Raw genomic sequence first — 55668 nt, forward strand, 5'->3', positions numbered from 1 at the left:
TGCTGATCGCTCACATCGGAGGCATTGACTGCTGCGCGCGTGGCCTGAAGGCCGCAGCGCGCATGATCGAGGACAAGGCGTTGTCCGATCCGCTCGAACAGCGTTACGCCGGCTGGGCAAGCGCCGATGCAAAAAAGGTGCTCTCCGGCGGAACAACGCTCGAGGATCTCGCTGCCAGGGTCGTCGCCGACGGCATCGAACCGGAGCCGCGCTCGGGGCGGCAGGAATATCTGGAAAATATCGTCAACCGCTATGTGTAAGTGCAGCCCACACGCGGTTGCCTGAATTGGAGGAGATCGATGAAGACCATCAAGGGACCGGCCATTTTCCTGGCGCAGTTCGCCGGGGATGCCGCGCCGTTCAATTCGTTCGACGCCATCTGCAAATGGGCGGCTTCCCTCGGATACAAGGGGGTACAGATCCCGACCTGGGATGCGCGCCTGTTCGACCTGAAGAAAGCGTCGGATTCAAGGGGATATGCCGATGAAGTGAAGGGCGTGGCTGCCAGCCATGGGCTGGAGATCACGGAACTCTCCACGCATCTGCAGGGCCAGCTCGTGGCCGTCCATCCGGCCTACGATGCTGCCTTCGACGGTTTCGCCGCGCCGGAAGTCCGCGGCAATCCTGGTGCGCGAACGGAATGGGCAGTCGATCAGGTCAAGCGGGCGATCCGGGCTTCGAAACATCTTGGCCTGAAAGCACACGCAACATTCTCGGGCGCGCTTGCCTGGCCCTATGTCTATCCATGGCCGCAGCGTCCAGCCGGCCTGGTCGAAGCTGCCTTCGATGAGCTGGCGAAGCGCTGGAGACCGCTGCTCGACTATGCTGACGAGCATGGCGTCGACCTCTGTTACGAGATCCATCCGGGCGAAGACCTGCATGATGGCGTCAGCTACGAGATGTTCCTCGAGCGGGTGAACAACCATGCCCGCGCCAACCTGCTCTACGATCCGTCGCATTTCGTGCTGCAGCAGCTCGACTATCTCGACTACATCGACCTCTATCACGAGCGCATCAAGGCCTTCCATGTGAAGGATGCCGAGTTCAACCCAACCGGTCGCCAAGGCGTCTATGGCGGCTTCCAGAGCTGGGTCGACCGGGCCGGGCGCTTCCGCTCGCTGGGTGACGGCCAGGTCGATTTCGGCGGCATCTTCTCCAAGCTTACCGCCTATGATTTTGATTCCTGGGCGGTGCTGGAATGGGAATGCGCGCTGAAGCACCCCGAAGATGGTGCGCGCGAAGGCGCTGAATTCATCAAGCATCACATCATCCGCGTCACCGAGCATGCGTTCGACGACTTTGCCGGGGCCGGCACTGACGATGCCGCTAACCGCAAGATGCTCGGACTGGACAGGAGCTGATCATGGCAATCGAAGGCAGCAAACAGGAGACGCAGAGCGGTCGCATCCGGCTCGGCATGGTCGGTGGTGGGCAGGGCGCTTTCATCGGCGCTGTCCATCGCATCGCCGCCCGCATCGATGATCAGTTCGATCTCGTCGCCGGCGCGCTCTCTTCTGATCCGGCACGCGCGAAGGCCTCGGCGCTCGATCTGGGCATCGCGGCGGACCGTGCCTACGGTTCATTCGCGGAGATGGCCAAGGCGGAAGCTGCCCGGCCGGACGGCATCGAAGCAGTCTCGATCGTTACGCCGAACCATATGCATGCACCGGCCGCGAAAGCGTTCCTGGAGGCGGGCATCCACGTGATCTGCGACAAGCCGATCACCACCACCGTCGCCGAGGCGCAGGGACTGGTCGATCTGGTCAATAAGACCGGCAAGGTCTTCGTGCTGACCCACAATTACACCGGCTATCCGATGATCAGGCAGGCGCGTGCCATGGTCGCCGCCGGCGAACTGGGTGACATCCGGCTGGTGCAGGTGGAATACCCGCAGGACTGGCTGACCGAGCGTGCGGAACTCGCAGGTTCCAAGCAGGCGGAGTGGCGCACCGATCCCAAACGCTCCGGTGCCGGCGGCGCGATCGGCGACATCGGCACCCATGCCTATAATCTCGCTGCCTTCGTCACCGGCCTGGAGACGGAAGAGCTGCTGGCGCAGCTGACGGCTTTCGTGCCTGGCCGGCTGCTCGACGACGATGTCCAGATCCTGCTCCGCTACAAGGGCGGCGCGCGTGGCATGCTCTGGGCAAGCCAGGTCGCCGTCGGCCACGAGAACGGGCTGAAACTGCGCGTCTACGGCACCAAGGGCGGCTTCGAATGGGTTCAGGCCGATCCGAACTATCTCTGGTTCACCCGGTTCGGCCAGCCAAAACAGCTTTTCACCCGTGGCGGCAATGGCGCATGGGCAGAGGCGGTGCGGGTGACGCGCGTTCCGGGCGGGCATCCCGAAGGCTATCTTGAGGGCTTCGCAACGATCTATGCCGAAGCTGCACACGCCATCCGCGCGGCTCGCGCAGGCGGCAAACCAGACGCCGATGTGATCTATCCGACCGTCGAGGATGGCCTGAAAGGCATGCAGTTCATCGAGGCTGCCGTCGCTTCGTCGAAAGGCGGCAATGTGTGGACGAAGGTGGGATGAGCCCGGCATCTTCACTGGCACCAGCCGATGGCACAGCTCCGCTGCTCACCGTTGCAGGACTCTCGAAGTCTTTTGGTCCGGTGCAGGTGCTGAAGGGAATCGATCTCACCGTCGAGGTCGGTCAGGTGCATGCGATTATCGGCGAGAACGGTGCCGGCAAATCGACCTTGATGAAGATCCTGTCCGGCCATCTGCAACCAACGGAAGGCGAGATCAGGATCGACGGTCAGCCGGTGGTGTTCTCCGGGCCGGTCGATGCCGAGCACCGCGGCATCGTTCTCGTCCACCAGGAAATCCTGCTGGCGCCAGACCTGACTGTCGCTCAGAACGTTTATCTCGGACGTGAGATCGCCAAAGGCCTCGTGCTCGACGACAAGGCCATGAACGACGGCGCGCGAAAAGCAATCCGCGAACTCGGTGGCGATATCGACCCGACCATGACGGTGGGGCGCCTGTCGATTGCACAGCGTCAACTGGTGCAGATCGCACGCTCGCTGCTGGTGCCGCACCGTCTCGTCATCTTCGACGAGCCGACTGCGTCTCTGACACCGGTGGAGACGGAGGCGCTGCTCAAGGTCATTGCCGATATCCGCGCCAAGGGCACGGCCGTCCTCTACATCTCGCACCGTCTGCCGGAGGTGAAGCAAATCGCCAACAAGGTGACCGTGCTGCGCGATGGTCGGCTGGTCACGACGCGCGATGCGGCTGAAGTCGAACCCGTCGACATGGCCAGGCTGATGGTCGGGCGCGACGTGGCCAAGCTTTATCCGGATCGGGCGACCGTGGCGGCGCGTGAGGTCGTACTCGAGGTCGAGGATATGTCCGTGCCGGGCTATGCCGGGCACGCTTCCTTCCAATTGCGTAAAGGCGAGATATTGGGATTTGCCGGTCTCGTCGGTGCCGGGCGCACGGAGCTGATGGAGGGTATGGTTGGCTTGCGGCCGGCGCACGGAATGGTTCGCCTTGCCGGAAGGCCGGTCAGTTTTGCCAATGTGCATGACAGCCTGAAGGCCGGCATTGCCTACCTTTCCGAAGACCGCAAGGGCAAGGGCCTGTTGCTCGCCAAGGATCTCAGGGTCAATCTCACTCTGGCTTCACTCGGGCGTTTCGTGCGTTGGGGGCAGGTGGACCGTGCATGGGAGCGTGAGGCGCTCGACAAGGCAATTTCCGAATTCGACATCCGGACCGGCAGCAAGGATCTGCTCGCCGGGCAACTGTCCGGCGGCAACCAGCAGAAGCTGCTGCTTGCCAAGATGATGCTGCTGGACCCGTCAATCGTCATCATCGACGAGCCGACGCGCGGCATCGACATCGGCACCAAGCAGCAGATCTACAAATTCATTGCCGGGCTGGCGGCGGAAGGCCGGTCCATCATCGTGGTTTCATCCGAGATGCCGGAGCTGATCGGCCTGTGCGACCGCATTCTGGTGATGCGGACCGGCCATATCGTCGGCGAGGTGGCCGGCGATCACATGAACGAAAACGAGATCGTCGTGCTGGCAACCGGCGTGCAAACGGGAGAGGCCGCCTGATGCGCGGCATGCTTTGGGCGGGAGAAGAATGACCGAAACGGCAGCAGCAACGGCAAAAGCGAAACGGTCCTGAAGGACGTGGACCTGCGGGCAGTGGCACCCTTCGTGGCATTGGCACTTCTGCTCGTGCTTGGCGCCTTCGCCAATCCGAATTTCATCAGCGTCGACAATCTGCTCAATGTGCTGACACGCAGCGCCTTCATCGCGATCATCGCAGTGGGAGCGACCTTCGTCATCTCGGCGGGCGGGCTGGACCTGTCGGTCGGTTCGATGGTGGCCTTCGTGGCGAGCCTTACCATCCTGTTCATGAACAGTGGTGCGGTCAGCGATCCGATGATGACGATCGTGGCAGCGGCGTTGCTTGCGCTTGCGATTGGCGCGGCCTGCGGACTGGCCAATGGCCTGATCACCACGGTCGGGCGAATCGAGCCGTTCATCGCAACGCTGGGCACGATGGGCATTTATCGCGGGCTGACCACATGGCTGTCGCAAGGCGGGGCCATCACGCTCCGCAATCCTGAAGTGCAGTCGCTTTATCGGCCGGTCTATTTCGGCGAGATTTTCGGCGTGCCGTTCCCGATCTATGTGATCGTCATCACCGCAGCCGTCGGCGCTTTCGTACTCTATCGCACGCGTTATGGTCGCCATGTTGTCGCGGTCGGCTCCAACGAGGACGTGGCGCATTACTCCGGCATCCCGGTGAGCCGCGTGCGCACGCTCACCTATGTGATCCAGGGGCTGTGCGTGGCTGTGGCCTGCCTGATCTACATTCCCCGCCTTGGTTCTACGTCCGCGACCACCGGCCTGATGTGGGAACTGCAGGCGATCACCGCGGTGGTGGTTGGCGGCACGGCGTTGCGCGGCGGGGTAGGGCGCATCTGGGGCACGATCTGCGGCGCCTTCATCCTGGAGATCGTCGGCAACATCATGCTGCTTTCGAACTTTGTCAGCGAATACCTGCTCGGGGCCATCCAGGGCGCGATTATCATCATCGCCATGCTCGTCCAACGCTCACTGGTGAGGAAAACCTGAAACGGGGCCGGGTCCTCGGGTCGCCCGGCCACTGACCGACCAGACCTGCAAGCATAGGGAGGAAACAATGCAAAAACGACTAATCGGAGTGGCAGCGGTCGCCATGGTGGCGCTGATGAGCGTTGCCCAGGCGCAGGACAAGAAGACGATCGGCGTCTCGATCCCGGCGGCCGACCATGGCTGGACTGCCGGCGTGGTGTTTCATGCCGAACGTGTCGCCAAGAAGCTGATGGAAGAGCATCCGGGGCTGAACGTCATCGTCAAGACTTCGCCAGACGCCGCCAGCCAGGCGAACGCCGTGCAGGATCTGGAGACACAGGGCATCGATGCGCTGGTGATCCTGCCGTCCGACCCGGATCCGCTGGTCAACGCCATCAAGGAAGTGAAAGACAAGGGCAAGTTCGTGGCGCTTGTCGACCGCGCTCCATCGAGCAACGACAACTCCGTACGCGACCTCTATGTCGCCGGCAACAATCCGGCACTTGGTGAAGTGGCCGGCAAATACATTGCCGAAAAGACGCCGGAGGCAGAAGTCGTCATCATCCGCGGCCTGCCGATCCCGATCGACCAGCAGCGCCAGGACGGTTTCGACAAGGGTATCGCCGGCTCGAAGGTCAAGGTTCTGGACCGCCAGTTCGGCAACTGGAACCGCGACGACGCCTTCAAGGTCATGCAGGACTACCTGACCAAATATCCGAAGATCGATGTGGTCTGGTGCCAGGACGACGACATGGCGGTCGGCGTGCTGCAGGCCATCGAGCAGGCAAAGCGCACCGATATCCAGTACGTCGTTGCCGGCGCCGGCTCGAAGGACATGATCAAGAAAGTCATGGATGGCGACAAGATGATCCCGGTCGATGTGCTCTATCCGCCGGCCATGGTCGGCACCGCGATGGAACTGACCGCGGCAGCGTTGATCGATCAGGTGCCGGTCAGCGGCAACTACATCCTCGATGCGACGCTGATCACCCCGGAGAATGCCAAGAACTTCTATTTCCCGGATTCGCCATTTTGAGCGAAAGCAGTCGCTCATAGCGAGGCGGGGGCAGGAGGCGGTCCAGCTAATTTAGCTGGGCCGTCTTTGTGTCCTTAAATCAGCTTTCGTAACGTAAAAAGGCAAGCATTCCAGCGTGATGCTATGTCAAACCCTGTCTGCAAGGCTTGACTTGCGACAAACTGCAACCGAAGGTTTGCCCCGGTGTGGAGAATCCGGTTTTGGCCGGTCGTTGTCTCACCGGACAGACGTGGCTCCGATGAGGGGAATTCCTGATGAGCGATTATCTTGCAGACGTGAAGAAGTATGACGCCGGTGCCAGTGCCGATGTCGTCGACAAGATCGTGAAGCACCTGGGCATCGCGCTCAGGAACCGCGACTCCTCGCTGGTGTCCTGCACCGATCCGGAAGAATTGAAGCGCGTGCGTGACAGCTGGGTCGGCAAGAAGCTCGGCATTGCCGATGCCGCCAAGGCTGACGCTGCGATCGAGAAGACCTGCAAGGCGATGAGCGCGGACAACACCAAGAACCGGGTGACCTTCTACTATCTGGTCGCCAAGGACCTCGGCAAGCTCGGCTCGCTCTGAGCTTTACAGCTTCCTCATTGTTTGACGATACCTCCGGCGCGCTCCCGCGCCGGAATGCTGTGGTTTGGTCTGCCTGGGCAATAGCCTGGCAAGCATTGGCCGGGTATGATCGCGGCCAACGCCAAAACAGCGAATCAGGGCGATAGCGATGCGCCAATATCTCGACCTGCTCAACCATGTCCTGGAGAACGGCACCGACCGGGGTGACCGCACGGGTACGGGAACACGCTCGGTGTTCGGCTACCAGATGCGCTACGATCTGGGGCAGGGCTTCCCGGTGCTGACCACCAAGAAGCTGCACCTCAAGTCGATCATCCACGAGTTGCTGTGGTTCCTGGCCGGCGACACCAACATCAAATATCTCAATGACAATGGCGTCTCCATCTGGGACGAATGGGCCGACGCCAACGGCGATCTCGGTCCGGTTTATGGAAAGCAGTGGCGTTCCTGGCCCGATGCACAAGGCGGTACGATCGACCAGATCGAGAACCTGCTACGCGAAATCCGCTGCAATCCCTATTCGCGTCGGCTCATCGTTTCGGCATGGAACCCCGCTGAAGTGGAACAGATGGCGCTGCCACCCTGCCATTGCCTGTTCCAGTTCTATGTTTCTGACGGGCGACTGTCCTGCCAGCTCTACCAGCGCTCGGCCGACATCTTCCTCGGTGTGCCGTTCAACATCGCTTCCTATGCGTTGCTGACCATGATGGTGGCCCAGGTGACAGGGCTGAAGCCCGGTGACTTCGTGCATACGCTTGGCGATGCGCACATCTATTCGAACCATTTCGAGCAGGCGCGCGAACAGCTTCGCCGCCAGCCGAAGGCGTTGCCGACGATGTGGATCAATCCGGAGGTGAGGGACCTCTTCGCCTTCCGCTTCGAGGATTTCCGTCTGGAAAACTACGTCGCCGATGCGACGATCAAGGCACCGATCGCCGTGTGATGCCGGTGGACTGAGCGCAGCTTTCCGCCGCAGCTTGTGAGCTGGGTTGCGGGCAGGCAAGGCACCGCAGCGCCAAACAGGCCAAGGCCGTTTCAACGGATGTTCCGTCGGGTGCATGTCGGAGCCAGACGATGTTGGCGCCACCACTCCGATTGACGAAATGAAGGTCACGCCCTCCGACGTCGTAGCACCGTCCGCCATCCGTCCCGCATCCGCTATTTGAAGCTGGCGATGGGGAGAAACTTCACGGATGAACCGGTAAAACGGCGATGGTCGGACGGCTCCCTGTCGGGACGAAAACCGTCGATATAGACCTGCACCGCCGCTGTGCGGATGAACGCGGCGGCCGCACGAGGCGGCGCGGCTGAACCAATTGCGCCGGTGATCGTGAGGTCATTCTCAGTGGGCTTGTAGCTCGCCTGCATGGCGACCGCCGGAGGCTCGGACCGCAAACGGTCGGCTTTTTGACTGGTCTTGATACGGTCCTTCATCTCGGTCGGAGGGATCGCGTCGACTTTGCTCGCTGGAAGGGCAGGGCCTTCGTCGGGATGCCTGACGGTCAGCAAGGCAGCAATGGCGTCTTCAGATCTGACCGTGTCCGGCCGTGCTGCTGCACTCTGCAAGTTCTCCGGTCGCCAACTGGGCACGGGAATGTTCAGGGCGACCCTCTCAGCTGTTAAGCTCCCGGCGGAGGGTAACGCGGTCCGGGCTGCGGCCGCGTCAGAGATTGCGAAGGGTATGGTTTCGGGGCGCGGGCTGTTCAGCGTCGGATCGCGACGCTCGGCAAATACCGGCAACGGCACAGATTGCAACGCCAGCGCCGCGACGGTGGTTTCAGGCGTTTCCGGCTTTCGTTCAGCCGGTGCTTCCTCGACCGGAACAGCCGGTACGGTCTGGATATTCGCACGCTGAGCGTCCTTGGCGGCCACAATGGCGATACTCTGCCGGACTTGTGTTGCGTCAGCGGGTCTGGCGGGATTACGCGGCGTCGGCACGGCGCTGGCAACAGTCTCGGCCTCGCTTTGGCCGCGTCCACCCAGCAGCGACGCCAGCAGGCCACGCGGCTTGCGTTGACTGTCGCCGACGCTGGCCAACTCCACCTTCGGTGCGCCGGCTTCACGACGGGATTTATGGGCGACAAGCGCCTGGTCATAGCCGGGTAGCGGCTTGCCGTCTCTCGGCAGATGCAGCGTCTTGCCGTCGGGGAATATCCTGGCGAGTTCCTGGCGGCTGATGCCTGGCCAGTGACGGATATTGCCGACATCTATGTGAAGGAAAGGCGAGCCGGAGGTTGGATAGAAACCGACCCCGCCGCCCTGCATCCTGAGGCTTATGTCACGCAATTTCTTCAGCGGCACGTCTGGGAGGAAGAAGTCCATTGCCCGGCCAACCATGTGCTGGCTTTCACGGGCGACGCCCTTCGAACGACTGCGTAGCATCGCGTTCGTCGCGGGCGAGCGGTAGCCGCTGACGACATTGATATAGGCTGTCGAGCCGCTGGTGCGATAGACCTGCCAGACAAGGTCGAGCAGGCGCGGATCCATCCTCGTCGGCTCGTTGCGGCGCCAGTCGCGCAGCATGATGTTGATTTTCTTCAACCCCGCCTGGTCGTAACGCCCGTTACGCTTGTAGACGATCTCTGCCGTCTCACCGGTATGCAGGTGGCGGAGTTTCAGGCTGCGTGTTTCCGCCAACGCGCTGGCGGCGCTTATGCACAGCAATGCCGCCACCAGGGACGACAACCCTATCCAGGCAAGGAAGGAACACCGGACGTTTTTCTGGAAATCGATCACATTCATGCCTTGCACTTGCTGTCCGTTTCGGGCGGCCGGCGGCTTCTTCAGGATTTGCCGTCAATGGTCCGGTATCGTGGCAAAGCACGACATTTCTTTCGGGACAGACGGCGGGTCGTTTGGCTCAGTCGTTACCGAGATGTGTATCATCTTGGTTAAGAAATCCTGATCAGGCCGTGCACGAATCCTGCTTTTGCCACCGGCTCTTTATTGCCTCGGAGGCGTTTCACCGGTCCCAGGGAAAGGCTGTCGGCGTTCTGGTTAAAACCCAACCGGGCTATCCGGGCAGGCGTGGAACCGCCGAGGCGACAGTGTTCGTGCTCCTGATGGTATCATGTATCTATCGAAGCAAAAGATGCGTCCCTGGGAGGCAGCGCCATTCATGAGTACAACTCAACGATCACTGTTCCTGCTGGTAGCGGGAGCCTTCGCGGTCGGCGGCCTGTTGGCCTGGTGGATCAACTGGAAACTTGCCGTCATCGTCGCTGCCAATTGTTTCTTTGCTGTCTACCTGATCCAGGCTCTGAGAAATCTGGATCGGCTGAGCGGAGACCATCTGAAGAAGGTTGTCGCACGCAGCGAGGCTCCCGAGTGGGTGCTGTTTCTCATAACGATGGGGATCGTCGCCACGTCGCTCGTTTCGCTTTTCATGATCATCAATGCCGAGATCAGGCCGTCATCCCCCTGGTTGATATTGGCGCTGCTTTCCGTACCGCTGGGTTGGGCGACGACGCACGCGATGGCAGCGTCTCGCTACGCGCATCTCTACTGGCGCCGCGACAGTGACGGCAGATCCGGTCAAGGGCTCGAATTCGCCGGCGAAACAAACCCAGATGCTCTGGATTTTGCCTACTTTGCTTTTGTTATCGGCATGGCTGCACAGACATCCGACGTTACCATTTCCAGTCGACCCATCCGGCGATTTGCCCTGGTGCACTCGATTTTCGCGTATTTCTTCAATGCTGTCCTGGTCGCGGCGGCGGTCAATGTCGTGGTTTCGGCAAATTAGGAGGAGGATGCCGGGCCTCTTCGCTGCTGACGGCCTAGTGCCACTTCAACCCACTTCGAAATCGCCCGGCTGCGGCGGAGCGATCGGGCTGAACAGTGCGCGGTCCGGCTTGAGGTCGAGCAGGGGGGTTCCATCGAGGCAATCCAAACCCCGTACCAGGACGGTCGAAGCTTCGACGCTGATCAATGTGACGATCGAGGTGCCAATCGGGTTCGGCCTGACCGGCGAGCGCAGGGCAAACGTGTCGCGCGCGGAACCATCATTGGCCGGGCTTTGACGGACCAGATCGCGCCGCGACAGATGCAGCCAGTAGAGCACTTCGAGGCGTTCGAACTGTTCAATGCCGGCTAGCGCCTCCCGCCACAGCGGAAAAATCTCGATGCGGCAGATCGGGCCGTCGGCACGACCCTGGCGCGGCGCCATCAGCCGCGAGGCCCATGGTGTGCGGATCGTGCCAATGAAGACAAGGCCGGCGTCCGTCGGCGCGGGGGCGTCGACGGCGATCTCGCCTTGGCGGATTTCGTTCTCGCGCACCAAGTCAGTCGATGCCGACCATGACGTCGGATGCCTTGATGACGGCATAGGCATCCTTGCCGACGGCAAGCCCGAGGTCGGCTACGGCTTCGTTGGTGATGGACGAGGTGACCACTGCGCCGCCGATGTCGATGCGCACATGCGAGGTGGTCGCGCCCTTGGTGATCTCGACGATCTTGCCCTTCAACGTGTTTCGCGCACTGATTTTCATGGGAGACTCCTGTTGATTTTCGTCCGATGCGCGTCGTTGCGCGGACGGTCACCGTAGCCCGCCATGGTCGGCCGTTACAACGTGTTTTCAGTGAAACTCTTTTCCTGAAAAATACGCAGAAGCCTTCCCTTTGTTATGTTCATATGGATATATCGACCCAAGCCATTGGCTGGACGGGTTTGCAAAATCAGGGAGAGCTTCGATGACGAAACATAATGGTTTGGTGCTGATGGCGCTGGCTGCCGGGGCGATGACGCTGGCAGCGCCCGCTGCGCGCGCGGACGAGCAAGTTGTCGTGTTTGCTGCCGCCAGCCTCAAGAATGCGCTCGATGAGGTCAACAAGGCCTGCGAAAAGGATGTCGGCGAGACTGCCAAGATTTCCTACGCCGCAAGCTCCGCGCTGGCCAAGCAGATCGAGGAAGGAGCGCCGGCGGATGTGTTCATCTCGGCCGACCTCGACTGGATGAAATATCTCTCCGACAAGAAGCTGACCAAGTCCGACACCGAGGTGAAGCTGCTCGGCAACCAGATCGTGCTGGTGGCGCCCAAGGACTCCAAAGCCGAGGTCAAGATCGAGAAAGGGTTTGACCTCGCCAAGGTGATTGGCGACGGCAAGCTTGCCATGGGCGACTTCAAGGCGGTGCCGGCCGGCAAGTACGGCAAGGCGGCACTGGAATCGCTCGGCGCGTGGTCTTCGGTCGAAGGCAAGGTGGCGCAGGCGGAGAATGTCCGCGCCGCGCTCAAGCTGGTGGCCACCGGCGAAGCGGCCGCCGGTATCGTCTATCAGACCGACGCCAATGCCGAAAAGGGCGTCAAGGTCATCGGTGTTTTCCCGGAAGAGACGCATCCTCCCATCGTCTATCCGGTCGCCCAGACGGCGGAATCCAAGGACAAGGATGCGCCGGCATTCCTCAAGTGCCTGCGGTCTGCTAAGGCAGGCGAGCTTTTCAAGGCGCAGGGTTTCACGCTGCTCGCGCCCACCCAGTAAGGTACTGTAAGAGCGCATGAACTGGCTGCTGGACCTCAGCCCTGACGAATGGAATGCGGTCCGGCTGTCCATCAAGGTTGCCACGGTTGCGATGCTGGTCAGTCTGCCGCTCGGCATCGCCGTGGCGCTGCTTCTGGCGCGAGGCAGGTTCTGGGGCAAGACGCTGCTCAACGGCGTCGTGCACCTGCCGCTGATCCTGCCGCCGGTTGTTACCGGCTATCTGTTGCTGCTCGCCTTCGGTCGGCGTGGACCCGCCGGAGTCTTTTTTGCCGACTATTTCGGTCTCGTCTTTTCGTTCCGCTGGACCGGTGCGGCCCTGGCGTGCGGTGTGATGGGGTTTCCACTGATGGTGAGAGCGATCCGCCTTTCCATCGAGGCCGTGGATCGCAAGCTGGAGGCTGCTGCCGGAACGCTGGGTGCCAGTCCGCTCTGGGTGTTCGCCACCATCACGCTTCCACTGATCCTGCCCGGCATGATCGCCGGCGCCATCCTCTCCTTCGCCAAGGCGATGGGTGAATTCGGCGCGACCATCACCTTTGTTTCCAATATTCCCAACGAGACGCAGACGCTGCCTTCGGCGATCTACACCTTCACGCAGGTGCCCGGTGGCGATGAAGGGGCGTTGAGGCTGACACTCATCAGCATCGTCATCTCGATGGCTGCCCTGATCGCCTCCGAAGTTCTGGCGCGCCGCGTCGGTCGGCGGATGGACATCGAATGAGCGTCGCGGTCGATATTGGCCACCGACAAGGCGGCTTTTCGCTCGAGGCGGCCTTTGAAAGTTCGGGTCGCCTGACAGCGTTGTTTGGGCCTTCCGGTTCCGGCAAGACCTCGTTGATCAACGCCATCGCCGGATTGATCCGGCCCGAGCGCGGTCGAATCGCCATCGATGGGCAGGTGTTGGTCGACACCAGCAAAGGCGTTTTCATTCCGAGGCACAAGCGACGCATCGGAATGGTGTTCCAGGACGCGCGCCTGTTCCCACACATGAGCGTGGCCACCAATCTGGGCTACGGCCGTTGGTTCACGCCGGCGGGGGAGCGCTACGGCGATCTGGGTGCCGTTGTCGAGTTGCTTGGGATCGGCCATCTGCTCGACCGTCGGCCGGGCAAACTCTCTGGCGGCGAAAAGCAGCGCGTTGCGATCGGCCGCGCACTGTTGGCCAGCCCGAAACTGCTTCTGATGGACGAGCCGCTCGCCTCGCTGGATGAAGCCCGCAAGGCTGAAATCCTGCCCTACATCGAGAGGCTGCGCGACGAGACGAAAATCCCGATCGTCTATGTCAGTCATTCGATTGCTGAAGTGGCGCGGCTTGCAAGCGATGTCGTGGTGATGGCGCAAGGCAAGGTCGCTGCCGCGGGTCCGACCACCGAGATCATGCAGCGGCTCGACCTGCTTTCCCATGACGAGCGGGTGGAGGGTGGTGCTGTGCTGGACACACGCGTGCTGCATCATGACGAGCGTTTCGGCATGACAGTACTCGGCTCACCCGCGGGCGAAATCCGTGTTCCCTATGTGCAGGCCGTTGTCGGCCAGCCGATGCGGATTCGCGTTCGTGCGCGCGACGTCATGATAGCGACCGAGCAGCCGCATGGTCTGAGTGCACTCAATGTGCTGGCCGGTCGCATCGCCGCGATCGAGCCAGGCGAGGGGGCCGCGGTGGAGGTCAGGATCGATTGCAACGGGGTGGCTGTGATGGCGCGCATCACGCGGCAGTCGCAGCAAACGCTCTCGCTCGCTCCCGGTCGCGATGTCTTCGCGGTCATCAAGACCGTGAGTTTCGATCAGGCCAATACGGCGACGGCTCCGAAGGGGCAATTCGACGCCTGAAATCTCAGCCTCTTGTCATGCGCTATTCTGTCGTGGAATAACGATGGCAACAACAAGCAGCACATAACGCGGGAGGAAAACGTGCCTTCTCTCAGCCTGCGGATCAATCTCGACCCGGATGGCCGCATCGGCCCCGGCAAAATAGAATTGCTGGAACAGATCGCTGCATTCGGCTCGATCTCAGCGGCCGCGCGGGGCATGGAGATGTCCTACAAGCATGCGTGGGATCTGGTCGAAGACATGAACCGCGTCTTCGGCAAGCCACTGGTGGCGGCACAGACCGGGGGGCGCAAGGGTGGCGGCGCTCAACTGACGGCGGTGGGACTTGCAGTGGTCAGCCGCTACCGGGCCATCGAACGGGCTGCCACCGCGGCGGCGCAGGCGCACATGGAAGCCCTTCAGGCTGAAATCGACGCGGCATGACTGCCTGCGCAGCTTAGTCCGGTTTGCGCAGCAGGTAGGTCTCCATGATCCAGCCCTTGCGAAGCCGGGCCGCCTCACGGGTCCTGACGATCTCGTCTTCGACGTCGCCCAGGCGGCCATGGATCAGGATTTCGTCGGCCGTACCGAGATAGGCGCCCCAGTGGATGATGGCGTCCTTGTCGGCGACCGACTGGAACGAACACTTGCCATCGAGCATCACCACTGTGGTGCCGGCGTCGTCGGGCAAGCCCTGTTCCGTCAGCCGACGTCCCGTGGTGACCAGGAATGGATCGCCAATGCGGTTCAAGGCCATCTTGTGGCCAGCAGCCAAAGCCTGAATGGCGGTGATGCCGGGGATGACTTCCAGTTCGAAGCTGACATTGTCCCGCCGGCTGACGCGATCCAGGATGCGGAGCGCGGAATCATAGAGCGACGGATCACCCCAGATCAGGAAGGCGCCACAGCCATCCTCGGCGATTTCTTCGAGCAGCAGGCGCTCGTAGATGCCGGCAATCTCCTCATGCCAGTCGTCAACGGTCACGTGATAGGACGGCGCCGGCTCGGCCCGCACAGGCACGTCGAACTCGACGCGGCGCGATGCGGGATTGGTGACGAAACGATCGCAGATGTCGCGGCGCAGTTCTGCAAGTTCGCTCTTCCTTGCACCCTTGTCGGGAATGAACAGCACGTCGGCGCGGTTCAGGCCGTTGATGGCTTGCACCGTCACATGTTCGGGGTTGCCGGCGCCGATGCCGATCACGAGAACCTTGCGCATGGCGCTGTCCTGCCTGATCCCCGCCGGCCTGTCCAGAGCGGCAATGGCGATGATTGAAAGGCTTTGATGCGGCGTTCGAAGCAAGTAGGCTCTGAGTGCTTCTTCAGAGGGGAATCGCTTCGATGGTCCGCATCGCGCTGACGCTCAGCATGGCGCTTGTCGCAGCTCCGGCCCTTGCCAATGATTCCACAGCGGAACTTGGTGCTGGTGGGCTCATCCTGTCGCGCAACGACGTCGTCTCGATGGACAGCGAGGATCTTTTCATCTCGCCCGACAGGGTCACGGTCGACTACGTCTTCCGCAACACGTCCGACACGGACGTGAGCACCATTGTCGCGTTCCCGCTGCCGGAAATCGAAGCCAATCCCTATGAGATGCCCTCCATACCGGAAGAGAACAGCGACAACTTTCTCGGTTTCGAAGTGACGGTGGATGGCACTGCCGTCAAACCTGAGCTGGAGCAGAAGGCGTTTGCGGTCGGCGTTGATGTCAGCGCTGAACTGAAAGCGCAGAACGTGCCGCTGTATCCCTATGACAAGGCGGCTCTGACGGCGCTCGCAAAGCTGCCGCAACCGGTGGCGGATGACTGGCTGTCGCGCGGCGTCATCGTCATGGATCAATATGATGACGGCACGGGCTGGAAAAGCGTGCGCTCACCCTATTGGCAGTCGCGCTCGACTTTCTGGTGGCGCGCAGCCTTTCCAGCAGGCAAACCCGTGCATGTCTCTCATCGTTACAAGCCGAGTGTCGGCGCGACTGCGGGCCTGTCCTTCTTCAATGATGGCAAGTTCGAAGGAGAGTATGACAATTACAAACGCCGCTACTGCATGGATGACGCCTTCGAGGCGGCCGTGCGCAAGGCGCAGAAGGACAATACCGACAGCAGTCCGCAGCTTTATGAGAGCCGAATCGCCTATATCCTGACCACCGGCGGCAACTGGGCAACCGGCAGCATCGGCAAGTTCAAGCTCACGGTCGACAAGATCGATGCGCGGTCTCTTGTTTCCTTCTGCGGAACCGGTGTGAAGAAGACCGGGCCAACGACCTTCGAGATGACGGCTGAGGATTTCGTGCCGGAGCGCGATATCGACATCCTGCTGCTCGACAGACCCGAAAATGAAAGCGGCAAGTGATGCTGGTATCAATCCATGTCGCGATCGCCGAAAACGGGATCATCGGTCGCGAGGGTGGCCTGCCATGGCGGCTGTCCACCGATCTCAAGCGCTTCAAGGCTGATACGCTGGGCAAACCGGTCGTCATGGGCCGCAAGACCTGGGAGAGTTTCCCCAAGCGTCCGCTACCGGAGCGACTGAACATAGTCGTCACCCGTGATCCTTCCTACAAGGCAGAGGGGGCTGAAGTCGTGGCCTCCCTTGAGGATGGTCTGGCGCTTGCCCGCCTTCGCGGCCGTTGCATGGCTGCCGCTGACGAAATCTGCGTTATTGGCGGTGGTCAGATCTATGCCCAGGCGCTGCCTTTGGCAGATCGGCTGCATGTCACGCATGTGCTGGCTTCGATCGATGGCGATACATCCTTCCCACCAATCGATCCCGAAACGTGGCGTGTCATCAGTTCCGAAGACATTCCTGCCGGCGAGAAAGACAGCCATGCCACGCGTCATGTTGTCTATGAAAGGTCGGTTCGGGGTTAACCAAGACAAAGCGTCGCGGCAAAACTGCTGCTAAGAACAGCGCATTGAAAGGCGGACGCGTTGAAAGCGCGCTGAGGCATCCCTATAGAAGGACGACAAGGATTTTGCGCCGGCTCCCGGCGTGTGAGGGAATCCCAGCGAAAGGACATTCATGCCCTGGAACGACAAAAGTGGCGGAGGAGGCGGCCCCTGGGGAGGCGGCGGTAATAACCAAGGCCCATGGGGGCAAGGTCCGCGCGGACCAAGCGGCCCTCAGGGTACTCCCCCCGATCTCGAAGACATTATCCGCCGCGGCCAGGACCGGTTGCGCAACGCGCTTCCTGGCGGAGGCGGCAGCCCGGCTGTCTATCTTCTGATCGCACTCGTGCTGATCGCCGGCTGGCTGTTCAAGGCCGTCTACACGGTTCAGCCGGACGAGGTGGCAGTGGAACTGCGCTTCGGCAAGCCGAAGGAACAGCTTTCCGAGCCCGGCCTGCATTTCCACTGGTGGCCGATCGAAACGGTCGAGACCGCCAAGATTTCCGAGCAACTGGTCAATATCGGCGGTGGTGCCCGCAGCGGCAACACGTCCGGGCTGATGCTGTCGGGCGACCAGAACATCGTCAATGTGCAGTTCTCGGTGGCCTATCAGGTAGCTGACCCGCGTGCCTTCCTGTTCGACGTCGCCGATCCGGACGAAATGTTGCGGCAGGTTGCAGAAAGTGCGATGCGCGAGGCCGTTGGCCGGCGTCCGGCGCAGGATATCTTCCGCGACGACCGTCAAGGCATCGCTACCGCGGTGCGTGAGAACATCCAGGCGACGCTCGACAGCTACAAGGCCGGCCTGAACGTCAATGCGGTGTCGATCGAAGATGCTGCCCCGCCACGCGAAGTGGCCGACGCGTTCGACGAAGTGCAGCGCGCGGAGCAGGATGAGGACCGTTTCGTTGAAGAGGCGAACCAGTACTCCAACCAGAAGCTAGGTCAGGCTCGTGGTCAGGCGGCACAGGTTCGCGAAGAAGCGGCCGCCTACAAGAACCGTGTCGTGCAGGAGGCGCAGGGTGAAGCGCAGCGCTTCATCTCGATCTACGACGAATACGCCAAGGCGCCCGACGTAACGCGCCGGCGCATGTATCTGGAAACGATGGAGAAAGTGCTGAGAGACTCCAGCAAGGTGATCGTCGAGCCGAACGCCAACGGTCAGAGTGTTGTGCCTTACCTGCCTCTGCCGGCACTGCAGCCGAAGACCTCGGGAGGTAATCAGTAATGGCCAATCGTCTTCCCGCGATCATCGTCGCCATCGCCGTCCTGTTGTTCCTGCTCTATTCGTCGGTTTTCGTGGTCAACGCCCGCCAGCAGGCGCTCGTGCTGCGCTTCGGCGAGATCATCGACGTCAAGAGCGAACCCGGCATCTACTTCAAGGCGCCATTCCCGTTCTTCGATGCCGATACTGTGCAGCTCATCGAAAAGCGCGTTCTGCGTTTTGACCTCGACAACATCCGTGTCCAGGTTTCGGGTGGCAAATTCTATGAGGTCGATGCCTTCATCGCCTATCGCATCTCCAACCCCCGTGTTTTCCGTTCGGCGGTCTCCGGCCAGATCGAATTGGCCGAGCAGCGGTTGAAGACGCGTCTCGATGCGGCGCTGCGCCGGGTTTACGGCCAGCGTGCTTTTGAAGCCGCACTTTCCGAAGAGCGCGGCATCATGATGCGCGAAGTGCGCGACCAGCTGCGTCCGGACGCAACGTCGCTCGGTCTCGAGATCGACGACGTGCGTATCCGCCGCACCGACCTGACGGCCGAAGTCTCGCAGCAGACCTACGACCGCATGAAGGCAGAGCGTCTGGCGGAGGCCGAGCGGCTGCGCGCGCGCGGTAACGAAGCCGCGCAACGCATCAAGGCGCGTGCCGATCGCGAAGTGGTCGAGATCGTCGCCGAGGCCAACAAGGAATCGGAAATCCTGCGTGGTGAGGGCGATGCGGAGCGCAGCGCGATCTTCGCCAACGCCTACAACCGGGACACAGCATTCTTCGATTTTTACCGCTCGATGAATGCCTATGGCACGGCGCTGGATAATACCGGCACGACCATGCTGCTGTCGCCGAATTCGGAGTTCTTCCGCTACTTCCGGGATCCGGCAGGGGGAGCTGCTCCGACCGCACCCAAGCCTGCGCAATAAACCGTGCAGGATTTCTTTGCCGCCATGGGCCTGGTCCTCGTCGTCGAGGGCCTCGTCTATGGCGGTTTTCCACGTCTGGCCAAGCGACTTGCAACCGATGTCCTTGCGATGCCGGAAGGTGTGTTGCGGATCGGCGGGCTGGCAGCAATCGCCGCCGGTGTCGGCATCGTCTGGCTGGTACGGGGTTGAAGGATGCGGCTCCACTTGGGGATTTGTCGTCACCGGGTGGTCAGGGCCGCAAACGTGCCTTATTTCTTTCCACACTGACGATATGTCGTTGAAAGCGTTCTTGCTGACTTGCCGGGAGGCCCTGATGAAGTCCCAATCCATCCTGCGTGCAGCAAGCAAGACGCTTGCCGCCGCCACTGCGGCGCTGATGCTTGGCGCGGCTGCTGTTCCACCCGCCATTGCACAGACCCAGGCTCCGGCCAAAACGCAGGCGGCGCCTGCGGCCAACGGCCCGGCTTCGGTCGCTGATCTTGCCGAAGGATTGCTTGGTGCAGTCGTCAACATTTCGACGTCGCAGACGGTGAAGGGCAGCGAAGGTCCCGGCGCCGTGCCGATGCCGCAGTTGCCTGAAGGCTCGCCTTTCCAGGACTTCTTCGACGACTTCTTCAAGGATCGCGGCGGCCAGAAGGGCGGCGGCGCGCAGAAGGTGCAGTCGCTGGGTTCCGGCTTCGTCGTCGATGCCGTTGAAGGCATCGTGGTCACGAACAACCACGTCATAGCGGATGCCGACGACATCGAGGTGAATTTTTCCGACGGGGTGACGCTGAAAGCGAAACTGGTCGGCACCGACACCAAGACCGATATCGCCGTGCTGAAGGTGGATCCCAAGGGCCACAAGCTTACAGCCGTGAAATTCGGCGATTCCAACAAGATGCGCATCGGCGACTGGGTCATGGCGATCGGCAATCCGTTCGGCCTTGGTGGTACCGTAACGGTCGGCATCGTTTCGGCACGCAACCGCGATATCAATTCCGGTCCCTATGACGACTTCATCCAGACCGACGCGGCCATCAACCGCGGCAATTCTGGCGGTCCGCTGTTCAACATGAACGGCGAGGTCATCGGCATCAACACGGCGATCATTTCGCCGTCCGGCGGTTCGATCGGCATCGGCTTCTCGATCCCGTCCCAGCTTGCCGCGGGTGTTGTCGACCAGTTGCGCCAGTTCGGTGAAACGCGGCGTGGCTGGCTGGGCGTGCGCATCCAGCCCGTTACGAAGGACATCGCCGAGAGCCTTGGCATGGCCGAGCCGAAGGGCGCACTGGTGGCCGGCATCATCAAGGGCGGACCGGTCGACAATGGTTCGATCCAGGCCGGTGATGTCATCACCAAGTTCGACGGCAAGGATATCGAGGAAACGCGTGACCTGCCGCGCGTTGTCGCAGAGAGCCCGGTCGGCAAGGCCGTCGATGTCATCATCATCCGCAAAGGCAAGGAGCAGACCGTCAAGGTCACGCTCGGCCGCCTTGAGGACGGCGAAAAGCTGGCTGACGCCGAAGGCAAGGGCGAGCCCGGCAAGGACGGCAAGGCTGCACCGGTGGCCGCAGCCACGGTGCTTGGCATGTCGATTGGCGAACTGAACGACGACACACGCGGCAAGTTCGGCATCGCCGCAGATGTTTCCGGCGTTGTCGTCACGGAGGTCGCCAAGGATTCGGCCGCGGCCGAGCGCGGCATCCAGCCGGGCGAGGTGATCACCGAGATCGGACAGGAATCGGTGTCGACTCCCAAGGATGTCGTCGATCGCATCGCCTCGCTTAAGCAACAGGGTCGCAAGAACGCGCTGTTGATGCTTGCGTCCAAAACCGGCGAATTGCGCTTCGTGACCGTGCGGATGGATTGATTCCGGAAATCGCTGGAAGTCACTGATCCAGAATTGAAAAGGGCGGCTACTCAGCCGCCCTTTTGTTCTTCCCAATCCTTGCGCGTCAGGCTGTAGAAGGTGTGGGGGCGCAGATGCGGATGGCTTTCGGGGACACCCGGATGATCGAAATCGCGCGAAGGATCTGCTGTCATGCCGATCCGTTCCATCACTGCCGTGGAGCGGCGGTTATCGCGAACCGCAAAGGAAACGATCTCATCGGGGCCAAGCGTTTCGAAGCCGAACGCCAGCCACGCCCGGGCTGCTTCAGAGACATAACCTTTGCCCCAGAATTCCGGAGCCAGGCGCCAGCCGATCTCGAGGGTGCCCGCGGGCAGGAAGGGCAGGTGTTCCGTGCCGGTCAGGCCGACGAAGCCTATGCATTCAGCGGTCGCAGCGATCTCTGCCGCAGCGAAGCCGAAGCCCCTGCGCGCGATATCGGCACGCATCTCGCCGATTTTCAAGTCCGTCTCGGCGCGGGTTCGGCGGAAAGGGAAGAACTCCATCACCCGTTCGTCGCTGTTGATGCGGAAGAACAGTTCGCGATCACGATCTTCCCAGTTACGCAGGATCAGTCTTGTCGTGTGGATAGGCTTCATTCGACGAAGTCCTCGCGACGGTAACCCTGCAGGTAGAGCAGGGCGGTAAGGTCACCATGGTCGATGCGAACCTTGGCTTCGGCCGCAACCGACGGCTTGGCATGAAGCGCAACACCCGTACCGGAAAGCCGGATCATGTCGAGGTCATTGGCGCCGTCGCCGACAGCGATGGCATCCGCAGGTGTAAGGCCGAGCGTGGCCGAAATATCGTGGAGCGCTTCCGCCTTGGCAGCACGGCCCAGAATCGGGTCGGCGACTTCGCCGGTCAGTCGGCCGTTGGCTTCGAGCAGTCGGTTGGCGCGGTTTTCGTGAAAGCCGAGCATGGCGGCGACGCGGTTGGTGAAAACATCGAAGCCGCCGGAGACCAGCGCCGTATAGGCGCCGGCCTTACGCATTGTCTGCACGAGCGCGCGGCCGCCGGACGCCAGCGTCAGGCGGCTGGCGATGATGCGATCGACCACGGCCGTGTCGAGATTCTTGAGCAGCGCGACACGCTCACGCAGCGCCGGCTCGAAAGCGATTTCGCCGTTCATGGAGCGCGCGGTGATCTCCGCGACCTTTTCCTTCAAGCCGACTTCGTCGGCCAGTTCGTCGATGCATTCTTGGTCGATCATGGTGGAATCCATGTCGGCGATCAGGATCTTCTTGCGGCGCAAGGTTTCGTCCTGAACGGCGATGTCAATGGGCTCGGAAGCCAGAAGCGCACGCAGGGTCGCCATGGCTTCGTCATGTCCGATGCCCGCCGGCAACACGAGATCGCATGCGATCGTTTCGCCCAACCAGCGTGTTGCGCTTGCACCGACTGCCTGAGAGGCCTTATTCGCAAGGGCCGGCGTGAGTGCGCCGCCGGCTGGACTGGAGACGAGCGTGGCGACAAACGGCATGAAGGAGACCCAGGAAAAGACGGCCGACGAGGGCCGCGTTAAGGACGCGATCCTGATAGCCGGCCCGACTGCCAGCGGCAAGTCGGCGTTGGCGCTGGAGATCGCCGAGCGGACCGGCGGCGTCATCGTCAACACCGATTCCATGCAGGGTTATTCGATCCTGGACGTGTTGACGGCACGCCCTGGGCCTGAGGGTCTGGCGCGCGCTCCTCATTTTCTCTATGGCCACATTCATCCTTCGATCCCGTATTCAACCGGGGCTTGGCTGCGCGACGTGGTCGAACTGATCGAAAAGAAGGCTCTCGCCGACCGGCGGCCGATTTTCGTCGGTGGTACCGGCCTCTATTTCAGAGCGCTCGCCGAGGGAATTTCGGACATGCCGGAGATTCCGCCGCATATACGCGAGCGCTGGCGCCACGAGTTGGTGGAGCGCGGCGCGCCGCGTCTGCATCGCGAATTGATGTTGCGGGATTCGGCGATGGCCATGCAGCTACGACCGAACGACGGCCAGCGCATAGCGCGTGCGTTGGAGGTGCTGGATGCCTCGGGCCGTTCGATCCTGTCCTGGCAAGGCCAGCGCGGCGAGCCGCTGATCGATCGTGGCAGCGCGCATTGCTTCGTCATCGAGCCGGATCGCGAAATCCTGAGGGAGCGCATCAGTCGACGTTTCGATACGATGATCGAACACGGCGCGCTGGAAGAGGTCCGCCAGATCCTGGCGCTCGACCTTGATCCGGCGCTCCCCGCCATGAAGGCGATTGGCGTTCGTGAACTGCAGGCAGTTCTGGATGGGGGCATGGACGCCGGCACAGCTATGGAACGTGCCAAGATCGCGACAGGGCAATATGCCAAGCGCCAGTCCACATGGTTCCGTAACCAGTTCGGGGGCGAATGGCAAAGATTGTTGCCAAATGAAACCATGCGGGACGCGGTGTGGTCGGCGATCAAAAAGGAAATTGAATAGACTTTTTAGTATTAACTCTGCACTCGCAAGGATTGTACAAGTTAACTGTGACGTAAGCCTGTGCGTGCCATAAAGCTCTCGTGTCGCTATGGGCTGGGTTGGCATGCGATTTCATAAGGCCGAACACGCCTTTTTTGTCTTTATCTTCGTGATCCTTGCTGCTGGCATGGTGACGCTGCATGCCTATGGTTTGCTCGATACCACCGCTGCCCAGATCGATGACGTTGCTGAGGCTCGCCAGAACATCAGCTACCTTGGCACCTTGCTGTTTGCAGTCGGCGTTCTTCTGGCGACCGCTTTTTTCTTTGGCGTGTTCTTCATCTACCCTTTGATCCGTGACCAGGTGCGTGAGGAGGGCAAGCTGAGGGCGATGACGGCGACGCTCAGTGCACGCTCGGAGACGCTGGAGCATGCCGCCCTGACAGATGGCCTTACCGGCATGCAGAACCGACGCTTTTTTGATGATGCACTGCGTGAATACATCGCCGAGTTCCATCGCATCGGGAAACCGGTCGGGTTGATGATCCTCGACCTCGATCATTTCAAGTCGATCAACGACACGCACGGCCACGACGTCGGCGACGAGGTCCTGCGGGCCGTCGCGGGCTGTCTCAAAGGCATGACCCGCTACCACGACGTCGTTGCACGGCTGGGTGGTGAAGAGTTCGCCGTGGTGACACCCAACATGGATATCGAGCTGTTGCGGAAGTTCGCGGAGCGGATTCGCAAGGGGGTCGCCAACCTGACGATCCTGAACGGCAATGTGCGGCTCAAGGTCACCACCAGCGTCGGGCTGGCGGTCTGGGAGGATTCCGAGACCGCCGAGGCTTTTTACCGCCGGGCCGACAAGCAGCTCTATGAAGCCAAACGTCAGGGGCGTAATCGAGTTTGTGCAGCCTGACCCCACGTCCATGACGTCATCGTCGTTTCAGGTGTCGATCGCAGCCGCGATCAGCTTACGCGCTGTCAGTCGTTTTGCGGTTTGAGCCCGAATGTCGCCGGCTTGAGACCATAGCGGGTGTCGAAATCATCATCCGGCTGCGGCCGTGGTGCCGGCGCAGGCTTGCGATAGTCATAATCTCCAGCCTGTCGCATCGTGTCGACGACCTCCGAGAAATTCATTGCCGGCTGCGGCTTCGGCACGTTGCGCAGCCGCTCGACGATGCCGACAAGATCGACATCTTGGCCGTCTCCGGATGGCGCTTCCATTGCGTGTTTGGCTGCGCCTGGAATGAGGTTCTGGTCGATCTTCTCGAATTTCAATCGCATCGTGGTGGCGACACCCTCGCCGAAGGCGATCGCCTCACGCTGGCCCATGGAGGACAGGAACGCGAGGCTCGAGGCCGAAGAATCGGCGATGGCGGAACGGATGATGGCCTGATCCTGCTCGTTGGCGAGGCGCATGGCGAAGAAGGTCGAACATTGCGACAAGATGGTCGGGTCGAGTTCGCCCGGGCGCTGGGTAACGATGCCGAGATAGCAGCCGTACTTTCGGCCCTCCTTGGCGATACGCGACAGCGCATGCCGGGTCGGCTCGAAGCCAAGCCGCGGGTCGGCGGGCATGTAGCGGTGCGCCTCTTCGCAGAGGAACAGCAGTCGCAGTTTTCCTTCGCTCCACAGAGCAAGGTCGAAGGCAAGACGGGCCAGCACCGAGCAGACCGAGTTGACGACTTCCGACGGCAGGCCGGCCATCTCGAAGCACGTCACCGGACGGCCGTGATGCGGTACGCGGAAGATGTTGCCGATCGTTTCGTGGATGGTGTCGTCGATCAGGCGCGAATTGAACATGAAACGATAGCGAGGATCCGCTGCCGCCGATTCGATGCGTATGCGCAGCGACTTCAGTGTCGGCCTTTCGGCTTTGCTTTCGAGCAAGCCCATGCGTTCGTCGATCAGCTTGACGAGATCTGCAATGCGATAGGGTACGGGCGTGTCGGCGGTCATGGTGTCGGCGCCGCGGCGCACAAAGCTGGTGCCGCCGGCGTTGCGGTAGAGATTCTTGGCGACCGGGATCAGATCGCGCAGCAGGTCGACCTCCTCGGGCGGCGCCTCGCGCCCACGGAAGACGACTTCTGCGAATTCCTCCAGCTTGAACATCCAGAACGGCAGATCGAGTGTCGTCGCGTCGACCTTGACGCATTGATCCTGCAGTGACGCCGCGAACTCGTTATGCGGGTCGAGGATCAGCACCCTAAGATCCGGCCTGGCGGCGATCGCCTTGCGCAGGAGCAGGGAGACGGCGGTGGATTTGCCGACACCCGTGGTGCCGACAACGGCGAAATGTCGGGACAATGTATCGTCGATGGCGATGTTGGCGGAGATTGCCTCGTCCTGCGATAAGCAGCCGACGGTGATGGCGCGACGCCCGGCGAGGTCGTAGACCGCAGCGAGATCGCGGCTGCGGATGCGGTGGGCGATCGCGCCGATGTGCGGATAGATGGTGATGCCGCGGTCGAATACTGGTTTTGCGGCCGCTTCCGCGCCGTCGCGCACCTCGCCGACCAGTTCGATATTGACCTCGATCGGATTCTGACCGCTGTCGTTCCAGGCGAGATCCGATTTGGAAATGGAGTAGACCAGGCCGACCGTACGCGTGCTGCCAAGATTGATCGAGATCATCTTGCCGACGGACCAGTGGCCGGTGACAAGACCCTCTTCGCCATCGGCGAAAGCGCTGATGGTGGCGCGGGCGCCGTCGCAGCGTACGACATGGCCAAGGATGCGCTTGTCGGTCTGGGCTGCATCCCGCCGCTCTTGCGATATTGGCTCGCCACCGGAAACTGCGCGTTCGACAAACATCAACGAATGGGGTCCCCACTACCTTCGCGGATGCTAATCAATCTCGGTTAAGGTCGTGTGTGAGCGGATGGTATAGAGGCGGTTAAAAAGCCCGCGACAATTTGAACAATCCGCAAGAAGCCCCCTTTCGCGACAACGATCATATGATATCTTGGATGAATGTCTGATATATCGGATGATCTTTCGACGAGAATTGCCGCCCGCATCCGTGCGGAGCGCATGGCGAGGAACTGGTCGCTGGCAGAGCTTGCCGACCGGTCCGGCGTATCGAAGGCGATGCTGAGTTCCATCGAACGGGGCTCGGCGAGCCCGACAGCGCCGATCCTGGTGCGCATTGCTACCGCTTTCGAGCTGACGCTTTCCAGCCTGATCGCCCGCGCCGAGCTGCAAGGTGGCAGTGTCGCAAGGCGCAAGGATCAGCCGGAATGGCGCGACCCGGGGACGGGCTACGTCCGCCGGCACCTCTCGCCGCAGACCGATATGCCGCTGGAAATGGTACAGGTTGAACTCCCCGCGGGGGCACGCGTCAGCCTGCCGGCGAGCAGCTATGCCTTCATCCGCCAGCAGATCTGGGTGATGGAGGGGCGGCTCGATTTCACCGAGGGTGAGGTGGTGCACAAACTGGCGCCCGGCGATTGCCTTGCGCTCGGTGCGCCGGCCGATTGCGTTTTCCACGCACCTGGGCCGGAGCCTGCCCACTACCTTACCGTGCTCATCAGGACATGATCATGCCACGAGTGCCGAAGAGAAATCACAATGGCGGCCCGCCCCTCGACGACTACAGCGGGCCGGCATGGGGCAAGGGGGATCCGCATCGCTTCATCCACTGGCGAAGCGCTCACAAGGCTGCCTGGAGACTCAAATCGCGTGATATCGCACTGTTTCGACTGGCCAAGGCCGAAGCGGTCGGGCTGACCTATGAAGAATATACGCTGGAGTTGCTGGAACGCGGCCGGCACCTCAGTGCTGATAATGGTGCGCGTGTCGATGAGATCAAGCGCTCGCGCAAGCGACGCAGTTTCAGTCATTTCGACTGAGCTTTTCACCCGAAGAAATGACCATGACTGCAATCGAAATCAGAACACTGAGCAACTCGCCGGAAACCCTGGCGGCATTGATCGAAACTCTCATTGAAACAGTCGCTGCCGGCGGCTCGGTCAGTTTCATGCATCCGCTGTCCCCTGAAGCCGCAAGGGCGTTCTGGGACCAGTCGCTGGCAGCCGCTGCACGTGGTGACCGGATCGTACTGGGAGCCTTCGAAGGGGATGTCCTTGCCGGTACGGTGACATTGCTGCTCGGACTGCCGCAAAATCAGCCGCATCGAGCCGAAATTGCCAAGCTGATGACGCGGCATGGTCATCGGGGCAGAGGTATCGCCACCAGATTGATGCAGGCTGCGGAAGAATACGCCGTGCGAGAGGGCCGCACGCTCCTGGTCCTCGACACCGCAGCCGATGGTGGTGCGGGGTCTCTGTATCAGAGGCTCGATTTCACGCTCGCTGGCGAAATTCCGGACTACGCGTTGAAACCTCGTGGAGGTCTCAGCGGAACGCTGCTGTTCTGGAAACGGATTGGCCAGACAGATACCGGCGAAATTGGCGGAGGCCTGCACTGATGATATTCGCGATCACACTGGAAGATCCGGCCAAACCCGAGATCGTTGCGCTGCTGGAAGACGGGGAAAGGTATGGTGCTTCGCTCTATCCCGCTGAGAGCAACCATTTCCTGTCAATCGACGAATTGCGGGCCGACAATGTCCGTTTCGCCGTGGCGCGGGATGCTGATGGCGTTGCCATCGCCACGGGGGCATTGGCACTCAACGACGGTTGGGCAGAGCTGAAGCGCATGTGGGTGGTGCCGACTGCCAGGGGCAAAGGCTTGTCCAGGGCGGTGCTGGCAGAACTGGAAGCCAGCGCGCGCGCGGCTGGCATCACCTTGTTGCGACTGGAGACCGGCATTGCCAATCACGAGGCTCTTGGCCTTTATGAACGCAGCGGCTTCGTACGCATCGGGCCATTCGGCGAGTACCGACCTGATCCATTGAGCGTTTTCATGGAAAAGCGACTGGTCAGTTTTTCATAGCTTCCAGAAATTCGATCATGCGGGCTATGAAGGCCCTCAGCAAGGGATCGTCGGCGCGATCAGCGGCCGAGACGAAATAATAGGCGCGCGCCGCAGTGATGGCTGTGGAGAAGGGCTGGATCAGGCGGCCTTCGTTCAGATAGCTGCCTGTGAGCACGTTGGATAACAAGGCGATGCCTCGCCCTTGAACGGCGGAGGAGACGGCGTGGGCTACGGAAGGGACACGCACTCTGGCGCTGCCCTGCAGATCGACGCGGGCTGCGATCGCCCATTTGTTCCATTCCTGACCATCGTCCTCATGCAGCAAGGTGATGCCATTCAGCCGGCGTTCGCGATGTTGCAGGTCCAGGCGAGGAAACAAAACCGGCGAACACACGGTCCTGAGTTGCACCTCGGAGAGCAATTGCCATGAGCGGCCGGGGAAGGGTGGGTTGTCGTAGACGACGGCGATGTCGCTATGCTCCCAATCGACGGCGTCCGCGACGATCGCCTCGTTGATGGTCAGATTGGAGATGCCTCTGCTTTCGGCGAACTCTACGACAGCGCTGCTCAGCCAGGCGACACCAAGCGCGGTTGGCAGCGAAACCGCGAGCGACCGTGTTGCACCATGGATGTCATGCCGGCCGGAGTCGCGGACGGCGGCCGAAAGCTGTGCCAGGGCCTGTGAGACCGTGCGCGAGAAGTCCCGCCCGGCCTCGGTCAGCGCGACGTTGCGGCCGTCGCGCTCGAACAGGACAATTCCGGTGGCATCACCAAGCTTGCGCAACTGCAAGGAAATTGCACTCGGGCTGAGATGAAGCTCGTCGGCCGCGCCGCGCAGTGTTCCGAGCCGTGAAACCGCCTCGAAAGCCTTGAGGTATGGCAGAAAGGCTAGAGGTCGAACCATCGGCAACATAGCTCGGCAGTATGTCTATTGTTTAGTTTTCCTAAGCAATTCTGGTCAGGATAAATCGTTTTTGTCAAACGGTTCCGGCTGTTACCAATAGAAGGTACCGATCCGAGGAGGACTTCATGATTTCGGCCCAGCCGTTCGACTTTCCCTATGACGGCAAACTGTCTGCCAGTGCCACGGCGCTGGTGGTGATCGACCTGCAGGAAGACTTCCTCTCCAACACCGGCTATTTCGCCAAAAGCGGCTACGATCCATCGCCGCTGCGGGCGATCCTGCCAACGGTCAACAGGCTGATCCTTGCTGCCCGCGCCGCCGGTGTGCGGGTCGTCCATACGCGCCAGGGCTATCGCGGCGACATGGCGGATATGACGCCTTATGAGAAATGGCGGCGCAAGCGCAATGGCCTCGAAGGGACAGAGGTTCTGCTGCGTTCGAGCCCCGGCTTCCAGATAGTTTCAGACATCGATGTTCGGGACGAGGACATCATCGTCGACAAGACCTGCAACGGCGCCTTCACCTATACCGACTTCGAGCATGTGCTGCGCGCGCAAGGCATAAGTCATCTGCTTTTCAGCGGCTGCACGACGGATGTCTGTGTGCACACGACACTGCGCGAAGCCTGCGATCGCAACTTCCAGTGCCTGACCATCTCGGACGCCTGCGCCAGCGGCGATCAGTATGCGCATGAGGCGGCGCTGCATATGGTGACAGTCGAGAATGGCATCTTCGGCACGATCGCCCACTCCGATGCCGTGCTGGCCGGCCTGGCCAAGCTGGCGAGGGCAGAATGAGCGGCGATCGCGTCACGCTGGGCGCAAACGAAACTCCCGAGCCGCAGCGGTATATTTCGTTGATGCGACTGACCGCCAAGGGGTTAGCGGAACTGTCGGACAGTGCCGCGCGCCGGAAGCGCAGTGAAGAGCGGGTGGCCGCACTCGGCGGTCGATCGATCGCCTTCTATGCCACGATGGGACCTTACGACTTCGTGCAGGTGTTCGAGATGCCGAGCAACGAAGCGATGATGCAATATGTGCTCACCGCCCGCCGCGACGGCCATGTCGATCCGTTGATCATGCCAGCCTTCGATCCTCCGACGTATGGGGGGATCGTCGAGCGCGTCCGTTAGCCACGACAAACAACAAACAATAAGGGGAACGCAATGACCAGAGCTTTCATCATCGGAGCTGCCGTGCTGCTGAGCACGCAGGCAGCCTTGGCGGGGGCGCCGAGTTTCGTGTCGGACGGCGCGATAAGTATTTGTACCACGGCGGCTTTTCCGCCCTTGTCCTACAAGAAGGATCCTGGCGACACGGTTCCTGTCGGCATCGACATCGAGATCGCGGAGGCGCTGGCCAAAATATGGGGCGCCAAAACGTCCTATGTCATCACTGATTTCGCCGGCCTGCTGCCAACGCTGGGGTCAGGCCGTTGCGGCATGATCGTCTCCGGCATCTACGTCAACGAGGAGCGCCGCAAGACCTATGACGGCGTGCGTTACATGAAGTCGGCGACGGTCTTGGTCACCAAGGCCGACAATGGGGAGATTACCGCGCCCGCCATGTTGAGCGGTCGAACGGTGGCGCTTGAGGCTGGCACCTACTATCGCGAGGAACGACTGGATCCGCTCAACAAGGAACTTGCCGCCGCTGGCAAGCCGGCAGTGGTCATCCAGAATTATCCAGCTCAACAGGGCGCATATCAGCAGGTTCTGGTCGGCCGCGCGGACGCTACCTTGACCGAGGAAGCGGAGGGCGCCTTCCGCGTCGCCAGCGCAAGGGAACAGTTGAAGATCGCCTATACCTGGCAGTCGGATTTTACCTACGGCATCTACGTTGCGCGGAAGGAAGGTGACGCGGCGGCCATCAAAGGGGCGCTGAAGACCCTCCGCGAAGAGGGTTTCTTTGCTCGGCTCGCAGAGAAGTACGGGCTGAACCCGGCGGTATTCGATGTGGATTACGAGTCCTGACCGTTTCTAGCCCGAGAAGCCGCCGGCGATGATCTTTGATGTCGACCTGTTCCTGAGGGCACTAGCTTCGCCACCCATGCTTTGGGGGGCGATCGTGGCGTTGCTCCTGTCGGTCGTGGTGCAGGCGGTGTCGTTCGCCGCCTGCCTGCCAATCGCGCTTTGCCTGAATTCCCCGAGGCGCGGCCGCAATGCGGCCGCGCAGGTCTATGTCTGGGTGTTTCGCGCCGCACCGCTGCTGCTGGTGTTGCTGCTGATCTGGAACGGGGCGCCGCAACTTGTTCCGGCACTGCTCAAGGCCAGTTGGTATACGCCGTTCTTTGCCGCTACGGTCTCGTTCAGCCTTGTGACGGCTGCCTACATGGCCGAGATCATGAAGGGCGCGCTGCGTGCCATCGGTCCCGGCCAGTACGACGCCGCCAAGGCTCTTGGCCTGACACGCTTCCAGGGCTTCCGGCTCGTCATCCTGCCGCAGGCGCTGAGAATTGCGCTGCCGTCCCTGGTCAATGAGTTCATCAATCTGGTGAAGCTGACTTCACTCGCTTACGTCATCTCGTTGCGCGAGATCATGGCGGTGGTCAATGACGCCATCGCCGCCAGCTTTCGTTTCGTCGAGTGGTATTGTGCCGCGCTTGTCTATTATCTCGTCATCGTGTCGGTCCTCATGATGGTGCAGTCCGCCATCCAGAAACGTCTGGGCTGATGGTGGCTTCAGCGGAGCGATTCCGCTGCAGGGAGGCGACTTTCAACCTTTGTGGTGTACTTCCTGCAGTCCATAGACCTTTGTCGGGATGCCTGCATGGCGCGCCTTCAGTTGCAGGGACAGGAACTGCGAGTAGTGGCGTGACTGATGCAGGTTGCCGCCATGGAACCACAGCGCTTCCTGCTGCGTCGGCTTCCACATGTTGCGTTGCTCGCCTTCCCAGGGGCCGGGATCCTTGGTGGTGCTGGAGCCGAGGCCCCAGCACTTGCCGACCTTGTCGGCAACGTCCTGGCTGATCAGTTCGGCCGCCCAGCCGTTCATCGAGCCGTAGCCGGTGGCATAAACGATGACGTCTGCGCGCAATTCGGTGCCATCCTCGAGCAGCACGGAATGTTCCTTGATCTCCTTGACCTGGCCGCGCTGCAGCTTGATCTCACCGTCGATGATCAATTGCGAGGCACCAATGTCGATGTAGTAGCCGGAACCGCGGCGCAGATATTTCATGAACAGACCGGAGCCGTCGTCGCCCCAGTCGAGCATGAAGCCGGCTTTTTCCAACCCGTCATAAAACTTGGCGTCGCGTTCCTTCATCTGCTGGTAGAGCGGGATCTGGAACTCATGCAGGATCTTGTATGGCACGGAGGCGAAGATCAGGTCGGCCTTGGCGGTGGTGACACCGTTCTGGACCGCCTGTTCCGAATAAAGCGGCCCCAGCCCGACCTCCATGAGGGTGTCGGACTTGACGATGTGCGTGGTCGAGCGCTGCACCATGGTGACATCGACGCCGTTTTCCCAGAGGGCGGCGCAGATGTCGTGGGCGGAGTTGTTGGAGCCGATGACAACCGCCTTCTTGCCCGCGTATCTGTCAGGTCCCGGATGCTTCGAGGAATGGTGCTGGTCGCCCTTGAAGGTCTCCATGCCCTTGTATTTCGGCAGATTGGGCCGGCCGGACATTCCGGTGGCAAGCACAAGCTGCTTGGGCCTCAAAACGATATCCTTGCCGTCGCGCCGCACCGTGACGGCCCATTCCTTCTTGTTGTCGTCGTAGGATGCACTCCTGGCCTCGGTTGAGGACCAATAATTCAGCTCCATCACCTTGGTGTACATTTCCAGCCAGTCGCCGATCTTGTCCTTGGGAGAGAAGATCGGCCAGTTCTTCGGGAAGTCGATATAGGGCAGATGATCGTACCAGACCGGATCGTGCAGGCAGAGTGACTTGTAGCGCTTGCGCCAGGAGTCGCCCGGACGTTCATTGCGCTCCACGATGATGGTCGGCACGCCGAGCTGGCGCAGCCGTGCGCCGAGCGCTATGCCGCCCTGTCCACCGCCGATGATGAGCGTATGCGGCTGGGTGGAAAAGCCGAGTTCGACCTGTTCTTTCTCACGCTCCTCCTTCCAGCTCGGCCGGTTCTTGCCTTGGCCGTGCTTGGCGCCGAGCGGGCGGGTGAAACCCGTCTTTTCTTCATGTCCCTTAAGTTCGGCCGCGGTGGTGAGCAGTGTCCAGATCTTGCCATCCTTCAGCCGGATGTGACCGTAGCCACGCGCCGCCTCCGTCTCGAATGTGATCCAGCCTTCCAGCAATCCATCGCTCTCGGTGGCATCTTCGCCTTCGGCGATCGCGAAGTTCGATGGCCTGATGGCACTGAGCTGGCTCTTCAGCATGGCGCGTATCTGGTCATGGCCTTCCAGTGTCTTGATGTTCCAGGTGAAGGCGACAAGGTCGCGCCAATAGCAGTCGTCCTGGAAGAAGGAGACCGCCTTTTCGATGTCGTTGGCGGCGAGGACGGCACCGAAATCGGCCAGCAGTCTGGAAAGCTTTGCGTTGGGTGCCTTGTCGAGCATGCGGTTTCCTCCCTTCGAATCGTGATGGTCGTTTGTGGCGGTGCCGATCCTCCCGGTCGCGTAGGGAAAGTATCGGCAGAGACGGCGGCCTTCGTCACGCCCCACCATAGTTTGCGGTGATTTCAATGGGTTGTGGCCGTTTCGGTTTGCTGCACCGCGTACTCGCGGGAACGTGATCGTGCCTGCCGCAATACGGTCTTGGTGCTTTGAAAACCTGTCCTCAGCGAGATCTCGGTCCGCGTTGAGGGACGGCCGCCGGTCGCGTTTCGCAGAAGGGCACGGGCATTGGAGTAGGTGTCGTGAATGCGAAAGGTATTTCTATGACAGGCCGCCGCCTGAAGGCTGCGTCCCTGGTTTTCATCCTTGCGGTTAGCGGAACGACCGGTGTTTCGCTGATAGTGCCAGCGGTCCAATCGGCGCGTGCCGCCCCGGTTCCCATGGCGGTGCGGGAACGTCTCACCAGATATGGCGTATGGCAGATCTCGCGGCGATACGGTGAGGTCTGGGTCCCATCCGTTGCCGTTACGTGGCGCCCGTACACCGTTGGCCGGTGGGTGTGGACCGACGACGGGTGGTACTGGGAATCGGGTGAACCCTTCGGAGCCGTCGTCTTCCATTATGGACGCTGGGCCTATGACGACGATCTCGGCTGGGTCTGGGTGGCCGGAGATGAATGGGCACCGGCCTGGGTCGTCTGGCGCCACAACAATGACTATGTCGGCTGGGTGCCGGCGCCGCCACCTGAGGAGCGCGTGGTGTTGCGCGACGTCTGGTGGTCGTTTGTGCCGGTCGTGGCGATCGGCGCTGCCGAAGTTCTGCCGGCGCTGCGCCCCGTCGAAGACAATGTGACGATCGTGCGCAACACCACCATCATTGAGCAGCGTGTGGTGGTGAACAACATCTACAACAACTATAACAGTCAGACCGTGCGGGTGGAGAACCGAGCCATCCCGATCAATGCCGGGCCGACGCTTGCACGTCTGCCGCAGCCTGTGGCTGCCAAGGTTCGGGCGGCGAAAATCGTGCCGCCGCCCAAGGGGTCTTTGGCATCGGCCAGGCTCGATGTTTCGAAGGCTCGCGAGGTCAAGCTCAGGGCTGCGTCATTGCAGCCGGGAGAGCTCCCATCCTCGCCCGGCCAACCTTTGGTTGGCGCGGCCCCTGTTGCTCCCGCTCCTACAGGGCCGGTCAAATCCAATAACACGACCGCGAGCAAGCCAACGGCCGCGGCGCAGCCCGCCCAGCCGCCGAAACCTGCGCTATCAGCCACCGGCGCAGAAACGCAACAACCGTCGAAAAGGCCGCTGCCACCTACAGCAGGCAAGGGGGCGCCCAGGGCCATGGCCAATATCGACAGGAAGAAAGCTGGGCCGCAACAGGTCCGTGCGAACAACGCACCACGGAAGCTGCCGCCATCAAATCCTGCAGTTGCGCAGCGTCACCGTCCCGATACCGCGGTCATGCAAGGTGGCGGTCGTCCCCAGCAGGGGCCGGCAACTTCCCGGCCGGTACCTTCACGTCAAATGGCTCGTATGAACGCTCCACATCGGCCGCAGGTTGCGCCTCACAAGCCAGCAGCACCGGCACGCAAGCCAATGAAGTGCGATCCACATGATCCACACTGCAAGGCAAAGGGCTGACTGGCGTTGTTGGCCAGAAATTTTTCGCCGCAATCGTTTCGACGGATTGCGGCGTCCCCGTTCGAGTGAAAGTACAGACACTCACCGATGTTGAAATCGACGTGATATCCCGGTTGACAGCACTTCATGCTTGCACCTATTGTCCGCCACGATGAACAAGACGGTACTCATTCTCGTAGGACGGCGCGTGGGCAAGGCGGTGTAACCGCCGGGCGAAGTCCTCCCATGCGCAGACACACAGGCTCCCTCGGGGGCCTTTTTTGTTATCCAGAATATGACCAGAATACCAGCAAGCGCTTGAAAAAGCAGGAAAAGACGGAACGGGACCCCATGAGCAACGGACAAAGCGAACGGCGCGAGATGACAGGCGCCGAAATGGTTGTGCAGGCGCTGATCGACAACGGCGTCAAGCATCTCTTCGGCTATCCGGGTGGCGCGGTCCTTCCGATCTATGACGAGTTGTTCCAGCAGGACGCCGTCCAGCATATCCTGGTCCGCCACGAGCAGGGTGCCGGCCATGCTGCGGAGGGATACGCGCGTTCGACGGGCAAAGCCGGCGTCATGCTGGTGACCTCAGGTCCAGGTGCCACAAACGCCGTGACGCCGCTGCAGGATGCGCTGATGGATTCCATTCCGCTGGTGTGCCTGACCGGGCAGGTGCCGACGTCGCTGATCGGCTCCGACGCTTTCCAGGAATGCGATACCGTCGGTATCACCCGGCCCTGCACCAAGCACAACTGGCTGGTGAAGGACGTCAACGAACTCTCCGCCATCATCCACGAGGCGTTCCATGTCGCCACCACCGGGCGTCCGGGGCCGGTCGTTGTCGACATCCCGAAGGATGTGCAGTTCGCTCGCGGAATCTACACGCCGCCGCAGACAGCGCCGCGCACTTCCTATCAGCCGAAGATCCAGGGTGACCTCGACAAGATCAAGGCGGCGGTCGAGATGCTGGCCGGCGCCAAGAAGCCGATCATCTATTCCGGCGGCGGTGTCGTCAATTCAGGGCCCGAAGCAAGCCATCTGCTGCGCGAGCTGGTTGATCTGACCGGCTTCCCGATCACCTCGACGCTGATGGGACTTGGTGCGTATCCGGCATCCGGCAAGAACTGGCTCGGCATGCTCGGCATGCACGGCACCTATGAAGCCAACATGGCCATGCACGACTGCGATGTGATGCTGTGCGTGGGCGCACGGTTCGACGACCGCATCACCGGCCGCCTCAACGCATTCTCGCCAAACTCCAAGAAGATCCATATCGATATCGACCCGTCTTCGATCAACAAGAACGTGCGTGCCGATATCGGCATCCTCGGCGACGTCGGCCGGGTTCTGGAAGATCTCGTGCGGTTGTGGCGTGCCACCGCCAAGACCGACAAGAAGACGCTTTATCCCTGGTGGGAACAGATTGCCCGCTGGCGCGCTCGTGACTCGCTTGCCTACAAGCCGAGCAACGATGTGATCATGCCGCAATATGCGATCGAGCGGCTCTACGAACTGACCAAGGACCGCGACACTTACATCACAACCGAAGTCGGCCAGCATCAGATGTGGGCGGCACAGCATTTCCATTTCGACAAACCGAACCACTGGATGACCTCCGGCGGGCTCGGTACGATGGGCTACGGCCTGCCGGCGGCCCTCGGCGTGCAGATCGCGCACCCCGAAGCGCTGGTCATCGACATCGCCGGCGATGCCTCGGTTCAGATGACGATTCAGGAGATGAGCGCTGCGGTGCAGTACGACGCGCCGATCAAGATTTTCATCCTCAACAACCAGTACATGGGCATGGTGCGCCAGTGGCAGCAATTGCTGCACGGCAACCGGTTGTCGCATTCATACACGGAAGCCATGCCGGACTTCGTCAAGCTGGCCGAGGCTTACGGTGGCCATGGCATCCGCTGCGAAAAGCCGGGCGATCTCGATGATGCCATCAAGGAGATGATCTCGGTCAAGAAGCCGGTGCTGTTTGACTGCCGTGTCGCCAACCTTGCCAATTGTTTCCCGATGATCCCATCGGGCAAGGCGCATAACGAGATGCTGCTTCCGGACGAGGCCACCGACGAGGCGGTTGCAAACGCCATCGACGCCAAGGGCAGGGAGCTGGTCTAAGCTTGCTCGCGGCAAAGGACATTGCGACGGTGGCCTTTGCCGCACTCCCTTTAGCGCCTATGCGGGCTTGCACGGCTTCGCGTGTACTCTGGCGCGTGAAACGCCTGGGGTTGGCTGGTGCGATGGTTGTCGCGCTCGGGTTGCCCGTGTCTGCTCAGCAAGCAGTGCAGTCTCCGGATGGTCAAACGCCGCAGACAACCCCGCGGCCGCCAGAAATCCAGGCAGTCGAGACAGCGATCCGCAAATCGGACTTTGCGGACGCGCGCCGGAAGGCTTTGGCGCTGATCGACGGAAAATTTGCGAAGCGTGATCCGAAGGCGGCCGCGTATGCTGCCTATCTGCTGGCGCAGAGCGACATGTATTCCGAGAATTGGACAGATCTCTACGACACGTTGTTCAAACGTGCCGATACGGTCATCCGCAATCTCGATGAGCGGCGTGCGGACGAGTTCTCGCTGCTGCTGGCCGATGCAGCCGGTCGAACGGGCAGGACGGATGAGCAGGACAAATTGCTCGACCTGCATGTCCAGGCGATTGCAGAGCGTTCGGGGCCGGATTCGGAGGCTGCGCTTAATGCGCGTGTCGACGCCGCCTATTCGCAACTGACGGCCAGGCGGCCTGAGATTGCGGAAAAGCGCCTGTTTGCCGCGCTTAATGCCATGGAAGTTGCGGGTCGCGCGGATCTGTTCTTCAAAACGGCCGGGCAGGCCGGCGAAAATTTCCGGCGCTTTGCCGGCGCCGATGCGGCGCAACGCGTTTTCCAGCGTGGCCTCGACTCCAAGTTCATGGAGACTGACACGGGGCCGGGCCGCGGCTTTCTGATGTTCAATGTCGGCGTGTTCCTGCGTGGTGACAAGAACTACGGCGAGGCGATTAAATTCGGCTATCAGGCGCTCACCGTGCTTGCCGATCATTTCGGCATGGGCAGCGTGGAAGCTTTGAATGCCTATGACGGGCTGGCCCAGAGCATGCATGCCGCCGGCCAACTCGCCTCTGCTGAAGCGGCCTATCAATACATCTATGAAAACGGTTTGAAGTCGCTCGGCGAGGACAATGCCGATCTTTGGCGCATGATGAACAACCGTGCTGCCGTCTTGCGCTCTCTCAAGCTGCCTGCGGCTGCACTGGAATTCGATCGATATGCTTATGACAAACGCTTCAAGGCGTTTGGCGGTGGGGCGAACGACACCGTGGTCTCGGCCATGAACATGGCGCACGACCTGTTCGAGGCCGGCCGCTGGAAGGATGCAAAGGCAGCATTGTCCGCGATAGGCCGCATTGTCGCCCAGCCTGGGTTCAACCCGGCTTACCGCCGACAGACAGAGCGCTGGCAGACCTATGCGCAATATCGTCTGGGGGAACGCAAATTCAGCAAGAAGGAGATCCAGGCGCGCGACACCACGCGCTTCACCGAGGGGGCTGATATCGAACAGTCGATGGCCTTCTTCGATCTCTATGGCGACAAGGCCGAGGAAATGAGCCTTCCCCAGGACGCCCTGGCTTATCGCGAACATGCCGTCAGCATTGCACGGGAGCAACTGGGCGATGCGCACCCCGTGACTTTCGAGGCGCAACTCGCGCTGGCAAGGCTGCAGGAGAAAGCGGATGCCAAGGCGGCCGTCGGTACCTATCGCATGCTCGATGCCGTGATGTTCGACTGGGCGCGTTCAAGTGTTTCTGCCTCAGGCAGTCTGCGGGCGGCGCAGGCGGTGCGCATTCTTGCCGACGATATGCTGGGTTCACTTGCCGGCTTCGCGACGCACCAAGCCGATGCTGCCGAACTGTTTGCGTCGGCGCTCGACAATTGGAAGACGCTGACGCGCAGCACCGAACGGCAGTTGCGGGTCGAGGCCGAAACGACCAACGATCCACAGTTGCGGGATTTGATCAGGGGTTATTTCAGCGATTTCGGACGGTTCCGAGAGATCGTCACGGCGACTCTCTACACCGACGCCCTCGCACCTGAACGAGAGGCTATGGAGGACGCGCGCAAGGCCCTGAACGCAGCGCTCGAAAAGCGAGGCGAGGCGCCTGTACAGCCATGGATAAAGAGCAAGATCGAGGAAGCTGGACCCGTGGACAGACCGGCACCCGGCGATGTCATAGTGGATCTCGCCGTCATCAGCGAATGGCCGGCGGACCGGGGTGGTAGCCCCAGCAAATATCGTGTTTTCGCAACGATCTCCCGCGCGGATGTGCCCGCGGAAGTCGTCGAGGTAGATGCCTTCGATCCGCAAGGCGGCAAGGCGGAGCCCGCAAACAGCTTTATCGAGAAGCTGGCGAAAGTTGTCGGTAACGCTGCGAAAGGCGCGAAGGCGTTCTATGTCATCCCGACCGATTTTCTCTATCCGGTCGATTTCGCTGAATTGCGCCCAACGGGTGACAAGCGGTTGGGCGAGCTGGTCGATGTGCATGTCGCGACCAGCCGGCAGGCGTACCAATTCCGGGCGAAGGAAGATCGCCCGGCTGCCGGTGATGGTATCCTGCTAGCCGGCGGTCTCATCTACAACGATGACGGTAGCAGCTATCTGCCAGGCTCGCGCGACGAGGTCGAAAAGATCACCGCGATCGCGCGAGGGAAGGGACTGGTCGTGCAGGTAGCCGAAGGCAAGGACGGCAGTGAGGCTGCGATGCGTGCCGCTGCCGGCGGCAAGACAATCCTTCATTTTTCGACACACGGTTTCTTCATCGACGGAGAGGGGCTGTCTGCTCGCTTGATGAATGCCGGTTTCGAGCTGTCCGGTGCCAGGCTTTTGGACACGCCTAAGGAAAGTGACGATGACAATATCGTCTACGCGCGTGAACTTCTGAACTGGAATCTCCGGGCGTCACAGCTCGTGGTCGTTTCCGCCTGCGACACGGCGCTGGGTGATGTTGGGGTAACGTCCACGGTACGCGGCCTGCCGCTGGCCCTTTCCGTGGCAGGAGCACGGCGCACATTGCTGACGGTCGAAAAGGTCAGCGATGCGGCGACGGTCCAGTTCATGGCGCGCTTCTACGAAAACCTCCTGGGAGGTGGTCTTGGCTACGCGGACGCCTTCATCAAAACCAAGCGTGACGCCTGGGCTGGTAAAATAGACGGTTTCCCGGCGGACTTGACGAGCGCTTACATCCTCTTCGAACATTGATAGTACCGGCAGCAACCGGCAAATACAGGACGAGACAATGACACAGCACCTTCAACCCACCGGCTCTGCGTATTTCATCGCCAAGGAGACGGAAAAGCCGGAAAACCATACTTTGTCGGTGCTGGTCGACAATGAGCCGGGCGTGCTCGCCAGGGTCATTGGTCTGTTTTCCGGCCGCGGCTACAACATCGAAAGCCTGACCGTCTCGGAGACCGAGCACGAGAAGCATCTGTCGCGCATCACCATCGTGACGCGTGGCACGCCGCATGTGCTCGAACAGATCAAGCACCAGCTCGAGCGTATCGTGCCCGTGCACCGTGTGGTCGATCTTACGGTCCGATCGACCGAACTCGGACAGGAACGGCCGCTGGAGCGGGAACTCGCGCTGGTCAAGGTGGCGGGAACCGGCGACAGCCGTGTCGAGGCACTGAGACTGGCGGATGCCTTCCGCGCCAGCGTGATCGATGCCAACACCGAGCATTTCATCTTCGAAATCACCGGGAAGGGCTCGAAGATCGACCAGTTCATCGCCATCATGCGCCCGCTTGGCCTTGTCGAGATCTGCCGTACCGGCGTGGCGGCGATGAACCGCGGTTCTCAAGGGATGTGACGTGCCGCCTCGGCGGCATTGTCACCGATACAACAATTTCCGTGACTTGCACCGGGAGACAGGTCAATTACGCTGACCTGTCTAGCCGGCCTCATACCCAACCATGTCCTTTGACGCTTTTCTGGCTCTCGTCGTGTATGCCTTCGTGACTTCGGTTACGCCGGGGCCGAACAACTTCATGCTTCTGGCTTCCGGCGTGAATTTCGGCTTTGCCCGCAGCATCCCGCATATGATCGGCATAAGCGTTGGCTTTCTGATCCTGGCCCTTGCCGTTGGCCTCGGGCTGGGCGCGGCGCTTACGGCGTTTCCGGCGTTGCATACGGCGCTGAAGATCGCCGGCGGCGCGTATCTGCTTTATCTCGCCTGGAAGATTGCGATGTCACGTTCGATGGGGAACGGTGGCGAGCAGAAAGCACGTCCGATGACACTGCTCGAAGCGGCCGCCTTCCAGTGGGTCAATCCCAAGGCCTGGGTGATGGCGGTGACGGCCATGGCAGTCTACACCAATCCCGATCGCCCATTCCTGTCCGTTGCGGTGATCGCCATCACCTTCGCCATCGTGAACCTGCCCACGATTTCGGGCTGGGCCGGCTTCGGCGTGGCGTTGCGTGGTTTCCTGTCCGATCCCGTCAAGCTGAAATGGTTCAATATCGTCATGGGTTTGGCGCTTGCCGCAACGCTCTGGCCGATGCTGCGCTGAGGTGCCGATCACGCCGCCGTGAGTTTGTGCAGTGCATTAAATCTTTGTAATGAAGGCGTTTTGACCATTTTCAGTCGTGAAGTTGCGCTATCTTAGTCTGGGATTCATCGCGCACGACCTCATTCGATGAGGTGCATACGGATGCGCCGGGACCGACGAAGGGTCCTGACCTTAGATCGAGAGGGCGCATTGACGGTTCGCAACAAAACATTCATCGGGCTTATCGGAGGCGTCGTTGTCGTCGCCGCAGGTGCCTATCTGTTGCCTGCCCAAGCCTCGAAGATCTGGCATATGCTGCCATTCGGGCAAAAGGAAATCGCGGCCGAGGCAGCTACCGGCGGAAACAGCGGCGGCAGCCGGTCACAAGGTGGTGGCCGTGGTGCCGTTACCGTGGCAACTGCGACGGCCAAGGTCGCCGATTTTCCGATCCAGCGTTATGCGATCGGCTTCCTTGCGTCACCGGCGGTGGCAAACATCAATGCACGCGTCGCCAGCCAGGTCATGACCATTGCCGTCGAGGACGGACAGATGGTCAAGCAGGGTGATCTTCTCATCACGCTCGATGATCGCGCGCTGAAGGCGCAATTGGAAAAGGACATGGCGACGCTGGCCAAGGATCAGGCTCTGGCGGCGAGCGCTGATGCCGATCTGGATCGTGCCAAGAGCCTGCTGGCCAGGCAGACAGGGACGCAGCAGGCTTATGACCAGGCTTTGGCTGCACAGAAGGCAGCACAGGCCACGGTGGCTGCCGATCAGGCGGCGATAGATGCCGACCAGGTTCAACTTGGCTTCACCACGATCACCGCGCCGATTTCAGGTCGGCTGGGCGCCGTGAGCGTCAGTGTTGGCGATCTCGTTACAGCTGGCGGAAGCACCGGCACCGGCGCCACGCCGCTGGTGACGATCACCGAAATGGACCCGCTGCGCGTCGCCTTCAATCTGCCGGAGGCCGATCTTTCCCTGCTGCAGCAGGCGGTGGCGAAGCCGGGTTCGGTTTCGGTGACCTTGCACAAGGATGGCACCCCGGCGCCGATCGGGTCCGGTACGGTTGATTTCGTAAATTCCACCGTGGACACCGCGTCTGGCACCATTACGGCGCGGGCGACGGTACCCAATGCCGACCTCAAGCTATGGCCTGGGCAATATGTGAACGTGACGGTCAATGCCGGTATCATGCCGCAGGTCGTCACGGTGCCGACGCAAGCCGTGCAACCCAGCCAGCAAGGCTCATTTGTCTATGTCGTGAAGGCCGACAACACGGTCGAAGCACGCCCGGTCAAGGTGGCGATCAGCCACGAGAACGAAAGCGCTATCGCCAGCGGCTTGCAGGATGGCGACAAGGTGGTGGTGGACGGCCAGTTGAGCCTGAAGCCAGGTACCGCCGTGCGCGAGGCGGAAGGCGCCGGGAAGAGTGGGACCGGCGGAAGCACGTCTCCCAAGGCTGCCGTCAAGGCAAACGGAAACGAAACGGCGGGCTGACCGACCATGATCTCCGAATTCTGCATCCGCAGGCCTGTCGCGACACTGCTGATGTCGATCGCGCTCATTCTGGGCGGTCTGTTTGCCTATAAATTCCTGCCGGTTGCTGCACTTCCGAGCGCGGAATTCCCCACTGTCAATGTTTCTGCATCACTGCCGGGCGCATCGCCCAATGCGATGATGACATCAGTTGCGGTTCCGCTCATCAAGCAGATCGCCACCATTGCCGGCGTGGATTCGATTTCGACCACCAATTCGCTCGGTTCCACCTCGATCGCCGTGCAGTTCGCGCTGAACCGCGATATCGACGCCGCCGCAGCCGATGTGCAGGCGGCAATCGCGCGAACGCAGCGGCAATTGCCGCCTGAAATGACGTCGCCGCCAAGCTACAGAAAGGTCAATCCGGCCGACGCGCCGATCCTGCTTATGGCGTTGACCAGTGATACGGTGCCGCTGACCGACCTCGACGCCATTGCCCAGAACGTGATTTCGCCTTCGCTGTCGACCATCGACGGTGTTGCCCAGGTCATGGTCTGGGGTTCGAAGAAATACGCTGTCCGTATCCAGATCGATCCGACAGCGCTGGCCGCGCGCGGCATCTCCATCGACCAGCTGCAGGCAGCGGTGCAGTCGGCAAACAGCAACGCGCCCGTGGGTGTGCTGCAGAACAGCCAGCAGCAGCTCACCATCACCACCAACACGCAGCTGCAGGACGCGGCCGCCTTTTCCAAGATCATCATCGCGACCAAGAACGGCAATCCCGTCCGTCTTGGCGACGTCACGCGTGTCATCGATTCCGTGCAGAGCACGACATCGGCCTCCTGGTTCGACAAGACGCGCGGCATCATCCTGGCCGTGCAGCGCCAGCCTGATGCGAACACCGTCGAAGTGGTCGATCGGGTCAAGGCGATGCTGCCGTCATTCGAAGACCAGATGCCGGCGGCTGCATCGATTCAGCTGATGAACGATCGCTCGACCTCGATCATCGCGGCCGTCGATGACGTGCAGTTCACGTTGCTGCTGACCATCGGGCTGGTGGTGCTGGTGATCTTCGTCTTCCTGCGTCGGGTGACCGCGACGATCATTCCGGCCGTGGCGGTGCCGATCTCGCTGATCGCCACGCTGGGCGTGATGTTCCTGCTCGGCTTCTCCATCGACAACATCTCGCTGATGGGATTGACGCTCGCGGTCGGCCTGGTCGTCGACGACGCCATCGTCATGCTGGAGAACATTTACCGGCACATGGAGGAAGATGGGCTGCCGGCCTTTCAGGCCGCCGTCAAAGGCTCACGCGAGATCGGCTTCACCATTCTGTCGATGTCGATTTCGCTGGTGGCGGTGTTCATCCCGGTTCTGCTGATGGGCGGCGTCATCGGCCGTATCTTCAACGAATTCGCGGTCGTGGTGACGGTTGCGATCCTCGCCTCGATGTTCGTATCGCTGACATTGACGCCGATGCTGTCGGCGCACCTCCTGACCTTGCCGAAAGGCCACAAGACAGGGCAGGGGGTTGAGCACCAGCATGGCTGGCTGACCCGTGCCTATGACCGGGTCTTGACCTGGTGCCTTGCAAACCATGTGATCGTGTTCCTGGTCTTCCTTGGCACCGCCACACTCTCGGTCTGGCTGTTTACGGTCTCGCCCAAGGGTTTCCTGCCGCAGGAGGACATCGGCCAGATCTCCGTTTCGACCCGTGCGCGCCAGGACATCTCGTTCGATGCGATGGTGAAGCTGCAGGCCCAGGTCGCCGAAGTTTTCGAGAAGTCTCCCTATGTAGCGCACGTCTCGTCGACTGTTGGCGGTGGTTTCGGTTCGGGCGGTCTCAACGAGGGATCGCTGTTCGTCGAGCTGAAGCCGAAGAGCGAACGGCCCGAGATGGCGGACGTGATGGCAAGCCTCAGGCGGCCACTCGCCGACGTACCCGGCATCGGCACCTTCATGCAGCCGGTGCAGAACCTGCGGCTGGGGTCACGCTCTTCAGCCAGTGCCTATCAGCTGGTCGTCCAGGGTCTGAAGACCGACGAGACCAACGATTGGGCGCAGAAACTGACGGAGGCGATGCAGGCCGATCATGCGATGTTCGCCGATGTCAACAATGACCTCCAGAACACGGCGCTGCAGGCTTCGCTGATTGTCGACCGCGACAAGGCGGCCACCCTGGGTGTCGACACCAACACGCTGCTCAACAGCCTCTACGGTGGTTTCGGTACCGACCAGGTGACGACCATCTTCGGTGCCGCTGACAGTTACCAGGTCATCACCGAACTCGATCCGAAGATCGACTGGTCGCCCGAGCGTATGCTGTCGATCCAGTTTCGCACAGCCAGTGGCTCGCTGGTGCCGCTCGGCGCCTTCGCCCGTGTCGACCGGACGGCTGGACCGCTCACCATCAACCAGCTCGGCCAGCTGCCGGCGGTGACGATTTCCTACAACCTGCCGCAAGGCGTATCGCTTGGCGATACGGTGACGCGCATCGAGGCGCTCAAGGCCGAGATCGGCGTGCCAAAGACGATTGCCACCTCCTTCTCGGGTACGGCCAAGACGTTCCAGGATTCACTCGCCAACCAGGGCCTTCTCATCGCCGGCGCGATCCTGACCATCTACATCGTGCTTGGCATGCTCTATGAGAGCTTCATCCATCCGCTGACCATTCTAACCAGTCTGCCTTCGGCGTTGCTCGGTGCGGTGTTGTCGCTACGGCTTGCTGGAATGGATGTCTCGGTTATCGCCGTCATCGGGCTTCTGATGCTGATAGGCATCGTCAAGAAGAACGGCATCATGATGATCGACGTGGCGTTGGTGTTGCGCCGCGAAGGACGAAGTGCGCGCGACGCTATCCACAAGGCCAGCGTCATGCGTTTCCGTCCGATCATGATGACGACGCTTGCCGCCATCATGGGCACGCTGCCGATTGCCATCGGCGAGGGCGCCAGCGCCGAACTTCGTCAGCCGCTCGGCGTTGCCGTGGTCGGCGGACTGATGGTTTCGCAGGTGCTCACCCTGTTCGTCACGCCCGTGATCTATCTGTACATGGAGTGGCTGTCGCAATGGCTGCTGAGCCTCGTCCGCAAGGGCAGGAAGCCTGATCTCCATCTGGTCGAAGGGGCTGCGCAGCCGTCGCTGTTCGACGAGAACAAGGACCGTCAGGTCGCCGCGGAATAGGTGAGGACACTATCGCCGAACCCACTTTGCAGTATGGCCTGATCCTGTTGGCGGTGTAACCGTCGGTCGGTTGGCAGATGCGATGAGCCTGCGCCGGCATTATTCGATGCGTGTCAGCTTCAGCATATCCGTGAACAGGGCGTGCCAATCGGCTTCATCCAGGCTGATCAGGCCGAGCGCCTTCAGCAGGAAGGCGCCTTCGCCGGCCAGGAAGGCCACGGCGATCTGGCGATCCGCCGGCCTGGACAGGTCGAGTCTTGTCAGAAAGCCATTATACCATTCCCGGCTTTCGGCGACGCGCTCCGGTGCCTCAAGCAATGCCGTCATCATGACGGCGGATCGCGAGTGTTCCTCCTCATCCTCGTCCCGCGTTACAGAAAGATGCGCCCGGATCACTGACACTGCCGACGGATCGGGACCAGCTTCCTGCTTCACCTTGGCTTCGTAGGCATCTGCCCAGCGGGCGATCATCGCGCGGATCAGATTGTCCTTGGTGCCAAAGCAATATTGCACGCCGCTCTTGGTGATGCCGGCGGCTTTCGCCACCGCATCGAAGCTTAGCCCCGACGCTCCGAGCTCGGTCACCACCGTCTCGGCGGCGTCGAGGACCTTGTCGCGGTCGATGCTGCGCGGTCTTCCTGACATCTGACCCCTTCCATTTCAATACGATCGTATTTATATGCATGTCCGTGGCCGTTCAAGGCCGTGGATAAAAGTACACTGAAGGAAGTCATCATGTCCCCGTCCAACCGCTGGCTGGTTCTGGCCATCGTGTCGAGCGCGCTGTTCCTGATCGTCATAGACATGACGGTGCTCTACACCGCGCTTCCCACGCTGACGCACGAGCTGAGGGCAACGGCGACGGAGAAGCTCTGGATCATCAATGCCTACCCGCTGGTGGTCGCCGGCTTGTTGCCGGGCGTCGGCACGCTGGGCGATCGGCTCGGCCACAAGCGCATGTTCCTGGCCGGCCTCGTCGTGTTCGGCCTGGCCTCGCTGGGAGCCGCGTTTTCACAGGCTCCGGCCTGGCTGATTGCGGCCCGCGCCTTGCTCGCTGTTGGTGCCGCCATGATGATGCCCGCCACCCTGTCGCTGATCAGGCTGACCTTCATGGATGAAAAGGAACGCGCCTTCGCCATCGGCGTCTGGGCGGCGGTGGCTTCTGGCGGTGCCGCCTTCGGGCCGGTCGTCGGCGGCGCGCTGCTGGAGCATTTCTGGTGGGGTTCGGTCTTCCTGATCAACGTGCCGGTGGTGCTGGTCGCACTGCTCGCCGGGGCAACGTTGCTGCCCAACAGACCAGGCAACAGTGACCACCCCTGGGATCTGATCGGCTCGATCCAGGTCATGATCGGTCTTGTGGGACTGACCTATGCCATCAAGGAAATCGCCAAGCGCGATCCGTCATGGCCGACAGCCGCGCTCACCTTCACAGTCGGTCTCATCACCATCGTCGTCTTCGTGCGCCGCCAGCTCGCCAGCCGCACGCCGCTGATCGACTTCTCGCTCTTCACCAATGCGCGCTTCTCGGCGGGTGTGGCGACCGCCATGGTGGCGTCGGCGGCCTTGATCGGCGTGGAGTTGGTGTTCAGCCAGCGTCTGCAGCTGGTGCTCGGTCTCTCACCGCTGCAGGCCGGCCTGATCATCCTGCCGATCCCGCTCGCAGCCTTCGTCGCCGGCCCATTGACCGGCCTGGCGTTGCCACGGATTGGCGCCACGCGCGTGCTGTGGTCGTCACTGTTTCTTGCGGGGGCGATGCTTGTCGCCTATCTCCTGCGTCTACCGTGGCGAAACCTGGCTGTGGCTCACCGCGCTGTCGCTGATGGGCTTCGGCTTCGGCGCGGCAATGACGGCGGCGTCCAGCGTCATCATGCTGTCGGCGCCGGAGGAACGCGCCGGCATGGCGGCTTCGATCGAGGAGGTCTCGTTCGAGCTTGGCGGCGCGCTCGGCATTGCCTTTCTCGGCTCGCTGATGTCAGGGCTCTACACCTATGCCCTGGTGTTGCCGCAGGGCATTGCGGCGCAGGCGGGCGACAGCCTGGACGAGGCTTTGCTGATCGCCGAGAAATTGGCGCCGGCCGAAGCCGATGTGCTGACGGCACTTGCCGGTACGGCCTTCGATCAGGCCTTTTTCGGCGTCATCGCGGCCGCGGCAACGCTGCTGGTCGTCGTCAGCCTGGTCATCTGGCGGCGGACTGCGGCGGTGTGAGGGATGGCACCTTCTCTTCTCCCTTTGGGAGAAGGGGCCTCCCTCAGTTCACCACGCGCCTGGCGTCGGGCAGGTCGAGCGAGAAGGCCGGGATGGCGATGTCGAACTGCTCGCCGCGCGCATTGCGCATCGTGTAGTGCCCGACCATGATGCCGGATGGCGTCGAAAGCGGGCAGCCCGACGTGTATTGGTAGCTGTCGCCGGGGTTCAGTTCCGGTTTTTCGCCGACGACGCCAGGGCCGCGTACTTCCTCCACTTGTCCCATGCCGTCGGTGATGTGCCAGTAGCGCGACAGAAGCTGCACGAACTCGTCCGAGCGGTTGTCGATCGTCACCCGGTAGCCCCATACGTAACGGCTCTCGTCGGGGTCCGAGCGGTCTTCGAGGTAGAAGGGTTCCACCTCGACCACGATGTTGCGGGTGACTGCGCTGTACATGGGCAACCTGATGCGACTCGGTACCAAAAACTGCAACGAGTTTCCGCCCGTGCACCGTCATGGTCAACCTTCTGTCATGTGCACGACATGAAACGGTGATGGTGTGCGCCGATCGCGTCCGGTCCCGTGATGATTCCTGGACGCAGCCTAACAAGGCTTTCAGGCCGCGTTTCCGGGAGTGACCTGACTTCATGGACCTGACAATCGCAGCCGCATCTTTCTCTGCCGCCCTGCTTCTCACCAATCTCGTTTCCATAGGACTGGCGTGGTCCCAGCTGGAACGACGACGCACTGCACCGGCACCTCGTAGCGATGCACCGCCGGTTTCGATCGTCATACCCGCGCGCGGTATCGAGCCCTTTACGCCCGAGACGCTTGAGCGCGCCTTCCGGCTCGACTGGCCGGACTACGAACTGATCTTCTGTGTTGCCCACACCGATGACCCGGTTGCGCTGGCGATCCGCACCACCATGGCGCGTTTCCCCGAGGTACCGGCGCGTCTCCTGTTCGGCGACGATCGTATCAGCGGCAATCCCAAGCTGAACAACTGCGTCAAAGGCTGGGAAGCGGCGCGGCACGACTGGGTGATCCTGGCCGACTCCAACGTTCTGATGCCGCGCGACTACATCCAGAACATGATGCAGGCTTGGCGCCCCGACAGCGGCCTCGTCTGCTCGACGCCGGTCGGTTCGCGTCCAGACGGTTTCTGGGCCGAGGTCGAATGTGCCTTCCTCAACACGCTGCAGGCGCGCTGGCAATATACCGGGGCTGCCGCCGGTCTCGGCTTCGCGCAGGGCAAGAGCATGTTGTGGTCGAAGCCGCTGCTCGATGCCAATGGCGGCATCCACGCGCTGGCCGCCGAGATCGCCGAGGACGCTGCAGCGACCAAACTGGTCAACGGGCTCGGCCTTAAGGTCCACCTGGTGGCTTCGCCGTTCGAGCAGCCGCTCGGGCACCGCAAGGTGGAGGCCGTGTGGTCGCGCCAGGCGCGCTGGGCAAGACTGCGCCGCGTCACTTTCCCTCTGTTTTTCGCGCCGGAGCTGTTTGTCGGCGCGGCCATGCCGTTGCTGTTCGCGCTGATTGCCGCCGCCGGCTCAGGCGCAGACATGCTCTCGACCACCTTGCTGGTGCTGGCTGCCGTCTATCTGCCGGAATACGCGCTGGCGCTGGCCAAGGGCTGGCACGCCTCGCCGCGGCTGATCGCCGCCATGGTGGTGCGCGACATCATGGTCCCGGCCATCTGGCTGCGCGGCTGGCTCGGCGGCGCCATCGACTGGCGCGGCAACACCATGAACATCACCACCAAGTCCGATGAAGCCGATGAGGTTTTGTCGGGCGCTTGACCTTTTCAGCGGTATCGCCGCCAGCCGGTTTGCGGCATGATTGCCGGAGGCAGGGGAGGTTGGCCGTGCTGTCCGAGGATCGCTATTGCCAGATCGCGCTGGGTTTCCCCGAAGCCGAGCAGAGCAGCCATTTCGATGTCACCGATTTCCGCGTGCGCGGCAGGATCTTCGCAACGCTGCGGCCAAAGGACGGCCGCGCCGTCATCAAGCTAGCGCCGGACGAGCAGCGGCTGCTGCTCGAAACATCGGCGAGCCAGTTCGAGCCGATCCCCGGCTCGTGGGGCCAGAAGGGCTGGACGCGGGTCCGGCTGGAAAAGGCGGACGAGGAAACCGTCCGCCATGCCATGGCGATGAGCTGGCGCTCGGTCGCGCCGAAATCGCTGCGTTAGCAGGGAAACGGAGCGGAATGCGGGGTTCCTTCCCATTGCATTCCGCTCGAGTTGTCACGCCTTGGCGAGCGCCTGTTCGATGTCTTCGAGCAGGTCATCGGTGTCTTCGAGGCCGAGCGACAGGCGCAACGTGCCTTCGCCGATGCCCAATTCGGCGCGTGCCTCGTCGGTCAGGTTCTTGTGCGTCGTCGTTGCCGGATGGGTGATCAGGCTCTTGGCGTCGCCCAGATTGTTGGAGATCAGCACCACGTCGAGCGCGTTCTCGAAGGCGAAGGCCGATTTCTTGCCGCCCTTGAGGTCGAAGCAGATCAGCGTCGAGCCGCCGGTCATCTGCTTCCTGATGATGTCGGCCTGCGGATGGTCGGCGCGGCCCGGATAGATCAGCCGCCCGACCTTCGGATGGTCGGCCAGGAAGTCGGCGATCTTGCTTGCTGCTTCCGTCTGCTGGCGCACGCGCAGCGGCAGCGTCTCCAGGCCCTTCAGCAGCACCCAGGCATTGAAGGGCGACAGGCTCGGCCCGGTATGGCGGAAATAGTCGTGCAGGTTCTCGTCGATCCACTTCTTGTCAGACAGCACGATGCCGCCGAGGCAGCGGCCCTGGCCATCGATGTGCTTGGTGGCCGAATAGACGACGATGTGCGCGCCGAGCTCCAGCGGCTTCTGCATCAACGGCGTGGCGAAGACATTGTCCACCACCAGTCTGGCGCCGATCGAATTGGCCAGCCTGGCGACGGCAGCGATGTCGACCACTTCCAGCGTCGGGTTGGTCGGGCTTTCCAGGAAGAACAGCCTGGTGTTGGGTCGGACCGCGGCTTCCCAGTTCCCGATTTCGGTGCCGTCGACCAGTGTCGCCTCGATGCCGTACTTCGGTGCCAGCGTCTCGACCACCCAGCGACAGGAGCCGAACAGCGCGCGCGCGGCGACGATGTGGTCGCCTGCCTTGAGGCCGCACAGCACGGCTGCCGTCACCGCGGCCATGCCCGATGCGGTGGCGCGGGCATCTTCCGCGCCTTCCAGCGCGCACATGCGCTTTTCGAACATGTCGACGGTCGGGTTGGCATAACGCGAATAGATGAAACCGGGCTCTTCGCCCTTGAAGCGGGCCTCGGCGCGCTCGGCGCTGTCATAGTGATAACCTTGCGTCAGGAACATCGCTTCCGACATCTCGCCGAAGCCCGATCGCAGCGTGCCAGCGTGGACGAGCTGGGTTGCGGGTTTCCAATTGCGCTTTTTCTCGGTCATGGTTCCATTCCGACACAAACTGGCTGCCATATGACTGGCAGGCACAAAAAACCGGCCGCGAAGTCGCAACCGGTCCATACGGCCTTTGTCGGGCCCTGCGGTCCTTTAGCGACTTGTTTAACGTGGCTGCAAGCCGACCGGCCAAATCACCACGGGATAAAGCACCCTTTAGACCCGGGGGCGGCTTGCGTCAATTGCCGGCTTCATTAAGAGCATGGAGGACTGGCTGACTTGAGCCACCTGTGGAGTTGTCATTGCGCAAGACAGGCATTCTTCCCGATCAGGACATCGCGGCGCTGTTCCAGGCAGGCAGCCTGAAGTCGCCGCGCCCGCTCGATGGCGACCAGATCCAGCCGGCCAGCCTCGACCTTCGCCTTGGCGAAAAGGCCTACCGTGTCCGCGCCAGTTTCCTGCCCGGCCCCCACAGCACGGTGGAAGCCAAGCTCGAGCGGCTGAAACTGCACGAAATCGACCTCGCCGACGGCGCGGTGCTGGAGACGGGCTGCGTCTACATCGTGCCGCTGCTGGAAAGCCTGGAATTGCCTGGCGACATTTCCGCCTCGACCAATCCGAAGAGCTCCACCGGCCGGCTCGACATCTTCACCCGTGTCATGACCGATCATGGCCAGGAATTCGACAAGATCGCCGCCGGCTATCGCGGCCAGCTTTATCTCGAAGTCAGCCCGCGGACGTTCCCGATCGTCGTCCGCACCGGCTCGCGCCTGTCGCAGATCCGTTTCCGCACCGGCAATGCGCTGTTGTCGGAAGACGAACTGCACGCGCTGCACCGCGCCGAGACACTGGTGGCAATCGATCCGCCCAATATCTCCAACGGCGGTATCGCGCTGTCCATCGACCTGGCCGGCGACAAGGACGGGCTGGTCGGCTACCGCGGCAAGCATCACACCGGGCTGGTCGATGTCGACAAGCGCGCCGCGCAGGACATCGTCGACTTCTGGGAGCCGCTCTATCGCAGCGGCGCTGGCGAACTGGTGCTCGATCCCGACGAGTTCTATATCCTGGTCAGCCAGGAAGCGGTGCATGTGCCGCCGCTCTATGCTGCGGAGATGACGCCGTTCGATCCGCTGGTCGGCGAATTCCGCGTGCACTACGCCGGCTTCTTCGATCCGGGCTTCGGCCATTCCGCCGCCGGCGGCACCGGCAGCCGCGCGGTGCTCGAAGTGCGCAGCCACGAGGTGCCGTTCATCCTCGACCATGGCCAGATCGTCGGCCGGCTGGTCTTCGAGCATATGCTGAAGCGGCCGACCGCGCTCTACGGCACCGATCTCGGCTCCAATTACCAGGCGCAGGGGCTGAAGCTGTCGAAGCATTTTCGGGCGGCGAGATAGAGTAGGGGAATAGGGGAGTAGGGCAGAAAACGATTGCCTATTCCCCTAGTGCCTCACCGAGAGCCACCCGGCTAAAGCAGCAAGTCCACGTCGCATCCTGTGCTTGCCTGGCCCTCGGCGGCGTGCTTGGCTGTTCGCGGACAACAAGACCAACCCGAGGGGGAAAATGATGAAGATGTCCAGATGGTTCGCAACGGTCGCGGCCGCCACGATGTTGGTGGCAGGCGCCAGTGCCGCTCTTGCCGCCGACAAGATCAAGATCGGCACGGAGGGTGCTTATCCTCCTTTCAACACTCTCACCGCCGACGGCAAGCTCGAAGGTTTCGACATCGACATCGCCAATGCTCTGTGTGCGCAGATGAAGGCCGAATGCGAGATCGTCACGCAGGATTGGGACGGCATGATCCCGGCGCTGCAGGCCAAGAAATTCGACGCCATCATCGCCTCGATGAGCATCACCGAAGAGCGCAAGCAGAAGGTGGCCTTCACCAACAAATATTACACCACGCCGCTGGCGCTGGTCGCACTGAAGGACAGCACGCTGGCTAGTACGGATGGCGAGGCGGTCAAGGGCAAGACCGTGGGTGCGCAGGCTTCAACCACGCAGGCGAACTATGCGCAGGACGTCTACGCCAAGGCCGGCGCTGACGTGAAACTCTATCCGACGCAGGAAGAGGCGGTGACCGACCTCGTCAACGGCCGCCTCGACGCCGTCCTTTCCGACAAGTTCGTGCTGGTCGACTGGATGAAGAACGGCTCGGCCAAGGACTGCTGCAAGATGATCGGCGACGTCAAGGGAACCGAGACCGAGGCTGGCATCGCGATCCGCAAGGAGGACAACGAATTGCGCGAGAAGTTCAATGCCGCCATCGACGCCATCGTTGCCGACGGCACCTACAAGAAGATCCAGTCGAAATATTTCGACTTCGACATCTATTGAGTTGGGGCTGGTCGCCAGCCTTCACCGAAGCTGATGAAAGGCCGGGACATGTCCCGGCCTTTTGTTGTCATGTGGACATTGCGATCAGGTCACATGGGTCAGATAGCGCTGCTCCACTGCACCGGCACCAGTTCGAAGCCGTTGCCCGCTTTGGCGATGTGGCCGGTGGCGGGGAAGGGGGCGTGGTAGAAGGCGACCTGCATCTTCTCCGCTGCCGCCATGTCGAGCAGCTTGCGTCGGGTGGCCGTTGCCTGCGGCCCGTCCATGTCGAAGATCGCCGTCCAGTCGGGGTTGCGTACGAAGAGCGCGGGATGGTTGGTGGTGTCCGACAGGGCCATCAGCCTGCCTTCGCCGGAGGTGATGGCGAAGACGGTGTGGCCGGGCGTGTGGCCCGGAGCGGCTATCGCGGTCACGCCGGGCACCAGTTCCTTGTCGGCTTCGAACTGTTTCACATCCTTGGCGACGGGGCCGAAGACACGGCGCACGGTGGCGAAGGCGTTCCTGGCGGCTTCCGGAGCGGCGTTCATTTTGGCATCGTCCATCCAGAACGCCCATTCGGCAGCCGGCACCATCACCTCGGCGTTGGGGAAGACGGCGGTGCCGTCCTTGAGGCGGAAGCCGTTGATGTGGTCGCCGTGGAAATGGCTGATGATGACGGTCGAGACATCCTCCGGCGTGAAGCCGGCTGCCTTGAAATTGTTCATCCAGACCCCGGAGGTCGGCGCGCCGGAATCACCATTGCCGGTGTCGATCAGCACCAGCCTGTCGCCGATCTGCAGCGCCAGCGTGGTGTAGGAGATCGAAAGTGCGTCGCTTGGCAGATAGGCGGCTTCCAGCGCTTTCTCGACGTCGGCCAGTTCGGCGTTGCGGATGAACCCTTCGAGCGGGCGTTTGCCGAAACCGTCATTGAGGGCGGTGACGGTGATGTCGCCGACCTTATAGCGATAGAAGCCGGGGTTGTGGCTCACGGCTGCGTCTTGTGCCCGGGCCGGAGCGATGCCGGCGGGCAGGTCGAGGATGGCAGCGGTGGCGAGAGCGCCGGCGCTTGCCATGACGGTGCGGCGGGAAAGGGTGAAACTGGCCATTGATGGGACTCCAAAGGTCAGCGGGCACGGCCTTGCCCGGCAGCGCTCATCGCCGACCGGTTCCGCGCCCCGGAGAATAACCCCGAAGGCAGGCTAGCAGCCGGACCGCTCGCTTCAACCCGATGCGGCCGGAGGCGGGTCACCTTTGCGTGAGTCGGTCGTTATCGGGGAAGAAGCGCACCTGTCTTGCCTTTGGCAGATGGAGCACCAATCGAAGCCCGGTGCTGGCGCTTCCTCGCTTTGCCGGCACATGT

54 protein-coding genes and 1 riboswitch (1 of these 55 cut by a window edge) are annotated in these 55668 nt (G+C 61.6%); of the genes, 41 read left to right on the forward strand and 13 right to left on the reverse strand.

Annotated elements, in window-relative coordinates:
- The 8 genes from xylA to ACFJIU_RS06160 form a co-directional block, all read left to right on the forward strand.
- Window positions 1-260: the 3' end of a xylose isomerase gene (xylA, locus tag ACFJIU_RS06125; protein WP_379068759.1), read on the forward strand. The gene continues 1051 nt to the left of window position 1, outside the view; only the last 260 of its 1311 coding nucleotides appear in the window; the start codon falls outside the window, past its left edge; its stop codon occupies window positions 258-260.
- A gap of 39 nt (window positions 261-299) precedes the next feature.
- Window positions 300-1361: a sugar phosphate isomerase/epimerase family protein gene (locus ACFJIU_RS06130; protein WP_379068762.1), complete on the forward strand. Its 1062-nt coding sequence runs from the start codon at window positions 300-302 to the stop codon at window positions 1359-1361.
- Between the two features lie 2 nt (window positions 1362-1363).
- Window positions 1364-2539, forward strand: a complete 1176-nt coding sequence (locus ACFJIU_RS06135; RefSeq protein ID WP_379068765.1) for a Gfo/Idh/MocA family protein — start codon at window positions 1364-1366, stop codon at window positions 2537-2539.
- Window positions 2536-4071, forward strand: coding sequence for a sugar ABC transporter ATP-binding protein (locus tag ACFJIU_RS06140; protein ID WP_379068768.1), 1536 nt, complete (start codon window positions 2536-2538; stop codon window positions 4069-4071). The genes ACFJIU_RS06135 and ACFJIU_RS06140 overlap by 4 nt, the downstream gene beginning before the upstream one ends.
- A 69-nt stretch (window positions 4072-4140) precedes the next feature.
- Window positions 4141-5103, forward strand: a complete 963-nt coding sequence (locus ACFJIU_RS06145; protein ID WP_379072976.1) for an ABC transporter permease — start codon at window positions 4141-4143, stop codon at window positions 5101-5103.
- A gap of 67 nt (window positions 5104-5170) precedes the next feature.
- The gene (locus ACFJIU_RS06150; protein ID WP_379068770.1) at window positions 5171-6118 is read left to right on the forward strand and encodes a substrate-binding domain-containing protein; all 948 of its coding nucleotides are present in this window, start codon (window positions 5171-5173) and stop codon (window positions 6116-6118) included.
- 254 nt (window positions 6119-6372) lie between these two features.
- Window positions 6373-6684 carry a DUF2853 family protein gene (locus tag ACFJIU_RS06155; RefSeq protein WP_144378177.1) on the forward strand — a complete coding sequence of 104 codons (312 nt, stop codon included), beginning with the start codon at window positions 6373-6375 and terminating at the stop codon, window positions 6682-6684.
- Window positions 6685-6832: 148 nt separating this feature from the next.
- Window positions 6833-7627 (forward strand): thymidylate synthase, encoded by a 795-nt coding sequence (locus ACFJIU_RS06160; protein WP_379068773.1) that lies wholly within the window; start codon window positions 6833-6835, stop codon window positions 7625-7627.
- Between the two features lie 215 nt (window positions 7628-7842).
- On the opposite strand, the gene ACFJIU_RS06165 is transcribed toward ACFJIU_RS06160, so the two are convergent.
- On the reverse strand, window positions 7843-9426 hold the full coding sequence (locus ACFJIU_RS06165; RefSeq protein ID WP_379068776.1) for a DUF882 domain-containing protein: 1584 nt from the start codon (window positions 9424-9426) through the stop codon (window positions 7843-7845).
- A gap of 376 nt (window positions 9427-9802) precedes the next feature.
- On the opposite strand from ACFJIU_RS06165, the gene ACFJIU_RS06170 reads away from it, so the two are divergent.
- The gene (locus tag ACFJIU_RS06170; RefSeq protein ID WP_379068779.1) at window positions 9803-10429 is read left to right on the forward strand and encodes a DUF1345 domain-containing protein; all 627 of its coding nucleotides are present in this window, start codon (window positions 9803-9805) and stop codon (window positions 10427-10429) included.
- A 45-nt stretch (window positions 10430-10474) separates the two neighbouring features.
- On the opposite strand, the gene tsaA is transcribed toward ACFJIU_RS06170, so the two are convergent.
- Complete coding sequence (gene tsaA, locus ACFJIU_RS06175) at window positions 10475-10966, reverse strand: tRNA (N6-threonylcarbamoyladenosine(37)-N6)-methyltransferase TrmO (RefSeq protein WP_379068782.1); 492 nt, start codon at window positions 10964-10966, stop codon at window positions 10475-10477.
- Between the two features lies 1 nt (window position 10967).
- Complete coding sequence (locus tag ACFJIU_RS06180; protein ID WP_101935060.1) at window positions 10968-11174, reverse strand: molybdopterin-binding protein; 207 nt, start codon at window positions 11172-11174, stop codon at window positions 10968-10970.
- Window positions 11175-11376: 202 nt separating this feature from the next.
- On the opposite strand from ACFJIU_RS06180, the gene modA reads away from it, so the two are divergent.
- From modA to ACFJIU_RS06200, 4 genes are all read left to right on the forward strand, one after another.
- Window positions 11377-12162, forward strand: coding sequence for a molybdate ABC transporter substrate-binding protein (modA, locus tag ACFJIU_RS06185; protein WP_379068786.1), 786 nt, complete (start codon window positions 11377-11379; stop codon window positions 12160-12162).
- Between the two features lie 16 nt (window positions 12163-12178).
- Window positions 12179-12883 carry a molybdate ABC transporter permease subunit gene (gene modB, locus ACFJIU_RS06190; RefSeq protein ID WP_379068789.1) on the forward strand — a complete coding sequence of 235 codons (705 nt, stop codon included), beginning with the start codon at window positions 12179-12181 and terminating at the stop codon, window positions 12881-12883.
- Complete coding sequence (gene modC / locus ACFJIU_RS06195; protein ID WP_379068792.1) at window positions 12880-13992, forward strand: molybdenum ABC transporter ATP-binding protein; 1113 nt, start codon at window positions 12880-12882, stop codon at window positions 13990-13992. The genes modB and modC overlap by 4 nt, the downstream gene beginning before the upstream one ends.
- 81 nt (window positions 13993-14073) lie before the next feature.
- On the forward strand, window positions 14074-14415 hold the full coding sequence (locus tag ACFJIU_RS06200) for a winged helix-turn-helix domain-containing protein (protein WP_054308175.1): 342 nt from the start codon (window positions 14074-14076) through the stop codon (window positions 14413-14415).
- 13 nt (window positions 14416-14428) lie between these two features.
- Here ACFJIU_RS06200 and cobF read toward each other — a convergent pair whose 3' ends face one another.
- Complete coding sequence (gene cobF, locus ACFJIU_RS06205) at window positions 14429-15190, reverse strand: precorrin-6A synthase (deacetylating) (protein WP_379068795.1); 762 nt, start codon at window positions 15188-15190, stop codon at window positions 14429-14431.
- Between the two features lie 122 nt (window positions 15191-15312).
- On the opposite strand from cobF, the gene ACFJIU_RS06210 reads away from it, so the two are divergent.
- From ACFJIU_RS06210 to ACFJIU_RS06235, 6 genes are all read left to right on the forward strand, one after another.
- The gene (locus ACFJIU_RS06210; RefSeq protein ID WP_379068797.1) at window positions 15313-16323 is read left to right on the forward strand and encodes a DUF4424 domain-containing protein; all 1011 of its coding nucleotides are present in this window, start codon (window positions 15313-15315) and stop codon (window positions 16321-16323) included.
- Window positions 16323-16841, forward strand: coding sequence for a dihydrofolate reductase (locus ACFJIU_RS06215; protein WP_379072978.1), 519 nt, complete (start codon window positions 16323-16325; stop codon window positions 16839-16841). The genes ACFJIU_RS06210 and ACFJIU_RS06215 overlap by 1 nt, the downstream gene beginning before the upstream one ends.
- A gap of 151 nt (window positions 16842-16992) precedes the next feature.
- The gene (gene hflK, locus ACFJIU_RS06220; protein ID WP_379068800.1) at window positions 16993-18087 is read left to right on the forward strand and encodes an FtsH protease activity modulator HflK; all 1095 of its coding nucleotides are present in this window, start codon (window positions 16993-16995) and stop codon (window positions 18085-18087) included.
- Window positions 18087-18998, forward strand: a complete 912-nt coding sequence (hflC, locus tag ACFJIU_RS06225; RefSeq protein ID WP_379068803.1) for a protease modulator HflC — start codon at window positions 18087-18089, stop codon at window positions 18996-18998. Before hflK ends, hflC begins: the two co-directional genes overlap by 1 nt.
- A gap of 3 nt (window positions 18999-19001) precedes the next feature.
- Window positions 19002-19187, forward strand: a complete 186-nt coding sequence (locus ACFJIU_RS06230) for a DUF2065 domain-containing protein (protein WP_129414318.1) — start codon at window positions 19002-19004, stop codon at window positions 19185-19187.
- A 124-nt stretch (window positions 19188-19311) separates the two neighbouring features.
- The gene (locus ACFJIU_RS06235; RefSeq protein ID WP_379068807.1) at window positions 19312-20850 is read left to right on the forward strand and encodes a DegQ family serine endoprotease; all 1539 of its coding nucleotides are present in this window, start codon (window positions 19312-19314) and stop codon (window positions 20848-20850) included.
- 50 nt (window positions 20851-20900) lie between these two features.
- Here ACFJIU_RS06235 and ACFJIU_RS06240 read toward each other — a convergent pair whose 3' ends face one another.
- Both ACFJIU_RS06240 and serB read right to left on the reverse strand, forming a co-directional pair.
- Window positions 20901-21467, reverse strand: coding sequence for a GNAT family N-acetyltransferase (locus ACFJIU_RS06240; RefSeq protein ID WP_379068810.1), 567 nt, complete (start codon window positions 21465-21467; stop codon window positions 20901-20903).
- The gene (gene serB / locus ACFJIU_RS06245) at window positions 21464-22351 is read right to left on the reverse strand and encodes a phosphoserine phosphatase SerB (protein WP_379068813.1); all 888 of its coding nucleotides are present in this window, start codon (window positions 22349-22351) and stop codon (window positions 21464-21466) included. The genes ACFJIU_RS06240 and serB overlap by 4 nt, the downstream gene beginning before the upstream one ends.
- Between serB and miaA the strand changes: the two genes are divergently transcribed.
- Window positions 22350-23315, forward strand: a complete 966-nt coding sequence (gene miaA / locus ACFJIU_RS06250; RefSeq protein WP_379072979.1) for a tRNA (adenosine(37)-N6)-dimethylallyltransferase MiaA — start codon at window positions 22350-22352, stop codon at window positions 23313-23315. The genes serB and miaA overlap by 2 nt on opposite strands.
- A 103-nt stretch (window positions 23316-23418) precedes the next feature.
- Window positions 23419-24216, forward strand: coding sequence for a GGDEF domain-containing protein (locus ACFJIU_RS06255; protein WP_129414323.1), 798 nt, complete (start codon window positions 23419-23421; stop codon window positions 24214-24216).
- A gap of 65 nt (window positions 24217-24281) precedes the next feature.
- On the opposite strand, the gene ACFJIU_RS06260 is transcribed toward ACFJIU_RS06255, so the two are convergent.
- Complete coding sequence (locus ACFJIU_RS06260; RefSeq protein WP_379068816.1) at window positions 24282-26114, reverse strand: ATP-binding protein; 1833 nt, start codon at window positions 26112-26114, stop codon at window positions 24282-24284.
- A 159-nt stretch (window positions 26115-26273) separates the two neighbouring features.
- On the opposite strand from ACFJIU_RS06260, the gene ACFJIU_RS06265 reads away from it, so the two are divergent.
- From ACFJIU_RS06265 to ACFJIU_RS06280, 4 genes are read left to right on the forward strand one after another with little or no spacing between them, the layout of a single operon-like run.
- Window positions 26274-26840, forward strand: a complete 567-nt coding sequence (locus ACFJIU_RS06265) for a helix-turn-helix domain-containing protein (RefSeq protein ID WP_379068819.1) — start codon at window positions 26274-26276, stop codon at window positions 26838-26840.
- 2 nt (window positions 26841-26842) lie between these two features.
- A complete protein-coding gene (locus ACFJIU_RS06270; RefSeq protein ID WP_379068822.1) occupies window positions 26843-27151 on the forward strand; it encodes a hypothetical protein in 309 nt (102 codons plus the stop codon).
- 23 nt (window positions 27152-27174) lie between these two features.
- Entirely contained in the window at window positions 27175-27729 is a 555-nt protein-coding gene (locus ACFJIU_RS06275; protein WP_379068825.1) for a GNAT family N-acetyltransferase, read from the forward strand.
- The gene (locus ACFJIU_RS06280) at window positions 27729-28196 is read left to right on the forward strand and encodes a GNAT family N-acetyltransferase (RefSeq protein WP_379068828.1); all 468 of its coding nucleotides are present in this window, start codon (window positions 27729-27731) and stop codon (window positions 28194-28196) included. The genes ACFJIU_RS06275 and ACFJIU_RS06280 overlap by 1 nt, the downstream gene beginning before the upstream one ends.
- Here ACFJIU_RS06280 and ACFJIU_RS06285 read toward each other — a convergent pair.
- Window positions 28183-29082, reverse strand: a complete 900-nt coding sequence (locus tag ACFJIU_RS06285; protein ID WP_379068831.1) for a LysR family transcriptional regulator — start codon at window positions 29080-29082, stop codon at window positions 28183-28185. The two genes, ACFJIU_RS06280 and ACFJIU_RS06285, sit on opposite strands and share 14 nt — an antisense overlap.
- A gap of 125 nt (window positions 29083-29207) precedes the next feature.
- On the opposite strand from ACFJIU_RS06285, the gene ACFJIU_RS06290 reads away from it, so the two are divergent.
- Genes ACFJIU_RS06290 through ACFJIU_RS06305 form a run of 4 tightly spaced genes read left to right on the forward strand, consistent with a single transcriptional unit; the run spans window position 29208 to window position 31754 of the window.
- The gene (locus tag ACFJIU_RS06290; protein ID WP_379068834.1) at window positions 29208-29879 is read left to right on the forward strand and encodes a cysteine hydrolase family protein; all 672 of its coding nucleotides are present in this window, start codon (window positions 29208-29210) and stop codon (window positions 29877-29879) included.
- Window positions 29876-30214: a GYD domain-containing protein gene (locus tag ACFJIU_RS06295; protein WP_379068837.1), complete on the forward strand. Its 339-nt coding sequence runs from the start codon at window positions 29876-29878 to the stop codon at window positions 30212-30214. The genes ACFJIU_RS06290 and ACFJIU_RS06295 overlap by 4 nt, the downstream gene beginning before the upstream one ends.
- A gap of 33 nt (window positions 30215-30247) precedes the next feature.
- On the forward strand, window positions 30248-31054 hold the full coding sequence (locus tag ACFJIU_RS06300; RefSeq protein WP_379068840.1) for a transporter substrate-binding domain-containing protein: 807 nt from the start codon (window positions 30248-30250) through the stop codon (window positions 31052-31054).
- A gap of 28 nt (window positions 31055-31082) precedes the next feature.
- Complete coding sequence (locus ACFJIU_RS06305; protein ID WP_379068843.1) at window positions 31083-31754, forward strand: amino acid ABC transporter permease; 672 nt, start codon at window positions 31083-31085, stop codon at window positions 31752-31754.
- Window positions 31755-31796: 42 nt separating this feature from the next.
- Here ACFJIU_RS06305 and ACFJIU_RS06310 read toward each other — a convergent pair whose 3' ends face one another.
- Window positions 31797-33596, reverse strand: coding sequence for an NAD(P)/FAD-dependent oxidoreductase (locus ACFJIU_RS06310; RefSeq protein WP_379068846.1), 1800 nt, complete (start codon window positions 33594-33596; stop codon window positions 31797-31799).
- A gap of 320 nt (window positions 33597-33916) precedes the next feature.
- On the opposite strand from ACFJIU_RS06310, the gene ACFJIU_RS06315 reads away from it, so the two are divergent.
- From ACFJIU_RS06315 to ACFJIU_RS06345, 7 genes are all read left to right on the forward strand, one after another.
- On the forward strand, window positions 33917-35233 hold the full coding sequence (locus ACFJIU_RS06315; protein ID WP_379068848.1) for a DUF6600 domain-containing protein: 1317 nt from the start codon (window positions 33917-33919) through the stop codon (window positions 35231-35233).
- A gap of 330 nt (window positions 35234-35563) precedes the next feature.
- The gene (locus ACFJIU_RS06320; RefSeq protein ID WP_379068851.1) at window positions 35564-37345 is read left to right on the forward strand and encodes an acetolactate synthase 3 large subunit; all 1782 of its coding nucleotides are present in this window, start codon (window positions 35564-35566) and stop codon (window positions 37343-37345) included.
- Window positions 37346-37491: 146 nt separating this feature from the next.
- The gene (locus tag ACFJIU_RS06325) at window positions 37492-40473 is read left to right on the forward strand and encodes a CHAT domain-containing protein (RefSeq protein ID WP_379068854.1); all 2982 of its coding nucleotides are present in this window, start codon (window positions 37492-37494) and stop codon (window positions 40471-40473) included.
- A gap of 37 nt (window positions 40474-40510) precedes the next feature.
- Entirely contained in the window at window positions 40511-41083 is a 573-nt protein-coding gene (gene ilvN / locus ACFJIU_RS06330) for an acetolactate synthase small subunit (protein ID WP_379068857.1), read from the forward strand.
- A gap of 103 nt (window positions 41084-41186) precedes the next feature.
- Complete coding sequence (locus ACFJIU_RS06335; RefSeq protein WP_379068861.1) at window positions 41187-41783, forward strand: LysE family translocator; 597 nt, start codon at window positions 41187-41189, stop codon at window positions 41781-41783.
- Window positions 41784-41972: 189 nt separating this feature from the next.
- Window positions 41973-43262, forward strand: a complete 1290-nt coding sequence (locus ACFJIU_RS06340) for an efflux RND transporter periplasmic adaptor subunit (RefSeq protein WP_379068864.1) — start codon at window positions 41973-41975, stop codon at window positions 43260-43262.
- A 6-nt stretch (window positions 43263-43268) separates the two neighbouring features.
- On the forward strand, window positions 43269-46424 hold the full coding sequence (locus ACFJIU_RS06345) for an efflux RND transporter permease subunit (RefSeq protein WP_379068867.1): 3156 nt from the start codon (window positions 43269-43271) through the stop codon (window positions 46422-46424).
- Window positions 46425-46523: 99 nt separating this feature from the next.
- Here ACFJIU_RS06345 and ACFJIU_RS06350 read toward each other — a convergent pair whose 3' ends face one another.
- Entirely contained in the window at window positions 46524-47069 is a 546-nt protein-coding gene (locus ACFJIU_RS06350) for a TetR/AcrR family transcriptional regulator (protein ID WP_379068870.1), read from the reverse strand.
- Window positions 47070-47159: 90 nt separating this feature from the next.
- Here ACFJIU_RS06350 and ACFJIU_RS06355 point away from each other — a divergent pair, with 90 nt between their 5' ends.
- Window positions 47160-48767, forward strand: a complete 1608-nt coding sequence (locus ACFJIU_RS06355) for an MFS transporter (protein ID WP_379068872.1) — start codon at window positions 47160-47162, stop codon at window positions 48765-48767.
- Here ACFJIU_RS06355 and apaG read toward each other — a convergent pair.
- Entirely contained in the window at window positions 48674-49066 is a 393-nt protein-coding gene (gene apaG / locus ACFJIU_RS06360; RefSeq protein ID WP_379068875.1) for a Co2+/Mg2+ efflux protein ApaG, read from the reverse strand. The two genes, ACFJIU_RS06355 and apaG, sit on opposite strands and share 94 nt — an antisense overlap.
- A gap of 191 nt (window positions 49067-49257) precedes the next feature.
- On the opposite strand from apaG, the gene ACFJIU_RS06365 reads away from it, so the two are divergent.
- Window positions 49258-50409, forward strand: a complete 1152-nt coding sequence (locus ACFJIU_RS06365) for a glycosyltransferase (RefSeq protein WP_379068877.1) — start codon at window positions 49258-49260, stop codon at window positions 50407-50409.
- A gap of 65 nt (window positions 50410-50474) precedes the next feature.
- Window positions 50475-50798 (forward strand): MmcQ/YjbR family DNA-binding protein, encoded by a 324-nt coding sequence (locus ACFJIU_RS06370; RefSeq protein WP_379068879.1) that lies wholly within the window; start codon window positions 50475-50477, stop codon window positions 50796-50798.
- A 54-nt stretch (window positions 50799-50852) separates the two neighbouring features.
- On the opposite strand, the gene ACFJIU_RS06375 is transcribed toward ACFJIU_RS06370, so the two are convergent.
- Window positions 50853-52040: an O-succinylhomoserine sulfhydrylase gene (locus ACFJIU_RS06375; RefSeq protein WP_379068882.1), complete on the reverse strand. Its 1188-nt coding sequence runs from the start codon at window positions 52038-52040 to the stop codon at window positions 50853-50855.
- Window positions 52041-52125: 85 nt separating this feature from the next.
- Window positions 52126-52203: riboswitch (SAM riboswitch) on the reverse strand.
- A 91-nt stretch (window positions 52204-52294) separates the two neighbouring features.
- Between ACFJIU_RS06375 and ACFJIU_RS06380 the strand changes: the two genes are divergently transcribed.
- Both ACFJIU_RS06380 and ACFJIU_RS06385 read left to right on the forward strand, forming a co-directional pair.
- A complete protein-coding gene (locus ACFJIU_RS06380; protein WP_379068884.1) occupies window positions 52295-53389 on the forward strand; it encodes a 2'-deoxycytidine 5'-triphosphate deaminase in 1095 nt (364 codons plus the stop codon).
- 169 nt (window positions 53390-53558) lie between these two features.
- A complete protein-coding gene (locus ACFJIU_RS06385; protein WP_379072980.1) occupies window positions 53559-54329 on the forward strand; it encodes an ABC transporter substrate-binding protein in 771 nt (256 codons plus the stop codon).
- 98 nt (window positions 54330-54427) lie between these two features.
- On the opposite strand, the gene ACFJIU_RS06390 is transcribed toward ACFJIU_RS06385, so the two are convergent.
- The gene (locus ACFJIU_RS06390; protein WP_379068887.1) at window positions 54428-55414 is read right to left on the reverse strand and encodes an MBL fold metallo-hydrolase; all 987 of its coding nucleotides are present in this window, start codon (window positions 55412-55414) and stop codon (window positions 54428-54430) included.
- Between the last annotated feature and the right edge of the window lie 254 nt (window positions 55415-55668).

Source organism: Mesorhizobium sp. UC74_2 (assembly GCF_042701485.1).
In the GTDB taxonomy this organism is placed as follows: domain Bacteria; phylum Pseudomonadota; class Alphaproteobacteria; order Rhizobiales; family Rhizobiaceae; genus Mesorhizobium.

What these genes read in the sequence shown, in the direction of transcription:
- ACFJIU_RS06130 (WP_379068762.1), top strand. Translation starts at nt 300, where the DNA reads ATGAAGACCATCAAGGGACCGGCCATTTTCCTGGCGCAGTTCGCCGGG.
- ACFJIU_RS06135 (WP_379068765.1), top strand. Translation starts at nt 1,364, where the DNA reads ATGGCAATCGAAGGCAGCAAACAGGAGACGCAGAGCGGTCGCATCCGG.
- ACFJIU_RS06140 (WP_379068768.1), top strand. Translation starts at nt 2,536, where the DNA reads ATGAGCCCGGCATCTTCACTGGCACCAGCCGATGGCACAGCTCCGCTG.
- ACFJIU_RS06150 (WP_379068770.1), top strand. Translation starts at nt 5,171, where the DNA reads ATGCAAAAACGACTAATCGGAGTGGCAGCGGTCGCCATGGTGGCGCTG.
- ACFJIU_RS06155 (WP_144378177.1), top strand. Translation starts at nt 6,373, where the DNA reads ATGAGCGATTATCTTGCAGACGTGAAGAAGTATGACGCCGGTGCCAGT.
- ACFJIU_RS06160 (WP_379068773.1), top strand. Translation starts at nt 6,833, where the DNA reads ATGCGCCAATATCTCGACCTGCTCAACCATGTCCTGGAGAACGGCACC.
- ACFJIU_RS06165 (WP_379068776.1), bottom strand. Translation starts at nt 9,426, where the DNA reads ATGAATGTGATCGATTTCCAGAAAAACGTCCGGTGTTCCTTCCTTGCC.
- ACFJIU_RS06170 (WP_379068779.1), top strand. Translation starts at nt 9,803, where the DNA reads ATGAGTACAACTCAACGATCACTGTTCCTGCTGGTAGCGGGAGCCTTC.
- ACFJIU_RS06180 (WP_101935060.1), bottom strand. Translation starts at nt 11,174, where the DNA reads ATGAAAATCAGTGCGCGAAACACGTTGAAGGGCAAGATCGTCGAGATC.
- modA (WP_379068786.1), top strand. Translation starts at nt 11,377, where the DNA reads ATGACGAAACATAATGGTTTGGTGCTGATGGCGCTGGCTGCCGGGGCG.
- modB (WP_379068789.1), top strand. Translation starts at nt 12,179, where the DNA reads ATGAACTGGCTGCTGGACCTCAGCCCTGACGAATGGAATGCGGTCCGG.
- modC (WP_379068792.1), top strand. Translation starts at nt 12,880, where the DNA reads ATGAGCGTCGCGGTCGATATTGGCCACCGACAAGGCGGCTTTTCGCTC.
- cobF (WP_379068795.1), bottom strand. Translation starts at nt 15,190, where the DNA reads ATGCGCAAGGTTCTCGTGATCGGCATCGGCGCCGGCAACCCCGAACAT.
- ACFJIU_RS06210 (WP_379068797.1), top strand. Translation starts at nt 15,313, where the DNA reads ATGGTCCGCATCGCGCTGACGCTCAGCATGGCGCTTGTCGCAGCTCCG.
- ACFJIU_RS06215 (WP_379072978.1), top strand. Translation starts at nt 16,323, where the DNA reads ATGCTGGTATCAATCCATGTCGCGATCGCCGAAAACGGGATCATCGGT.
- hflK (WP_379068800.1), top strand. Translation starts at nt 16,993, where the DNA reads ATGCCCTGGAACGACAAAAGTGGCGGAGGAGGCGGCCCCTGGGGAGGC.
- hflC (WP_379068803.1), top strand. Translation starts at nt 18,087, where the DNA reads ATGGCCAATCGTCTTCCCGCGATCATCGTCGCCATCGCCGTCCTGTTG.
- ACFJIU_RS06235 (WP_379068807.1), top strand. Translation starts at nt 19,312, where the DNA reads ATGAAGTCCCAATCCATCCTGCGTGCAGCAAGCAAGACGCTTGCCGCC.
- ACFJIU_RS06240 (WP_379068810.1), bottom strand. Translation starts at nt 21,467, where the DNA reads ATGAAGCCTATCCACACGACAAGACTGATCCTGCGTAACTGGGAAGAT.
- miaA (WP_379072979.1), top strand. Translation starts at nt 22,350, where the DNA reads ATGAAGGAGACCCAGGAAAAGACGGCCGACGAGGGCCGCGTTAAGGAC.
- serB (WP_379068813.1), bottom strand. Translation starts at nt 22,351, where the DNA reads ATGCCGTTTGTCGCCACGCTCGTCTCCAGTCCAGCCGGCGGCGCACTC.
- ACFJIU_RS06255 (WP_129414323.1), top strand. Translation starts at nt 23,419, where the DNA reads ATGCGATTTCATAAGGCCGAACACGCCTTTTTTGTCTTTATCTTCGTG.
- ACFJIU_RS06260 (WP_379068816.1), bottom strand. Translation starts at nt 26,114, where the DNA reads ATGTTTGTCGAACGCGCAGTTTCCGGTGGCGAGCCAATATCGCAAGAG.
- ACFJIU_RS06265 (WP_379068819.1), top strand. Translation starts at nt 26,274, where the DNA reads ATGTCTGATATATCGGATGATCTTTCGACGAGAATTGCCGCCCGCATC.
- ACFJIU_RS06270 (WP_379068822.1), top strand. Translation starts at nt 26,843, where the DNA reads ATGCCACGAGTGCCGAAGAGAAATCACAATGGCGGCCCGCCCCTCGAC.
- ACFJIU_RS06275 (WP_379068825.1), top strand. Translation starts at nt 27,175, where the DNA reads ATGACTGCAATCGAAATCAGAACACTGAGCAACTCGCCGGAAACCCTG.
- ACFJIU_RS06280 (WP_379068828.1), top strand. Translation starts at nt 27,729, where the DNA reads ATGATATTCGCGATCACACTGGAAGATCCGGCCAAACCCGAGATCGTT.
- ACFJIU_RS06285 (WP_379068831.1), bottom strand. Translation starts at nt 29,082, where the DNA reads ATGGTTCGACCTCTAGCCTTTCTGCCATACCTCAAGGCTTTCGAGGCG.
- ACFJIU_RS06290 (WP_379068834.1), top strand. Translation starts at nt 29,208, where the DNA reads ATGATTTCGGCCCAGCCGTTCGACTTTCCCTATGACGGCAAACTGTCT.
- ACFJIU_RS06295 (WP_379068837.1), top strand. Translation starts at nt 29,876, where the DNA reads ATGAGCGGCGATCGCGTCACGCTGGGCGCAAACGAAACTCCCGAGCCG.
- ACFJIU_RS06300 (WP_379068840.1), top strand. Translation starts at nt 30,248, where the DNA reads ATGACCAGAGCTTTCATCATCGGAGCTGCCGTGCTGCTGAGCACGCAG.
- ACFJIU_RS06305 (WP_379068843.1), top strand. Translation starts at nt 31,083, where the DNA reads ATGATCTTTGATGTCGACCTGTTCCTGAGGGCACTAGCTTCGCCACCC.
- ACFJIU_RS06310 (WP_379068846.1), bottom strand. Translation starts at nt 33,596, where the DNA reads ATGCTCGACAAGGCACCCAACGCAAAGCTTTCCAGACTGCTGGCCGAT.
- ACFJIU_RS06315 (WP_379068848.1), top strand. Translation starts at nt 33,917, where the DNA reads ATGACAGGCCGCCGCCTGAAGGCTGCGTCCCTGGTTTTCATCCTTGCG.
- ACFJIU_RS06320 (WP_379068851.1), top strand. Translation starts at nt 35,564, where the DNA reads ATGAGCAACGGACAAAGCGAACGGCGCGAGATGACAGGCGCCGAAATG.
- ilvN (WP_379068857.1), top strand. Translation starts at nt 40,511, where the DNA reads ATGACACAGCACCTTCAACCCACCGGCTCTGCGTATTTCATCGCCAAG.
- ACFJIU_RS06335 (WP_379068861.1), top strand. Translation starts at nt 41,187, where the DNA reads ATGTCCTTTGACGCTTTTCTGGCTCTCGTCGTGTATGCCTTCGTGACT.
- ACFJIU_RS06345 (WP_379068867.1), top strand. Translation starts at nt 43,269, where the DNA reads ATGATCTCCGAATTCTGCATCCGCAGGCCTGTCGCGACACTGCTGATG.
- ACFJIU_RS06350 (WP_379068870.1), bottom strand. Translation starts at nt 47,069, where the DNA reads ATGTCAGGAAGACCGCGCAGCATCGACCGCGACAAGGTCCTCGACGCC.
- ACFJIU_RS06355 (WP_379068872.1), top strand. Translation starts at nt 47,160, where the DNA reads ATGTCCCCGTCCAACCGCTGGCTGGTTCTGGCCATCGTGTCGAGCGCG.
- apaG (WP_379068875.1), bottom strand. Translation starts at nt 49,066, where the DNA reads ATGTACAGCGCAGTCACCCGCAACATCGTGGTCGAGGTGGAACCCTTC.
- ACFJIU_RS06365 (WP_379068877.1), top strand. Translation starts at nt 49,258, where the DNA reads ATGGACCTGACAATCGCAGCCGCATCTTTCTCTGCCGCCCTGCTTCTC.
- ACFJIU_RS06375 (WP_379068882.1), bottom strand. Translation starts at nt 52,040, where the DNA reads ATGACCGAGAAAAAGCGCAATTGGAAACCCGCAACCCAGCTCGTCCAC.
- ACFJIU_RS06385 (WP_379072980.1), top strand. Translation starts at nt 53,559, where the DNA reads ATGAAGATGTCCAGATGGTTCGCAACGGTCGCGGCCGCCACGATGTTG.
- ACFJIU_RS06390 (WP_379068887.1), bottom strand. Translation starts at nt 55,414, where the DNA reads ATGGCCAGTTTCACCCTTTCCCGCCGCACCGTCATGGCAAGCGCCGGC.